Raw genomic sequence first — 57671 nt, 5'->3', positions numbered from 1 at the left:
TGATATTCACTGGCAGCGGCTCGCCATGGCATTCACTCACCGACACGCAGCGAGTCCATCCGTGGATGCTCGACCGCCCCGTCCATGGGGCGGACGGTCGTCTCGCCCATTACCATGGTTTGCCTTTTTAAATCAGCGTAATCTGCTGGTTCAAAAGACTAGTGTTACCATGCCGTGAATGGTAATTTTAATGGCTCGTTAAATTATTAAACTTACTCACTATGTTCTATTTAATAATTTTACTTAATGTAATCGCCAAATATTTCTATCATTTTTTCTTTCCATTTTACTGGTACTGTAGTCCAGTCATCCCCCCAAGTTTGAGTTTGTATATAGGCTTTAAATGGTTTCTCTGATTTAGGTGCTTTATAACCAATTTCATCTTCAATGTTCTCATGCATTTGAATTACTTTGCCATTTCCAGCTAAAGCATCAACTATTGGCTGATTGAAGATCATCGCACCAGCCACGCCATAATCCCTATCATGTACAACAATTGGGTATATTCCCATTGCAACAAGATATTTAATCAACCCAATGATAGACGCTTTACCTCTTGCCTTAATTATTTCAAATTCTGATATTATTTTTAGATAGTCTTCTTTTGGGAGTCTTTTTAGTGTTTCTTTTATGACAATCTCTTCAGTATCTCCTTCTACAATAACAACATTTTTTGTGAAAAAGATGCGTGCGATATGATCATCAATACGCAATATCATTTTTACATGTGATTTATCATCATCTTCTAGTTTTGCGTATGTCTCTGTAACATTAAATGGTGAGGAAATAACGCCGTGCCCATTACATCGAAGACTATTAAGCACTTGCTTGGGTTTTCTTGATAAGTCAATGATGAAAGGCGAGTGTGTTGTGGCTACAATTTGGGATTCTTTGCCACTTAATTCATAAATGGCATCACGCATTTGATTCGCTGCACTTGGATGCAAATAGGTTTCCGGCTCTTCAAAGGCAATAATTAGCGCACGATTGTGCTCATCTTCTCGCTTCGAAAGCCATTTTTGTCTGAAGCGAAGCATTCCAAATGCTGCTGCTCGAATCATGCCTGCTCCTTGTTGGCTAATTTCAGTTCTAACATTGCTCGACATTTCAACATTAAATGTAGGCTTTAATGCTGTTTTTGGATCACTTAAATTAGCTGTAGCGTGAAGCTTAGAATCAGGAAAAACACTTGCTAATACTGAGTTTAATTCGCTAATCATTTTGCCAAACTCAGAGTTTTCATCTTCAGGGTTGAGTTCTTGTGCTAGTTTGTCTAGGCACTCTTGTGCTTGGGTGTAATTCTCAGATTTACTTCGAACGTCTTCAAATAATTCACTTAGTGTTTTTCCTAGTACTCCTGATGTACCACCTTCAATTTCAGTGGAGGAGGAGTCTGCTGGTATTAATAAAAATCTAGGTAACATTTTTAGAACATTGCCAGGAATACCACCAGGGTTAGTAAACCATGTATCGGTTTCTTTGAGGTCCCAGATCACATCTAATTGTTCTAGTTTTTCTTGCGCCGCTTTACTGGTGCCAATCTTTGCGGTGATATCGGTGAAAAGTTCTTTAACATCCTTAGATGGGACTCCTGAGTCAATAAATTCTTGGCCAGTTTTGCAGGATGCAAATGCAGCACTCCTTTCTCTTTCTTTTGATTTGAATTCAATAACTACATCGCTGCCTAATTTATAGGTTTTTTTATAAGTGACAGATAAACCTGAATCATCATTCTCGTCTTTAGGTACGTCATACTTAAAAATGCGACCTTTAAATCCTCTCCACTCATTTGCTTCGGCAGGTAGGTTTCTGAATTCAGCTTCGAAAATAATGGTATCGACAGCAGGCTTTGTTTCATGAGTATCTTCATCTATTACTGAAAAATACTCTTGGCTAGGGATTGTTTTTTTACCAGATAATAGCCATTCAATGGCTTTTAGGGTTGTGCTTTTTCCTGAGTTGTTCGACCCAATTAGAAAAGTTGCGTCACCGAAAAGTAACTCGGTATTTCTTATTCGTTTGAATCCACAAATTTTTAATGAATGTAATTTCATGTTTATTCCTAATTAAATTATTAAAATATAGATCCGAACATACACGTTAAAACAATTTATTGAGACACCCATTGTTAAATTTTGCAATGTCAAAAAATGGGACATGCATAGCTCTTTTGGAATTAACTGCCAACACCGTGACCACAGGAGTTCATCTTCCCTGCGAAGTTGCTGAAGGGCGTTGAAGAAAATCGCGTGAGCGAGGCATGGATGCCTCGCTAGCTTTCGGGGTACAGGATGTACCATCGGAAGCGTTAGCGATTTTCGAATAAGCACGAAGCCACTAACCAACGCATGTAACTTCGCTAGGGGCGTCTTGGAGCATCCAAGGAGAATAGGACGAGCAGTCCTCCTTGGTCGGGTGTGGGGTGAAGCCCCACGACCTTGATTTTTATTGATAAACTCAAATGGAAAATGCGAAGACTCCCACAATGTTCAGTTCTCTAAAAGTTATCCCTAAAAAATGATGGAGGAGCCAATGATAGCAGTGATCATTTCTCGCATTGAAGCTTGGGTATGAGCATTAGCCCTTTAGAAAAACGTAACCTAATAAAAAGGCCAGACAGTGTCTGGCCTTAACTTACATAGCTGTCTTAGCTTAAGCGGATGCCTTAGCCGAAGACGGGGGTAAGCTTATTCTTCGCTATCACCGAGTGACAGCAATGTCGCGTTACCACCGATGGCGGTGATGTTGTTAGTGCGAGTCTTTTCAGTCACAAAACGGGTTAAGTAGTGTGGGCCACCGGCTTTAGGGCCAGTGCCTGACAGGCCTTGACCGCCGAAAGGCTGTACGCCAACCACAGCGCCGATTTGGTTGCGGTTAATGTAGACGTTACCCACATTCACTTTATCTGCAACTTCAAGGGCATGGCCTTCGTTACGGCTGTGGATGCCTAAGGTTAAGCCAAAGCCTGTGCTGTTGATCTCGTTGATCACTTGGCTTAGCTCTGCTGCCTTGTAGCGAATAATGTGCAGGATTGGGCCAAAGTGTTCTTTCTCAAGCACTTTAATCGAATCAATTTCAACCGCAGTGGGTGAAACGAAGTGACCGTTCTCAGTGCCTGCAGGCAGCGGCATTTGCTTGATAAGCTTACCGACTTGCTTGATGTGGTCGATGTGCGCATCTAAGTTGGCTTTTGCGGTAGCATCAATCACTGGGCCTACGTCGGTTTTCACTGAACTTGGGTTGCCAATCACTAACTCATCCATCGCGCCTTGCAGCACTTCGATCACGCGATCGGCAATGTCTTCTTGGAGGAAGAGTACACGCAGCGCCGAGCAACGTTGACCTGCGCTGGTGAATGACGATGAAACCACATCGTTAACCACTTGCTCAGGTTGTGAGGTTGAGTCCACCACCATGGCATTTTGACCGCCAGTTTCGGCGATTAATGGAATAATCGCGCCATCACGGTTAGCCAGTGTACGGTTAATCAGTTTTGCTGTGCCAGTTGAACCGGTAAAGCATACGCCGCCGATACGTTCATCGGCTGTAATTGCGCTACCCACAGTCGCACCAGTACCGGGTAGGAATTGCAGAACCTCGACAGGAATACCCGCTTGGTGAGCGAGTTGTACTGCACGATAACCAATAATCGAGGTTTGCTCCGCAGGTTTCGCAATCACTGTGTTACCCGCCGCTAATGCCGCAGACACTTGGCCGAGGAAGATAGCCAATGGGAAGTTCCACGGGCTGATACACACGAATACGCCGCGGCCTTGGAGGAACAGTTCGTTCAGCTCTCCCGTTGGGCCTGGAAGCAGTTCAGGCTTCGCCATCATTTTCTTAGCTTGTACTGCGTAGTAACGACAGAAATCAACGGCTTCACGTACTTCGTCGATACCGTCTTGAATGCTCTTGCCCGCTTCACGGGTACACAAGGCGATCAATTCTTCGCGGTTTTCTTCTAATAAGTCAGCGAGTTTTTGTAGCGCAGAGGCACGGGTTTCAACCGGCGTACGTGCCCATGAGGCAAACGCCGCTTCAGCAGACGCGAGTGCTTGTTCTATGGCCGCATCATCGGCAAAGGCTACTTGACCCACTGTTTGGGTGGTGTCGTATGGGCTGACTATGGTTTTGTGCTCACCGGTTAAGGTTTTGCCGTTAACCAGAGGGCCCGCTTGCCATTGGGTATTTTTAAACTGTTCTATTGCCGCGAAAAATGGCTCAGATTCGGAAATGATGTTCATATTGAGTCCCTTGGAATTTTTGCGATCACCACCGAAAATATCGGCAGGTAAAACGATTCTATTGTTAGCTAGGGTTTTATAGCCCGTCAGCGTTTTTAGCGGATGCACCACTAATGAGTCGATTGGGGTTTTAGGATCGACGAGCTTGTGGACGAACGAAGTGTTGGCCCCGTTTTCCAGCAGACGACGCACTAAGTAGGGCAGTAGATCCTTATGGGCACCAATGGGCGCATAAATACGTACCGATTTGGCGCCAGCTTCCGACAAAATCGTGTCGTACAGCTCTTGTCCCATGCCGTGTAAGCGTTGGAACTCATGGTGACGATCGCCCGCCATATCTGAAATCGCCGCAACGGTTTGCGCATTGTGGCTAGCAAATTGTGGGTAGATAGCGCCGCGAGTCGCATCCGATAACAAGTAGCGGGCGCAGGCGAGGTAAGAAACGTCAGTACCGGCTTTGCGAGTGTAAAGTGGGTAAGCGGCTTCGCCAGCTTGTTGAGCCCATTTCAGTTCGCTATCCCAATAGGCGCCCTTTACCAGACGTAAGGGGATTTCATCTCCTTGCTCTTTCGCAAGGCGAGTTAACCAAACCAGTACGGGCAGGGCACGCTTAGAGTAAGCTTGAACCACTATGCCGAGTAATCCCCAGCCTTTTGCCGCTTCTGAATTAAACAGTTTTTGGAACAGTTTCAGTGACAACTCGAGGCGATCGACTTCTTCAGCATCGATAGAAATACCGATATTTAAGCCGCGAGCTAGTGTAATCAGGCGGATAACTGTGTCGTACAGTTCAGTTAAAACGCGGTCTTCATTGGCCACTTCGTAACGTGGGTGCAATGCCGATAGCTTGATTGAAATCGTTGGGCGCGGTGATTCATTTTCGTTATAGCTTTGAGCACCGAGCTCGGTTATCGCATTGGCGTAATCGGTATAGTATTTCTCAGCATCTTTACGCGTTAACGCCGCTTCACCCAGCATGTCGTAGGAATGGGTATAGCCTAACTTACGCTTGTCTTCGCTGTTTTTCAGGGCTTCTTTCATGTTGCGGCCCAGCACGAACTGCTTACCCATGATCTTCATCGCGGCCATCATGGCTTGGCGGATCACTGGCTCGCCGAGACGATTAACTAAGCGGCTCAGTAAGTTGCTTGGGGTGCCATCGATTTTTTTATCGAGCTTAACAATTTTACCCGTGAGCATAAGGCCCCAGGTCGATGCGTTAACGAGTACAGAATCACTCTTGCTCATGTGCTCATCCCACTTAGCGCCTGAAAGCTTATCTTCAATCAGTGCATCGGCAGTGGCCGCATCGGGAATACGCAGCAGTGCTTCGGCTAAACACATCAGGATAATGCCTTCCTGTGTTTCTAAGCTGTACTGTTGCAGGAAGGCATCTATGCCAACCATCAGACCTTTTTTATCGAATTGACGAACCTTGTTAACCAGTTCGTGGGCACGACGAGTGACGCGCTCTATGGCTTCATCACTTGAGGGAACTAGTTTGATCAACTCTGACAAGTATTGTTCTTCATCGACAATGTAGTTGTCGCTGATCGCTTTGAACAGTTCGTCGAGATTGGCAGAATCGTAGCGGCCTGCCAGCACTTCACTCGCTTTGAACATAGTTATCGCTTCCATCTTGGCCGTTATTGGGGCGCTATTGTTGAAACAAATTGGGAGGCGCCAAACGCATTTGATATTTTGTATACAATATGAAGGTTTGCGCGCGCCGATTATACAACCAAAATGTGACGGACAACACTATAGCGTGAAAGATTGTGAAGCTTGTTTGATTGGCTTGTTAATAATACCAATCGTATTAAATATCTGTTCATTCAGCGGGAGTTCAACGCGCTTTAGACAAGGCGAAGGCTTGAAGGCATAGTGGTGCTCTGTCTAAAGCTTTGAACGCAGTATAAAGCGCCTTGAAACCCGCCCTTCGGGAGCCACACAGGCATCCCACTCCTGTGTTGCATTGATTTAAAAGGGAATAACCATTTCTGCGTCAATGCGCCTTGGATTGAGATGCCTGTGAGGCTCTGAACTGATTAGATATTTAAGGTGATTGGTATAAGTCGATGTAACGCTTGATTGACAAAAAAGCCAGTGTTTGAAAACACTGGCTTTGGGAAGATAAAATAAGACATTTTGCAGGTCAGACTTACATCCAACGTTTTTTACTGCGACGTTGTGGTCTGGGTAAATACACTAAAATAATGCCTAGGATTAACCCCATACCTGCAATTAATCCGCCTTGGCGCCATAGTTCAAAACGCTCATCTTGGGCTGAGCGATCAACCGCGACTTTAAGTTCATCACGTTCTTGAGTGGTTTTGGCTAGGTTTGTTTCTAACTCGCTTAGTTTAGCCTTCAGTTCGGTCACTTCGTCGGCGTGGTTATCAGTCGAACTTAATACTTCCGCTAGTTTAGCTTTAGCTTGTGCAAGCTCCGTGGTTAACGCTGGCACTTGTTCACGGAAACTTTGAGTCGAGCTGATTAGGTTAGTTTGCACCCAACCTTCGCGGCCTTTATGGTCGATGATCTTAGAGTAATCACCTTGGGTTTCGTTGAGCAGTGTCACAGGTTGACCGGCTTCAATTGATCCAAGAATTCGGAACTCAGTACCTGGGCCACCTAAAAGATAAAGGAACACGTTATCCGAGATGTAACGGGATTGGCCTTCGGCCAGCAGGTTGGAAGACAGTAACATCATTCCTACCAGAGTCAGGAGTCTAAACACTTTTGTATTCTCATCAACGAAATAGTCTGCACATGCTAGGGATTTGAGGCCTGTAATGCAAGAGGGAAGTCATAGACTTCCCTCAACTTTACTGCATCCATGCTATGACCATTCCCATTTCACTCTATCTTTCCTAAAACCTTCTAGTCCTAGGCGCTAATATTACTTAACTTCAGTAACTTATTTAGCGAAACCTCTTAATTAAAGATACCTTTAATCATAAAGAAGAAGATGATTGATAGGCCTGCGCCTGCAGGTAGGGTCACAACCCAAGATACGACGATATTACGCACCACACCAATGTTAATCGCTGCGATACCACGGGCCATACCCACACCTAATACCGCACCGACTAAGGTTTGAGTGGTAGAGATAGGTAAGCCTGTGCCCGATGCGATAACCACTGTCGAAGCCGCCGCTAATTCAGCTGCAAAACCACGACTTGGCGTCAGGTGAGTGATGTTTTTACCTATGGTTTGCATCACGCGCTGGCCAAAAATAGCTAGACCCATCACGATACCTACGGCACCTAAAGGTAGAATCCACCAGACTAATGGTGATTTTGATGCAATTTCACCGCCGCTGTTAACGACAGAAACCACCGCTGCTAAAGGACCAATCGCGTTGGCAACGTCGTTTGAGCCATGGGCGAAAGCCATACAACAGGCCGTCAGTACCATTAAGATCGCAAACACTTTTTCAACGTTTTTGAACTGGGTTTGACGGTCGTTTTTATCGCTCATTTGTAAACGTGAAATGGCCACTTTACCAAATAAACCCACCACAACTGCGATAGCGCCCGCTAACAGGTAAGCTTCTGCGCCACTTAAGTGAATACCCACATGGGATAAGCCCTTAAGAATGGTCACTAACGACATGATAAAGCCAGCGAATGCCATATAGAAAGGCACATAACGCTTAGCATTGCTCAATGGGTCGTCAGTGTTGAAAATAAGCTTTTGTACGCTTTGGAATATGATAAAAGCCATAAAGCCTGAGATTGCAGGGGTAATCACCCAAGAACCTACGATACCGCCTACTTTACCCCATTCGACCGATTCAGTACCGACACCGACTGCCGCGAAACCTATGATGGCACCGACGATAGAGTGAGTTGTTGATACTGGCCAACCTAAAGCTGACGCAACCACTAGCCAAATACCTGCCGCTAAAAGCGAACCTATCATGCCGTAAACCAGCAATTCTGGGGTGTTTGTAAAGTAGCTTGAATCAATGATCCCATTACGGATCGTGCTGGTGACTTCGCCACCGGCTAAATAAGCGCCCGCAAACTCAAAGATCATCGCGATAATAATCGCTTGTTTGATCGTAATTGCGTTTGAACCTACAGAGGTTCCCATCGCATTGGCAACGTCATTGGCGCCAATACCCCATGCCATGAGAAAACCAAATGCAGCCGCAACGGCAATAAGCCACGGGCCATTGGTGACTAAGACGTTAGCCACCTCAATACCTGCATCAACCATATTGATACCTTGATAACCTTATTTGTTAAACGCGAGCCAGCATAAGCTCAAGACGTGAACCGACGCGTTCGGCAAGATCTGCAAGACCACCGACCCATTCAATCGTTTTGTAGAGGAACATCACATCGACAGGATTCAATTCAGATTCCATGGCGAATAACTGACGGCGTAACTGAATTTGTAGATCGTCAGTATCTTCTTCGATGATATCGAGTTCGTTGATCATTTTTGCCACTAAGTCGACTTCACGACCACGGAAACCTGTTTCTAACAGATCTTCGAGTTCATTAATGACTTGTTTTGCTAGTGCTACCGCATCGATACAGCGTTGTAGATAAGCAATAAAAGGGACTTGCATGACCTGAGGGATTAACAGCTGACGGCCGATAACACGACCAGAAATATCTTTTGCTTTGTTGGCAATCTTGTCTTGTTGAGTTAAAAGTTCCAATAAATCTGTACGTTCTACTGGCATAAACAAACCGCTTGGCAGAGTCAGGCGGATTTCACGCTTCAGTGAATCTGCTTGCTTCTCGGCTAAACTAATTTGCTTACGTAATTGAACTGCACTGTCCCAGTTACCTGTGATAGTGGCTTCGAAAAAGGGGACGAGTAACGATGCGCAATCGTGTACTTTGTCCATGTGCTCTTGAAGAGGCTTAATTGGCGATTTTGCAAACACGCCCAAAATAGAGTTTACTGGCATTGCCGTTTACCTATTTAGATTGTTCCATTATTGGAAAAAGCGGGCGCATGTTAACCTATGCGTCCGCGTATTGAAACTGTGTTTTTTCAGAAAAAACGACAGCTTTATTCTAACGGGTTATATACCAACTGCAAAACCAAATCCTACGGGATTTTTATGACACATTTGTGACATTATGAACTAAAGATGACGCATCAATGAATGTTTGATGACAAAATGAGCGGTAACGCAATGAACGCTGAGATTGAATTAAAACTGTTTTTCCTGCCGATATATCAAGAATCCCTGATAAATAAGTTAGATAGTCTCGATAATGCCGTACCTCAAGGTAAACGTCGTTTGGCGAATGGTTACTTCGACACACCTGACTTACAACTGCGTCAGTGGGACATGGGTTTGCGGGTGCGCGGTTACGATGCACATAGAGAGCAGACTATAAAAACCGCTGGGCAAGTCGTGGGCGGGATTCATTCGCGGCCCGAATATAATGTGACTATCCAAGCCGATAGCCCAGATTTAAGTCTATTCCCAGCCAGTATTTGGCCCGCCGATGCCGATTTAGCGGCCACTCAAGCCCAGTTGACTTGTATATTTCATACCGATTTTTATCGCCGCGCTTGGCATGTTCAGATTAATAATAGCGTGGTTGAAGTGGCGTTGGACATAGGTGAAATCACCGCCAATGGTCAGCAAGAAGCCCTGTGCGAATTAGAGTTTGAACTCCTCAGTGGCGATACTGAAGCGCTACTTAAACTGGCAATGCAAGTGGCGAGTGTGGTGCCCGTGCGTTTAGGCAAAGCCAGTAAGGCGCAGCGCGGCTATCGATTAGCGGGTAAAGCTAAGCCGCTCGATTTAAACGCATTGGAATTTTTGCCACTGACAGAGTCACATGATTCTTCTTCACAGGATTTAAGTGCAAACTGCCAAATCCTGCTTGAAACCGCGCTTGAGCGTTGGCAATTATTAGAAAGCATGATTGCAGAGGAAAGCGAACCCGAAGCCTGTGTGGCACTGTGGTGGCGGATGCGCGCCTGTATTCGTCTACTGCGGATGACCTTAAGTCAGTTCGAATTATTGAATGTGACACTGTCGAGTCAATTCATGTCGATTGAAAAACAGCTCGATTTTATCGAGCAGGCACAGGCATTGACCGCCTTGCTTGGGAGCCAAAGGGGCTTGTTCGCAAAACTTGGCCAACATGCCCAAGTTAAAGCGAGGCTCATGGCGCAGCTGAGTGAAATACATCTAACAGAACGCTTACTCTCCTTGTGGCAGCAAACTGAATATGGTCAATTACAGCTGGCGATTGTCGAGATTTTACTTAAGGTCAGTGCCGGTGAAGTGGATATCAGCAATCAGCCTAGCTTACGCCAGCATGCCGACCGCGCCCAGCAAGCCTCTTGGATGGCAATCGTGGAGGTAATGCCACTCAATAGTGTCATGACTACTGCAAATTACCTGCAAGTGGCTGCAGTGCTTGATGAGAGTATCTTAGTCGGTCACGCCTATGGCAGTTTATATGAGGCGAAATCACGGGATGCATTTCGCGCACCTTGGCAAGATCTGGTACTTGGGATTAAAACCTTAGCCTGTTACCGCGCGGTGCAGGATGCGAGCCGAGAGTTGGATATCGATTTAACTGAATGGCTGGAAGATAAACAGCAGAGTTTGTTATTTGCCATGGAGTCGACGCGTCGTAACGCGATGCAACAACAGGGCTATTGGTAGGGTTATGTTTATAACGTTGAACTGATGCTAAGCCGTTTACTGGCGTAGCACTGTTCCTAACTCGGCCCTATAATGCTAAGGGCTCAATCCATATTGGATTGAGCCCTTTCTTTTATTAGCTAAATCAGTTGTTTCTGTTTTCGATAACTTGCTTCAGCTCTGCAATTTTTGCGAGCATTTGCGCTTGGTTCTGTTCCATTTTCTGCTGGTTTTCTTCCATTCTCGCTAAGGCTAATTCAAGCTCTGACTTTATTTCGGCTTTATGGGCCTCTTGGCGTTCCTGACGCTCAGTCTCATCGGGCGCGACAAATACCGACGCCATATAACCTGAGATCACCCCGAAAAAACTCACGCCGCTGACAATCACAATACCGCCTATGATATGGCCTGCTGTCGTCACCGGATAATAATCGCCGTAACCGACAGTCGAGATAGTGACTAACGCCCACCAAATCGCTTGTTCTGCGGTTTGGATATTAGCGCCTTCGGTGCCGCTTTCGACGATCAAAATGATCACTGAGGCTAAGGTCAGAATCGTCACCATAGCGACGAGCAAACTGGCTAAGGTGGCTTGTTTACGTTGTTTGATCAGCGGAAGCAGCAGTGAACGACTCATGCGGATCAGGCGTATTACCCGCAGGATTTGGAACAGCCGCGCCATGCGCAGGGCTTCAATTGCCGGAATACTGGCAATAAAATCAATCCAATGATGCCGAATGAAAAAACGCTTATCGCGAGCACGGACCAACCCAATAAAGAAGTTGATCATGAAGATCATACAAATGCTGGTATCGACGAAAAAGAGTAAGCGGTAGGTTTCGCTATCGAGGCGACCGAAGGTCATGACGAGCACTATGATCACCGACAGCAAGGATAGCAACATCATCGCCATTTCGAATGGAGAAGGGGTGCCAAGGGTGCGAAGTGACCATGGGGTTTTATCTGTCATGCCAAACATGATCCCTGTTAAGTGCGGCGAATATCTCAACTAAAGTAAAAGACTTTAGGCTATGAGTAAATTGTCTTAGTCAATAAAAGGGCTATTTGTCGATTAATCACGCCAGCCATTCACATAAAGGGCTGGCGCGTGAAGTGATTGCGGCGTTAGGTTTCATCCACAAAGTGAACTAAATCGTCGAGTACACGGCGTTTAATTTCTAGCTGCGAATCGGCGCTTAACCCATATTTTTCTGCCAGTTGCACATAATCATCGGCATTGAGTGACACAGTAAGGCGCGGACGCGATGGCCGCTTCGATACGCTCAAGCCCAAAATAGTGCGAATTTGATCCGAAGGGCTCACGCCTGCATCTAACGCGGCTTTACGAATTGAGTATTGAAATTTTTCATCGAGATCGAAGGCTACTTGCGTTGCTTTTGCGGCCTGTTGGTTCTTCAACCATTGCTCGGGGAGAGGGTGTTTGGTTTTACTCATGGCGTATTACCTATTGCTATCAACCGTTTCTAGCGCTTATCTGTGAGATTGTATTGGGATTATCGATAAAGTGCGAGCACGCACTTTATCTTATTTTTGGGTTATTTCGCTGGCCAGTAATCTCGAATATCCGTCAGTGGACGATATAGGGTCAAAACAACATCTGTGTCGCCACCTTCGTAGACTTCCACTTCGACGGCGCAGCTTTCGTCGTCATCGAGCAGTAAATAGTACTCGAAGGGCTCACCCGTGGCGCCATTGGCGTCTTGTGGTGGTTTTTGACCGCGATAATCTTGACGATGGAAATAGCCAAAAGCGGCAAACGTCACTTGGTGATATTGCTTTCCAAGCCATTGTTCCAGTTGTTCCGCTAAGTCGGCCGGTAATATTTGAGTGGTTAACTCTGCATGACCCGGTTCATCGAACAGGGCGCTGAACTGCTCAAGATCGAATAACTGTTCCACTTGGGCGCGGGAAATCTTAATCGAAAAGGCGAGATAGGTTTCGTCGTCTTCTTCGATACTTAAAAAGAGTGTGTCGCTGCCATGACCTTTGAGTAACCATTCGGTTTGCTGTTTACGTTCAGACTCGTAGGTATGTACGGCTTCGACCCTCAATTGTTGACCACGAAGTTGTGGCGGCAGGGCAAAACTGTCATCAATTGAGATCATGTCGCCCACATTGAGCTGGGATGGGTGATTGAGCTCGCGCTGTGGCGCTGCTTTCTTACCAAAAATACTATTGAAAAATCCCATAGTGACTCCTGCTGACTATGCTCGCGTGCGGCTTCAAATCGATTGGCTGCGGATCGTAACGGGCAATAGTGGTCAATTATTTTATGCGGATGAAACAAAAAAATGCCGAGGTCAGTAGGGGGTGATGATCCCACTGAGACTCGGCATTCGGTCAATCATTGCTTAGCTTTTACGTGCTTTGATTCGGTCTAGCACAGCATTTGCATTCGACTTTTGCTCACCAATACCGGCTTCGGCTAGCTTAGATTGCAGTGACTTGTCACTGTTTTCATCGGCTAAGGTTTCTGCCGCTTTCAGACGGTCGTCAAACTGTTGCTGACGTGCCTTGATGCGCTCGAGTGAATCTTTAGCGTTCAGTAGCTTAGAGTTGCTAGACGCGAACGAGTCAGTAATGGTAGCCGTGGCTTTTTGCACGCTTTCAGTGGTTTTAACCATGCTCAGCTGACGCTGATAATCAGACAGTTGACGCTCGGTTTTCTTCACTAAGTCTTTCAAACGTGCTGCATGGGCGCTAAAGCTATCGTTGGCAGTTTGCTGCTCAGCAAGCTCTTGATCGAGCTGGGCGATTTTTTCAGCGACTTCAATTGCTAAGGCTTCATTACCTTTGTCCAACGCTTGAGTCGCATAACCTTCGTGTTCGGCAATCGAACGTTTCAGGCGGTCGATTTCACGGCTGGCTTGCATTTCTTTCGCCATAACATCGGTCAGTTCACGTTTAGCATTGGTTAAATGCTTTTCGGCGTCGCGGATTTCCTGTTCGAAAATACGGGTTGAGTTTGCGTCAACGATGCCTTGACCCACTTCGGTAGCACCACCACGAAACGCTGTTAAAATTTTATTCAGAATGCCCATTTTGTGGCTCCTTATTTCAGATAATCGACCATTTCATCGATAACTTCTAAACAGTTATCGGATAAAACTGATAATTCTTGCTCGATTTCGAGCATGCTAGATTGTAGTGATAGCGCACCGTAAACTACGTATTTGTCATCAATTTTTGCAAAGGATGACAGAGGCATTGGAATGTTGAGCTCTAGCATAGTTTCAAACATTTCACTGCGACGATCTTGGTTTACTTCGTTCTCGCCCCACAGGTAGCTGATGCAGAGCACTTGGTTGTCCGTCACCGATACAAATACCGGGATTTCTTCACGGCCAACCACATTCACTTGCAACACTTCGACTTCACCATCGATTGGATAACAATCAAATTGAAAGCCAGTTTGGCTGGTGTTGCCAAGACTGTTGAGGTGATTGGCAATGGTATGGATATTCATATTTGTCCTTATTGACATATTATGTCTGTGTTCAAAGATAGCACTGAGACATAATATGTCAAGCACTATCTCATCCTATTAAAAAAGATTCAGTCCCTGATTCTCGGACCAATCTTGCAAATGGTAGTGATACAGCTGCAACGAACCCAATTCATTGGGTTTTATTTTGGCGGCATCTTGATAAAAATTTGCTGGAAACTCAAAGGCGCCATCCACTAAGCCTAAGGTGAGCCAGTCATCTTTGATGGGCAGCTCAGTTAACTTAGCTAATCTGTGTTGTGCATCGAGTCCGCTTGCGGTGGCGATACTCCAGCCCCATTCGCCAAAACTGGGCACATTATGGTGGTACTGTTTGACGTCAAATCCTGCCAATGCCAAGGTTTTTGCTACCGAAATAAAGGCCTTAGGAGCATGGTAAGGCGATGTTGACTGTACAGTCAGAGCACCATCACTGCTCATAAGTTCCTTTAATTTACGGTAGAAATAACCCGAATACAGCTTATTAAGATCGGGATGGCTCGGATCGGGCAAGTCCACGATAATCGCATCGTATTTCACGCCTGTGGCAATCAGTTTATCGACGCCATTAAATGCATCGTCGTTGATCACAGTGACACGGGGATCGTTTAGCGCATTGCCGTTGAGCGTCAACATAGCGCGGCTCAAACGCTCGGGCATATCTGTATCAGGCGACTTAAATAATTGCACTAGGCCGACATCGAGATCGAGCAGCGTCACTTGCTCAGGCTCCCAGCGCAACACTTGCTTAAGACCGAGTCCATCGCCGCCGCCAATGATCAACACCTTGTTATGGCGGGCACTGGCTGCAAGTGTGGGATGCACGAGAAACGCATGGTAAATGTGTTCGTCTATGCTAGAAAACTGTAAGCGACCATTGATGTATAACGCATAAACGGGCGGCAGACCGTTACCGCGCAGTCGCTCGGTGAAGGTCAACTGCTGGAAGCGTGTAGCCTTGGCGTAAACCACTTTGTCTTTATAGAGCAAATTATTAAATTCTTGTTCCCAGCGTGGGCCGTGGATGGCTAACACGAGTAAAATGCCAGTCACGATAAAATGCCCAGTTAAAAGTAGTTTAGGGCGGCGGATTTTAGGCCAGAAGCGCCAGATAAACACAAAACCCGCCAACAGGTTGAAACTGGCGGTTAAAGCGGCGGCGAGTTGGATATCAATGGCAAGCATAAAGCCAACCCAAATGGCGGCACCTATGCCTGCGCCTATGTAATCGGCGCCGTAAATTGTCCCCGCATTGTGCAGCAAATGCTCGTCAGAGAGTGATTGGCGCACCCTAGCAATCAGCGGGATCTCCATACCTATCATCAGGCCCAGTAACACGCCCCACACATAGGGTAAGTATTCGCTGAGTTTTTGCAGCGAGCCTATCATGCCGCCTTCGGGCAGTTGATCTGGTGGTAAACCTAAGGTGTTGGCAATCATTAAGGGCAGTTGTTGGCCGAAACCAATCACCGCCGCTGTGATTAAAATGGCGAGTGAGCCACAGAGTGCGACTGTGAGTTCTAAGATCACAAAACCGGTAAAGGCATCACGGATCTTACGTGCGGCGAAGGCACCTAGCCCCATGGAGACTATCATCAAGCCAATCATGGTGTAGATGGCGGCTTCTAATGCGCCTAAAATGCGCCCGGCATAGTGGGATAAAAGATATTCGTAAATCAGGCCGCAGCCTGCTAATACGGCCATGATGCCCAATAAGAGCACATCGTCGAACCAACCTAGGCGGCTAGGTTTAGCCGCCGAGGGGGTTAAGCTGGTTTCTTGCATTCGATTAGGCCATCAGTGCCGTGAGGATAAGTGCGATAGCGATACTGATCGCCATTTCAACGGCGGCGATGCCGATATTGTGTTGTCTTTCTACTTCATCGGCTAAATCGATACGGGCTAATACCAGTTTCTTCACGACGAACAGCAATAAGGAAAGCGCGATCAGCATGATGACTGAGAACACTAACCAGCCGATCACGTTAGTCACATAAGCCGTTGGATTGAATATAATAAAGTGGCTGGCAGCGTTAAAGCTCAGCGCCATGGCTATCATATAACCCGCATGACGCAGTGCTAATGCTGTATGACCTTGTACTAAGGCTTGCTGCATTGACGAGTCTTGATTGCGGCTTGCAAAACGGTTTTCGCGCCAGCGTGTCAGTAGCACTAACATCAACTGCGAAATTGCAAAGGCACTGAAGATAGCGATAAAAGTATCTAGGGTTAAGTCTTCTGCCCATAACAACACTGCGCGGATGATAATCGCAGTGGCGATGGCAGCACTGGCATCGACAATCGCGACAGACACATTGCCTTTGATGATTTGCTCGTTCTTATCAAACTCATTTAAGGCAATCTTATCGTGGAGGAAACGACCCAGTTTAATCAGCACTAAGCCGAATAAACCGTAGGCGCTCATGCCAATGGCTTCATTCAGATAAGAGTGTGCGGCAGCACCAGTGATAGCGCCCGTGAGCACTATACCTAGTGCGGCAACGGCGCCCGCGGTACTGATACCGAAGGCAAAGTTATCACGCTCCGCCAGTTCTTTACTGCTGTTAACTTTAACGCTCCAACCTTGCAAATAACGCATCAGCGTTAGCAAAATTACGGCTATGGTGAGATCGATAGCCAGAATGATGGCTAGCTCTGGTGTGATACCGAAATCCTGAAATAGTGTCATTGGAAATCCTTAGTTACTTGCCCCGGCGCACACTGCGGGTCGTGCGATTACTGGAATTACGGAAACTGCTGTCTTTTGCATAGTTAGAGCGGAACTTACTATTCGAACTCTTACTTGCGCTTGTGGTGTTGCTAGCCTTAGGTGCGCTGGTACTTTCACGGGATAACGCCGTGCCACCGGTACGTGGTTTGGCATAAGGGCTGTCGAAGCGCTTACCTTGGGAATCGAAACGTTTTTTCGTTTGTTCGAAGGTCTTATTTTGCGCATCCGCTTGTTTGGGTGAGGTATAGCGATAACGACCTACGTCATTGTAATAGCTATAACCTCGGTTACCCGACCAACGATCGTAGGAAACTGGGCGATTGAAGACATTCGAAAACATTGAATACATGCCATACCAAGCCCAAAACGAAGTGCCGCTCGAGTCGGTTTGCCAGTTACCGTAAGACGGATTACCAACGAGCTGACTACCTGGACCAAAATCTTCACCGCCATTGGCTAATGTTGCGGCCTCACGGCTAATCGCATTCACGCGGGCCAGTTTGCCGTCGGACATATCGGCGACCACGTTGACAGGATCTGACAACATATCGTTAAACAGACTGGGATCAGCGGCTTGATAAAGATTTTCCGCTTCGGCCAGCTGTTGATCGAGATCGGCAAAGTTACTCGCCACTTTCGATTCATCTAAACGACGTTTCAGCGAGGTATACATGGGGCCTTGGGTGCCAGAATCCTTTGCTAATTCATCAAGCAGAGGCGCTAAATCGGGTTTCTGCTGCTTTAACAGTGTGGTGTATTGTTTTAATAGGTTAGCATTACGCAACTGGCCGTCATCGATCATCGTCGTGAGCGTAGCGAGGCGTTGCTGCGTGAGTTGTTGATACTTCGCGATTTTATCCGGTCTGTCATCGCCACAACCCGTCAGCGATAGCGTAACGGTTAAAAACAGTATCGATGTGAGAACACGGGTTAGCATTCCTGCCATGTTTTCTCCAAATGGTAATGAAATAAAACTCAAATACTTGCAGGCAATAATAATCTGCTTGCCCAATATGCCTGCCGCGCAGGTTATAGTACCCTTAAATGCCACAGATAAAAGGGGATACCTTTATTTGTGTGCTACATCAGGTAGCTGCAAGTCTCGTCGAACATAACATGATGTGGCGTCAATCTATATCATTTACGACATAATATGTCGATAGCTAAATTTGTTAGGGATTATTATGACCATGCAAAAAGACAGTAATAAGTCATTGTCTATTCTCGTTAATCAAACCGCTGAGCACAACTGGCTGCGGTTAGAGGAAGTATGGTCCGAAGGACTCGCGCAATTAATACCTGCCCAGCAGCAAGAACTCAAAACGGTTCTAGGGCTCAGTGATTACGTGGCGGCCCAGTTATGCCGACATCCCGAGTGGATTAACAGGCTGTTTGCCGGCGAGTTAAGCTTGATTGAGCGTAAAAACTTTGATCTTGAGTTACACGAAGTGCTGAGCAGCGCCACAACTGAAGAGATGGCAAAAGCCAGCCTGCGACGGTTTCGTAACTACCAAATGGTGCGCTTAGCTTGGCGTGACTTTTTAGACTACGCCAGTTTAGAAGCATCCCTGCTCGATCTGTCGGCGCTTGCCGAAGCGTTAGTGATTTGCGCCCGCGATTGGCTCTATAAAGATATGTGCGCCCAATACGGCACGCCGATGGACAAAGAAGGCAATGCACAGCCATTGCTGATTTTAGGCATGGGCAAGTTAGGCGGCCGCGAGCTCAATTTCTCCTCCGATATCGACTTGATTTTCACTTTCCCTGAGCATGGTGAAACCGTCGGTGGTCGTCGCAGTTTAGACAATCAACAATTTTTTATCCGCATGGGACAAAGGCTAGTGAACTTGCTCGACCAAGTTACCGTCGATGGTTTCGTGTTCCGCGTGGATATGCGTTTGCGCCCCTACGGAGAAAGTGGCCCGCTGGTGGTGAGTTTTAGTGGCCTTGAGGATTATTACCAAGAACAGGGCCGAGATTGGGAACGCTATGCCATGGTCAAGGCGCGTGCGCTCGGACCTTGGAGCCATTTCTCCGATGAATTACACAGCCTGCTCAGACCCTTTGTGTATCGCCGCTATATCGACTTTTCAGCGATTGAATCCCTGCGAAAAATGAAGCAACTCATCGCCCAAGAAGTGCGACGTCGTCATTTGACCGACAATATTAAACTCGGTGCGGGCGGTATTCGTGAGGTCGAGTTCGTGGTGCAGAGTTTCCAATTAATTCGTGGCGGCCGCGAGCCTGCACTGCGCCAGCAGAGTTTATTCGGTGCTATCGATACGCTCTACAGCTTAGGGCAGTTTGAATATTTGGCGGTCGATGAGCTTAAACACAGCTATTTATTGCTGCGCCGAGTGGAGAATTTACTGCAAGCCATAGACGATAAACAAACCCAAACCTTGCCGAATAATCCGCTGGATTGGGCGCGATTGTGCCATGTGCTCGATATGGCAAACGAGGTTGATTTACGGACTCATATTGAAGCGGCAATGAGCAAAATCCATCGTCACTTTAAAGCCACAGTGGGTGGTGAAGAAGGCGAAGAAAAGGCCGAGCATTGGACAACGCAGCTGTGGCATGTGCAAGATATTGATGATGCCGTCGCGCTATTGGCCGAACAGCAAATCGACGATGACAAGCTGTGCCCTATGCTCAGCAGTTGGCGTGAGACTGTCACTAAGCGTTCCATTGGTCCACGCGGGCGGGAAACCTTAGATAAATTAATGCCAAGATTATTGGAAGAGTTGATTAATCAACAGAGTCCATCGGCTGCCTTTGAGCCCGTGTCTAAGGTGCTTGAGCAGATTTTAACTCGCACCACCTACCTTGAGCTTTTATGTGAAAACCCTGGCGCACGGCAACAGTTAGTGAGCCTGTGCTGTGCCAGCCCTTGGATTGCCGCGCAGTTGGCTAAGTTTCCCATGCTGCTCGATGAGCTTATCGATCCGTCGCAGCTTTATGACACAACCTCCATCGATGATTATCCTAGCGAGCTGCGTCAGTACATGTTGCGGGTGCCCGAGGATGATATGGAGCAGCAGATGGAAGCGCTGCGACAATTTAAGCTGTCACAACAACTTAAAATCGCCGCCGCCGATGTCACTGGGGTTTTACCTGTGATGCAAGTGAGCGATCACTTAACCTTTTTAGCCGAAGCCATCATAGAACAAGTGGTGATGCAGGCGTGGCAACAGGTTTCAGTGCGCCACGGTGTGCCCGCTCACCTTGAGGGCAATGACACCGGCTTTGCCGTTGTCGGCTATGGCAAGCTCGGTGGGATAGAATTGGGTTACGGCTCAGATCTCGACTTAGTCTTCCTGTGTGAAAATAAAACAGAAAACGGCCTGACTAATGGGGATCGGCCGATTGAAGTTGGCCATTTTTACCTCAAACTTGCCCAGCGTATTTTGCATTTATTCTCGACTCGCACGACTTCGGGTGAGTTGTACGAAGTGGATATGCGTTTGCGTCCTTCCGGCGCCTCGGGTTTGATGGTCAGTGAGATTGAACGCTTTGGCGAATACCAAGCTAATGAGGCGTGGACGTGGGAACATCAAGCCTTAGTGCGCTCGCGTTTTGTTTTCGGCGACAATAGTTTAGCGGTCAAATTTAGCCGAATTCGCGCCTCGGTATTGGAAAAACCACGGGATAAAACTGAGCTGCAAAAAGCAGTACGTGAGATGCGTCAGAAGATGCGCGATCACTTGCTCAAAGTCAGCGATGGCATGTTTGATCTAAAACAGAGTCCCGGCGGTATTGCAGATATCGAGTTTATCGCCCAGTACTTAGTGCTGGCTAATGCCCATGAGTATCCTGAGCTGACGATTTGGTCTGACAATGTGCGGATTTTTGGGGTGTTGGCTGAGCTTGAACTCTTACCTATGATGAGTGCCCAGCATTTAACTCAAACCTATTGCTTACTCAGGGATGAAAATCATCGACTGACTCTGCAACAAAAGGCGGGGCAGTTACCTGTGTTAGAGGTTGAGGAACATGCCGAGCGAGTGCTCAATATCTACCGCGCTGTGCTGGAATAGTACAGTCATCTAAAGGGAGTAAAGCTGAAACGAATATCAGCCTTAACACCGCAAGAATGCCCAATTTAGGCTAGAGTTTAATGAGAGCAGTTAGCAGAGAGCACCATGCAATTACCTACTATCCCTGAAAACGAGCTGCAACGTTTGGCCACGTTACGCGCACTCAATGTGCTCGACACCGATGCCGAGGAACGTTTCGATCGTATTACTCGGCTGACGCGCAGAATTTTCTCTTTGCCAGTTTGTGTTGTGACCTTAGTGGATGCCGAACGGCAGTGGTTTAAGTCTCGCCAAGGATTGGAGGTGACTGAAACACCGCGGGAAATTTCATTTTGCGGCCATGCGATTAATCAACACAGTATTTTAATCGTAAACGACGCCCTCAAAGATCCGCGTTTTAGTGACAATCCACTGGTGACGGAGCAGCCGCATATTCGCTTTTACGCTGGCTATCCCTTAACCATTCACGGGCAATATCAGGTAGGAACCTTGTGTGTAATCGGTACTGAACCGCGTGAGTTTACGGCTGAAGATATTGAAACCTTGACGGATTTGGGTGAAATGGTGGAGGCGGAATTACTCTCTATCGCGCAAAATACTTTAGATCCTTTGACCACGATTTCGAATCGGCGTGGATTTGAATTACTGGCCCATCAGGCGCTAGCGAGTTGTCGGCGTACTGAATCTGAGGCGGCATTACTCTTCTTCGATCTCGATTTTTTTAAGGAAGTGAATGACAACTTTGGTCACCTCAAGGGCGACCAAGTGTTATACGATTTTGCCCATATCCTGATGACCGCTTTTAGGGAGTCGGATGTGATTGCAAGGCTTGGCGGCGATGAGTTTGTGGTGCTATTAAGTTTTGTACATAGCGATACAGTCAATCGTGTCATCGAGCGTTTTAAGCTGTTACTTGAACAATATAATCAACAGCATCCTGAGCAACATAGCTTAGCGGCCAGTATTGGTATCGCCCATTGGACGCCAGATTCTGAGATGAGTTTAGAGGATCTATTAGATTCCGCCGATAAGGCCATGTATCAGGATAAAGCCGCCCACCACAGTGATGCGCCTTAATTGATGTGTGCTTAAGCAAGATGAAAAGGGAGACAATTATGTCTCCCTTTATATTGGACTCAGCAGTAACTTAGCTATCCTTTAATGTTTTAATTTAAAAGGGCAATGTTTGCTGAACATTATTTAATGGGATGATTTATCGCGTTTCATCTAGAGGTAAGGTAAGGTCGTTAGACTGTTTTTTGTTTCTCTATAGAAACGATTAGTCGGTGAGTTAGAACGTTACGCAGTACAAACATGCAGCAAAAGTCATTTAGTTTTTACTTACTTGAATATTTTTTGCGAACAGAAGGAGAGCACGTTATGTCTGAGAACAAATGTCCTATGCATTATTCTGCTGGTGGCACCACTAATCGAGATTGGTGGCCTAAACAGCTCCGGCTCGATATTCTGCATCAGCACTCTTCCTTGTCGAATCCTATGGGTGAAGACTTCAATTATGCTGAAGCCTTCAAATCCCTCGATTTAGCCGCGGTAAAGCAAGACCTCCTCGCATTAATGACTGATTCACAGGACTGGTGGCCAGCGGATTTTGGTCACTATGGACCACTATTTATTCGTATGGCGTGGCACAGTGCCGGCACCTACCGTACCGGTGATGGACGCGGCGGTGCGGGCAGCGGTAATCAACGTTTTGCGCCGTTAAATAGTTGGCCAGATAACGTCAACCTCGATAAAGCTCGCAGGCTCCTTTGGCCGATCAAACAGAAATATGGCAATAAAATCTCCTGGGCCGATTTAATGATCCTCACGGGTAATGTCGCGCTGGAATCTATGGGATTCAAAACCTTAGGCTTCGCCGGTGGGCGAGTCGATATATGGGAGCCCGAAGTCGATGTCTACTGGGGTACCGAAGATAAGTGGTTAGACGATAAGCGTTATTCTGGTGAGCGGGATCTTGAAGATCCTCTTGCTGCAGTACAAATGGGGCTGATTTATGTTAATCCTGAAGGACCGAATGGCGATCCCGATCCTTTCGCTGCCGCTGTCGATATCCGCGAAACCTTTGCTCGCATGGCAATGAATGATGAAGAAACTGTGGCCCTAATTGCCGGTGGCCATACTTTTGGTAAAACCCATGGTGCAGGTGATGCTGCATTAGTCGGGCCTGAGCCCGAAGCCGCCAGTATTGAGCAGCAAGGGCTAGGTTGGCTGAGTCGCTATAAAAGTGGTAAAGGTGGCGATACTATTTCCAGTGGCCTTGAAGTGACTTGGACCTCAACGCCAACCCAATGGAGTAACAATTTTTTTGAAAATCTATTCGGTTATGAATGGGAACTGACTAAGAGCCCAGCGGGCGCCCACCAGTGGAAACCTAAAAATGGCGCGGGTAAAGGGGTGATCCCCGATGCGCACGACGCCTCAAAACGTCATGTGCCGACTATGTTGACCACTGACCTTGCACTGATCTTCGATCCTGATTACGAGAAAATATCACGTCGATTCTTTGAAAATCCCGATGAGTTTGCCGACGTATTTGCAAAAGCTTGGTACAAGCTGACACACAGAGATATGGGGCCATGCACACGCTATTTGGGTCCTGAAGTGCCTGCAGAAACGTTTCTTTGGCAAGACCCCATTCCTGCGGTTGATCATCCCTTGGTTAATGAGCAGGATGTTACTGATCTCAAACTGAAGATTATTGGTTCTGGATTAACGATTTCAGAAGTCGTTGCCACTGCTTGGGCCTCGGCGTCTACCTATCGCGGTTCTGATATGCGCGGTGGTGCGAACGGTGCTCGAATTCGACTCGCACCGCAAAAAGATTGGCCAGTGAATCAGCCTGAGCAACTCGCTAAAGTGCTGAAAGTACTTGAAACTATTCAGTCTGAGTTCAACAAAAGCGGTAAAAAAATCTCCCTTGCTGACTTAATTGTGCTGGCAGGTTGTGTTGGTATCGATCAAGCAGCCAGAAATGCGGGGGTTGAAGTGACGATTCCATTTACGCCGGGTCGTATGGATGCCACGCAAGCGCAAACGGATGTGGAATCTTTCGCGGTACTTGAGCCTGTAGCTGACGGCTTTAGAAATTATCATCCCACCCAGTTTTCGCTATCGGCGGAGGAGTTATTGGTCGATAGGGCACAGTTACTGACATTAACCGCGCCGGAAATGACAGTGCTCATCGGTGGGTTGCGAGTGTTAGATACGAACGCCGATCAATCTAAAACGGGTGTATTGACCACGCGCCCAGAGTTTTTAACCAACGACTTTTTCGTTAACTTGCTGGATATGGGGACGACATGGAAACCCACTTCCAAAGCGGAGGATAGGTTTGTAGGTGTTGATCGCGTTAGCGGCCAGCAAAAATGGACGGCGTCGCGGGTTGATTTGATTTTTGGCTCTAACTCGCAGCTGCGTGCACTTGCAGAAGTGTACGCGAGCAGCGATGCGCAGCTGCGATTTATCGACGACTTTATCGCGGCTTGGACTAAGGTAATGAACTTAGACAGGTTTGATCTGCGCTGAGTTTAGCTTTAGTTTGTAAGTCTTATCTAAGTGGCAAATGGGCCCGATTTAAGTCTTGTCGTCTTGAAGGTTAGTCTAGTGCTTAAGTGGATTTTTCAGTCAAATGATCGCCTAACTCTCACTGGTTACGCGATCATTTTTATTAATCTGTAACGGCGTTTATCAATTTAGGGTAGGGATATGAACATTCAGCAAATGTCGGGTTTAGCTATTTTACAGGCAATGGCAAAGGGTGAACTACCTGCTCCTTCTATCACCCAGACTATGCCCATGTCATTGATTCGATTCGAAGAAGGCTCTGTGCTGTTTAATGCGACAGCCGATGATAAGCATCTGAATCCGCTAGGCGGCGTTCATGGTGGTTTCGCTGCCACTGTACTGGATTCTGTTACTGGCTGCGCTGTGCACACTTTGCTTGAAGCGGGTGTGGGTTACGGTACTATCGATTTGAATATTAAAATGATTCGACCTGTGCCTAAGCATCAAGTGTTAGTGGCCGAGGGCAGAGTGATTAATCTGTCTAAGTCCTTAGGGATATCGGAAGGCACGCTAAAAACGCAGGATGGAAAATTACTGGCCACCGCTACGGCGACTTGCATGATTTTAAGACCATAGGCTGATGCTATGCGGTACCCAATGTTATTAGAACAGTACTTTACCCTGTTAGCTGTAAGGATTTTATGAGCATTAATTCAGTAAATAACGGAATTTTTTAATCATATTTTCATAAATAGGCTTCAAGATTGAAAATAGCTAGCATACGATATTCCATTCGACAGAAAGTATGTTAGATTCTGGCGAATTGTTGCTGATCGCTGTATTGTTACCTCTGTCATCAACAGTTCTCCACAGGGCCATCGCTGCAAATTTAGTTAGATTTGCAGGGAAGTGTCAGGAAGTTACACCAATTCAGAGTCTGCTTATGCAACCCAATTTATTTCCCGAACAAAGAAACGTTTACCAACAATCGATGGTGACAGTACCTTCGATTGAAGCCCAATCTTCCTCTCGTCGCGGCCGTTTGCAGCGCATGGTTGGCAGCGTATTGTTAACCTGTAGCGTATTGCTGAGTCTTTCGGCGTGTGCGGCGGGTAAGCAGGCGTCACCACAAGAAGGTGAAGAGTTCAGTTACGCTTGGCTTAAGGGCTATGCCCGAACTATGGCTGCACAACCCTATGAAAGCCATAAAGGCGAATTGCCTAAAAGCCTTCAAGGCATGAGCTGGGATGATTACCAACAATTCCACTTTAAGAAGAAAGCTGCACTGTGGCGCGATCAGGACTCGGAGTTTCGTGCTGAGCTGTTCCACCTAGGGCTGTATTTCGACACGCCAATTCACATTTATGAATTGAATGAAGGCAAGGCTAAGTTAATCGACTATTCGCCTTCTATGTTCGATTACGGCAAGTCAAAGGTGAAAGGCAGTCAGTTGCCTAAGGATCTTGGCTTTGCGGGTTTCCGTATGCAGTTCAATACCGATTGGGAACGTGACGTTGTCGCTTTCCTTGGCGCCAGCTATTTCCGCGCTGTGGGTCATGAGATGCAATACGGCCTGTCGGCTCGTGGTTTAGCGGTGGATACTGCGCTGCCAAAACCTGAAGAGTTTCCAATGTTCACCGACTTCTGGTTAGAAAAACCTAAACCAGGATCGAACATCACGACTGTGTATGCCTTGTTAGACTCTCCGAGTGTCACGGGGGCTTACCGTTTCGATATCGAACCGGGTGAGCGTTTAAAAATGAAAGTTGATGTGGCTGTTTATCCACGTAAAGCAATTGAACGTTTAGGCGTAGCGCCACTGACCAGTATGTTTATGGTGGGTGAGAACGATCGCCGTACCGGTTACGACTGGCGTCCAGAAATCCATGATACCGATGGCTTAGCCATGCACACGGGTAATGGTGAATGGATTTGGCGTCCACTAGGTAATCCAGAAAACCTACGATTCAACGCCTATAGCGATGAGAATCCAAAGGGTTTTGGTTTACTGCAACGTGACCGCAACTTCGATCACTATCAGGATGACGGCGTGTTTTACGATAAACGCCCAAGCCTGTGGATTGAACCAACAAGCAGTTGGGGTAAAGGTTCAGTGCAGTTAGTTGAAATCCCAACACTGGATGAAACCTTCGATAACATAGTGGCTTTCTGGAATCCTGCTGAGCCGATTGTGCCGGGTCAAGAGCTGCTGTATAGCTACAACATGTATTGGGGCGGCATTCCACCGGTTCAATCACCCCGTGCTCGCGTTGTTGATACCTTCACCGGGATTGGCGGCGTAGTTGGCCAGAAACGCAAATACTACAGTAAGCGTTTTGTGGTGGATTTCGCGGGCGGCACTTTGCCTATGATAGGCAAAGACACCCAAGTAAAAGCCGTGATCACTGCATCTGAAGGCAAAGTCGAAATTGAATCTGCCCGTCCTCTAGCGTCGATTAATGGTTACCGCGCTATGTTTGACGTAGTGCCACCCGGAGACGGTACTGAGCCGATTAACCTGAGAGTCTATTTAGAAGTTGATGGCCAGCCATTGTCTGAAACTTGGATGTATCAGTGGAATCCGCCTGCTAAGGATGATCGTGAATTGCACAATGCGGGTCATCTGCAATAAGCGATTAGTGAGTCATTAATCTAAAACGCCAGCTAACTTAGCTGGCGTTTTTGTTTTGGCTGAGCCCGCTAAATCCTGCATCTTCAGTTTTTGGATTTATACGGCTTGATAGGCTAAGACTAGATTATCTAAAAAATGCCCCAGCAACTGATTCATTCGAGTCGTTGATTGTCTCAAGATGAACTCTGGGCTTTGAATATATGGCATTTTTTGTGTACTGGAAAAAGCATGTTCTTGGGCTATTAATGGCGTTAATTGGCTACTGATAAATTCAAGATGGCATTGAAATCCAAAAACTAAATGTGTGTAACGTATTATTTGCCTTGGGCAAGCTTCACTTGTGGCGAGCACTTCGCAATCGGGAGTGAGGCCTGGCATATCGTTATGCCAGTGGCCGACCACTTCAGTTGTCGAAAATGTCTTAAGGCTAATATCACGTCTTCCTGCTGCAGTCAGTTCAATAGGGAAGTAACCAATCTCGGCATGTGGACTCTTTTGATAACGGGCACCTAATGCCTCGCCGATTAACTGTGCTCCAAGACAAACACCCACAACGGCTTTATTTGTCTGGATAGCTTGCCTGATAAGTCTTTGTTCTGCTTGGCTATCAAAATATGGACAATCGCTTTGGCATGTCGCGGGAGATTGGGGGCCACCGAGGATAATTAATAGATCAAAACCATCACTATTGTCAGGTAAAGCTTCATTTAGATAGATTCTGCTAAAGCTCATACTGTAGTTTTTGCTTGCGGCCCAATCGCTAAAATAGCCTGGACCTTCATAGCTTTCATGGATAATGCAATGAATGCGCATCGAGTTTTCCTGTGTCTTTTATGGGATAACGCTATGCTACAATCCTTTTTATTTGGCTGAATAACGTTATATGGACAAGTAATAATGCTAAATCGCCAACTCGATTCTATTAATACCATTATTGAGCAAGCGCCTAATATGCCTTCTTTTGTAAAAACGATTGAGATGCAGAAGGGATATGTGGATGCTTTACACCAGCACTGTTGGCATCAGCTTATTTTTCCGCTTCAAGGCCTGTTACAGACAGAGGCAAATGGGGCACTGTTTTTGGTCCCCCATACTACAGCGCTTTTTGTACCTGCAGGTGTCATGCATGAGTCTGTTGCGATTACAGATACCTGCTTTATTGGTGTCTATTTGAATCCTATGTATGGCCGAGATTATGGCGCCATGATAAAACCCGTCGCTATGAGTGCTTTTCTAAGGGAGTTGGTGCTAACGCTTAGAAAACAATGTGTTTTTAATCCCCCAACGAATGTTGAGCCAATGGCTCTGGCGGCAATACAGCGTTTGCTTGAGGTGTTATACGATCAAATTAATAGTGCGGAAGGACAGACTTTTAAGTTACTGATACCGCAAGATAGGCGCCTAAAATTGATCTTTGAGCATTTAACCCAAACACCAGCTTTAGATTTCTCTTTAGTGAAATGGGGTGAGATGGTTGGGGCATCGGAACGAACATTGTCGAGGTTATTTGTGAGGGAGTTTGGTTCCTCATTCGTCTTATGGCGTCAACATTTGCGGCTGATCTATTCGCTGTCGTTATTGGCCACAGACCTATCAATACAGAATGTGGCTCACCAAATCGGTTATCAAAATGATTCATCCTATATCAAAGCTTTCAAGGAGCGCTTTGGGATGACGCCACAGCGATTTCGGTTAGGCGATCATGGGATATAACGCAGTTACGACCTATGATAACGAGCATTTCATCTGACTTTTTAATTTGAATCAATGCTTTATGGATTTTATTCGCGGTTATTCATATCGTTGAATATAATCATCAATTGCAAGCATACGACTGAGTTATTGAGGACTAATTCACTTTTTGACAATCTAAATAATTTTTCACTGTAAAAGAGGCCAAATATAGGCGTAATCTGTGGGCGTTCTCGCCATGGGTCAGTATGTTATGTTTGAAATGTTCACTACGTTAGGCTTTGCTTGGTCTGTGGGTTTAGTGCTTGCGATACTGTTTGTATTGGCATACGAGTTCATCAATGGTTTCCACGACACCGCCAATGCGGTGGCGACAGTTATCTATACCAAGGCGATGCCGGCCAATCTTGCTGTTGCTACCTCTGCACTCTTTAACTTTGCGGGTGTGCTATTAGGTGGTTTAGGTGTGGCCTATGCGATAGTGCATTTATTGCCCGTAGATTCCTTGCTCGGCATGGATTCGACCCAAGGTTTATTGATGGTCTTTTCTTTGCTGTTTTCGGCAATTATCTGGAACTTAGGCACTTGGTATTTTGGTATTCCAGCATCGAGTTCCCATACCTTGATTGGGTCAATAATGGGCGTGGGCGGCGCGTTCGCGTGGATGAATCATCAACCTATCTTGCAGGGCATTAATGTCTCTAAAGCCTCGCAGATCATGTTGTCTTTAATTATTTCGCCGACCTTAGGTTTTGTGATGGCTGGGATTTTTCTGCTCATCATGAAATATGTCTGGCAGAAACATAAAATTCACCGTACTCCCGATGAACAGATGCAGATTAATGGTAAAAAACACCCGCCATTTTGGGCCAGGGCGAGTTTAATTGTCTCTGCTATGGGCGTGAGTTTTGCCCATGGTTCTAACGATGGTCAGAAGGGTATCGGCCTAGTGATGTTAGTGCTGATTTGTATGGCTCCGGCGTATTTTGCCTTGGATATGGGCAGCCAACCCTATGATTTAGAAAGAACTCAAGATGCCAATCGGCGCATCATGGCGATTTACGATCGCAATCAAGCCGTTATCGCCGATGTGATCGACTTTAACGCTTCAGCAAACGTCCCCGAATATATGCTGGCCCATTGCTCGCCCGCGAATGTATTGCCCGCGATGTCGCTGCTCGACCGTCGCTTGGCAAAAGTCTCGACTTACCAAGAGATGAATGTCGCTGAGCGACGCGAGGTGCGTCGATTACTCTTGTGTATTGATGATACCGCTCGCCAAGTCGCTAAGTTAGATCTGCCCGTGAAAGATCTGACTTCATTGGCGAAATGGCGCAAGGATCTCACCCACACCACTGAATATGCGCCACTTTGGGTGATTATTGCCATTGCGACTGCACTGGGCTGCGGCACGTTAGTGGGTTGGCGAAGGATTGTGTATACCGTGGGTGAGAAAATTGGTTCATCGAGTATGACCTACAGCCAAGGTATTGCTGCACAGGTCACCGCTGCCGTATCGATTGGGATTGCCAGTATGACGGGCATGCCGGTATCGACGACTCATATTCTATCTTCCGCTGTTGCTGGCACTATGGTGGCGAATCGCTCAGGGCTTCAGATCCAGACAATCAAGCAAATCATGCTCGCTTGGCTATTGACGCTTCCTATCACTATGTTGCTCTCTGCGTGCGTATTTATCCTTGCCAATGCACTTTGGGGTTAGCCAGAAATATAAGCTGAATGCTCACATAGCCAAGCCTTAAGCGCTTGGTGTTTAAATTCAGCGCCGTTTCCCGCGCATAATGAGCTAAGGCATCTTGTTAGTGTTGAGTCTTCAACACCCACAAGAATAAAATGGTTGAGCAATCTCGAATACGTTTTAAAGCACGATACCAATAATAAGAGCAGCGATACCCACGGCGAGCTTGCCGTGGGTTTTATTAGGCCAGTTTTACCTTAATAGCGTTCTACCAAGAAAGTCCCATCTGGGGGCTTGTCTCTTCGGGTTTCTTTTCAAGCAGGTTTATCTCGGCGAGTTGAATGTGCGTTGCAATTTGGCTGCGCAATTTTTGATAGAGACGTATGGCGAGTTCTGGTGCGGTTTCATTATCGGGAGTATGGATAAATAGATAAGGCTCTCGGCCTTCAGTAAGCCACAGCGGGAGTTGGGCGAGCCAGTTATCAAAAAAGGCATCGTTATCCTTAGGTAAAGCACTCGCGCCTTGCTGCGCGAGTCGTGTTACGGCATCGTCTGCTTGGCCGATAAAGCGCACCACAGGATGATTTGCGGTGGCAATCGCATGCACTGGCACTCGAGGTTTTTTCTTATGGGCGTCGATAATGGCGGCGTTGCTGGGTGGTAGGGCAAACAAGGGCCTGCTATCCATGATGATGCGATTCACTTTTTTATCGATAAGCAATCGATTCAGTGCACGCTCGGCTTCTCCCTTCGCAAAAAATGCAGCATGCCTGACTTCAACGCCATAGGTTAATCCTTGGGGGACTTGATTGAGAAATTGCGCTAACACAGGTAAGTTTTCTGGGCCGAAATGGGCGGGTAGTTGGATTTTCCAGATCCCCGTTTTATCAATTAATGGCGCCATCACTTGGAAGAAATCTTTCAACTCTTGGCCACAGTATTGCAATAGTTTTTGGTGGGTAATGGTTTGCGGCAGCTTGAAGGTAAAGCGAAAATCATCGGGTGTGGCACTGTGCCAGTTCATTACAGTTTGCTGTGCTGGCGTTGCGTAGAAACTGGTGTTGCCTTCGACCGTATTGAATATTGTGGCGTAACGGGCGAGTCGCTCCGCTTGTTTAATCCCATGGCCATAGACACTCTCTTGCCAATTTGAGTGTGACCACATGGCTAGCCCAAGGCGAAAATGACTCGGTTTATTTAACCCAGAACGCAACTCATCCAAAAAGACCTTCCTTAAATTTTATTCACATTTGCCAATGCAATCCTAGCCTGATGTAGGCTAGGGTTTGGGGCATTGTGCCGATACCCTTAGTTTAGAGTCAAATCTCGCCGCTGATGGCTTAGGGTATTGTATTTGATTTTGTTTGCATTTAATCCTATAAAAAGCCGAGCCCAACTTGGGCAACTCTGGAATGACATTGAAAATTAACCTACTCTAATAGTGCGTTATTATTATTTTTATGCTTATGATCAGACTTATTACTTAGCCAAATACAGACGTTGATTGGAGAACGGTGTGAATAATGATGGCTACACTTCCCTAAGCAATTTTATTGACCTTCTTTTGGATGCTATTTGCGTCGTTGATAAAACTGGGCGGTTTGAATTTGTCAGTGCGGGGGCTGAACGTATTTTTGGCTATACGCCTGCGGAAATGATAGGTATGCAGATGCTCGATCTTGTGCTGCCTGAAGATAGAGAACGCACACTCGCAACTGCCAATGAGATTATGACTGGCCGCTATAAGGTCGATTTCGAAAACCGTTATGTGCGTAAAGACGGCACAGTTGTCGATATTTTATGGTCTGCCCGCTGGTCCGAGGTTCACCAGCAACGTGTGGCAGTGGCGAGGGATATCTCTAAAAGTAAAAACGCCGAACGCCGACAAGCAGCCCTGTATGAGATTTCTGAAGCTGTGCATGTTGCTGAGGACTTGCTAGCCCTATACCGCCGTATCCATGAAATTATTGCGAAATTGCTACCTGCGGCAAATTTTGCCATTGCATTGTACGATCAGGATTTGAATGAACTCAGTTTCCCCTATAAAGCCGCCGCGGGTGATAATTCACTGGTCGATATCGCAAGTTTCAGCTTGTTTACCGAACAAGTGATCCACAGTGCAGAATCTTTACTCCTGTGTCCTGTGACCTTATCTGAGTATCCCCAAGCCATTCGCGAAGAGCTGGGTAATGGCAATTTAAGTTGGCTGGGGGTGCCGCTAAAGCTGCAAAAAGGCGTTATCGGTGCCTTGATGATGCATAGCTTGCCCACTTCGGCTTCTTATACGCACCAAGACCGTGAGCTATTGGAGTTTGTTTCTACGCAAATTGCCTTTGCGATTGAACGCCGACAAATGCTTGCGCGATTAGAGCATATTGCGCTGTATGATCAGCTAACTCTGTTACCCAATCGCGAGCTTTTTTACGACAGGTTTCAAAAGGCGCTATCCCGCGCCCATAGGGAATCAAGTTATTTCTCTTTACTTTATTTAGACTTAGATAAGTTTAAATGGGTTAACGATACCTTTGGTCATAGCGTTGGCGATTTGCTGCTGCAAGTAACGGCGCAGCGTATTCTCAGCTGTGTTAGGGGCTCAGATACCGTAGCGCGTTTCGGCGGTGATGAGTTTGTGATCTTACTAGAACGTGTTGATTCTGCTCAAAATACCCTATTGGCAGCGCATAAAATATTACAAGTTCTTAATCAACCCTTCGAGCTTGCCGATCAGCAAATCCATATTTTACCGAGTATTGGTATTGCCTTGTATCCAGAGCACGGCATGGACGAAAAACAGTTACTTTCCTGTGCGGATGCTGCTATGTATAAGGCTAAGAAAAATGGGGGTAATCGCATTGAAATGGGCTATCAAGGGCTAAAAAACCTAAATGCAGATCCGCTACCTGTTGCTTCTGAGTCAGAAGACAGTGAGTTAGAAGACGCTGAGTTAAATAACCTTGAAAACAAGGCGACTAAGATAGTGTGAGTCCGATTGAGGTGTTCAGGCGCAAGAGTTGGAGCGGCTGGAAGGTATAAAGAAATGCCCGTCAATGTCAGTGACATTGGCGGGCATTATTGTTTGGAACGATTTTACGGCATCAGAGTATAGAATCGTGATGACTCTATAGTTTGAAGCGATTTACTTCCTGCTGTAATGACGCCGCCAAGTGGGCGAGTTCCTGCGCTTGCACCATAGAGGTTTGCGCTTCAATCGACAGATTCTCCGACACTTCACGAATCGACTCAGTATTGCGGTTAATTTCGCTGGTGACTGAAGTTTGTTCTTCAGCTGCCGTGGCAATTTGGCTCGCCATATCCGAAATGTCATTAATGGCTTTACTGATCAGCAACAAACTTTCGCTGGCGGAATTAGCATCGGCCACACTGGTTTCTGCCATTTCATGACTCTGAGTCATAGATTTAACAGCTTTGCCGGCGGTTTGTTGGAGGGTTTCGATCATGGCTTGAATTTCTTGGGTCGATGAATGAGTGCGTTGTGACAGTACACGCACTTCGTCGGCAACCACAGCAAAGCCTCGGCCTTGTTCACCCGCTCGTGCGGCTTCAATGGCTGCGTTAAGTGCGAGTAAGTTGGTTTGTTCTGCGATGCCACTGATCGTTAATAGAATACTGTTGATCTTCTGTGAGTGCTCATTTAGCTCGCCGATAATTCGGCCGGCAGTTTCAACTTCACTGGCTAAATTACGGATAGATTGCTGACTCTGGGCGACTTGTTTGTGGCCATGATTCGAAAGCCCGACTGCATTTTGCGCCGTTTGTGCTGTGTGCTCGGCGTTGCTGGCAATCTCTTCGGTGGCACTGGCCATTTCGGTGACAGCCGTGGCGACCATAGTCACTTCATCTTGTTGGACTTCAATGCGTTGGCTGTTGTCCGTGGCCGAAGCGCTGCTGCCTTGGGCTTGATGCTCCAATTGACCTGCAATTTTGTGCATACGGGAAATCATGCCATGGAGACGTTCCACAAAGCGGTTAAAGCCCGAAGCCAACATACCAATTTCATCATGACTGTTGGCAGTATGAATGCGCACAGTTAGGTCACCATCACCTTCGGCGATATCATTGAGTGCTTGGGCAACGCGTTCGAGATCTTTGAATTGGATTTTGAAAATCGCGATTAAAATCAAACCAAAGAGTACTAATAGGGCGACACCTACGGCCGACATCCACCAGGCAAGGTCGGTTGCCTGTGACATGATTTCTTTTTTATCCATCACGAAAATCAACGCCCAGTCCGTTGAGGGAATTGCCGCGACATAGACTAATTTAGTGGCGCCATCTAGGGTGCGTTCTTCCATGGTATTGGCATTGGTGCGTTGTGATAACCAGCTATTGCTAAAATTACTATCAATTTTTGTGAGTTGCTGGGTATTGAACTGGCTATTGGGATGACTGATGATGAGTCCCGCAGTATCGACCATCAAGGTATAACCTTCGCCCGGCACTTCGAGGCGCTGCACCGCATCGGTTAATTGATCTATGGTTAAGTTCGCTGCGGCCACGCCTATCAGCTGTCCTGATCCCATCACAGGCTCGGCAATGGTCACGACTTGTTTTTTCAGTGTGGCGCTGACGTAGGGCGCTGTCATGATCATTTTACCGGCGGCTTTAGCGTCCATATACCAAGGGCGGACGCGGGGATCATAATTCGCGGTATTTAGAGAAGGATCTTGGCGATACATGTTGCCTTGCTCGTCGCCATAATAGGTGAGGGCAAAGTCAACCGCCGTATGCGCTTGCAGCAAGTGAGGGGTGACGTTTTTGCTCGGATCGGCTTCAATGGCTTGTTTTAGGCTGGTAATGGCCATTTTTCTGTCTTGCATCCATTGACCAATGCCGGATGAAAAGGTATTCGCCAGTTGATCAATTTCATGTTGAGTGTTTTCTAACGCATTATTTCTAATGAAATAACTAGAGATACTTACGAGTACAGCAATAGTGATCAGTACCGCGGAGAGGCTGCTAAACAGCAGTCGTGTTTTGAGTGTCGATCGCATAATCTATTCCTTTATATTCCGTTAGCGCTCTAACGTTGTTTTAGTATAGCGGCTATAAGAGACAAAACATTAAAGCATTGAGAAATTATAGTAATAAATTTAGACATGACGCCCATAAATCAGTCGCTTTATAATGGCATGATTTTTATGTTAATAACGATTAGGTAAGCCATTTGTTATTAATGCTTACTCGATAAACTGAGAAGACTGAATCGAAGAGGAAATAATATTTTGCAGATGACGAATATCTTTATTTACCGTCACTAAGCCATTAAAATATACCCATTTCCGTTAACGATATAATTAACTATGTTACCGTTTTCGATTGCGATTAATTGATTCAGAATGCTAGCTTGTTTATTTAACGTTAAGTTGTTTGCGTTACTTTTTCTTATGTTTCGAGCTTAGCTTCCATCTATTACCGCACAAAAAAGGAGCTTCTAGAAGCTCCTTTTTAATTCTAAAATGGCTTAAATATCATTGGGTCATTTTACTTTTGATCAACACGCAGCGTTGTTCCATTTGACGGGTTTCTAATAGATTGCGGCGAGTGATATTTGATAATCCCGTTTGACGATCAAGAACCTTGTCTAGCGCTGCTATACTATTGTAATTACAATCGGTTGGAACGAGGAAGTGGCTGTAGTTACGCATAAATACGGGACCTTTTTTGTCCATATCCCTCAAGCTCGCCAGACGTTCCTCCGCCGTAGCCGCGCTCAATAGTTTCTGCTCCGCAGGATAAAGATTTTGCATAATAATACGTTGCTTGGAGAAAGGCAGGCTGTCTAGATGGACCTTACTTAGCCAGCGACGTTTTGCCGCGGCCTCAGGGCGGATTACTTGCGCCGCAAGCGCTGCTTTCTCGCCTGAGTCCGAATTATCCTTAGCCGCTTCTTTGGTTAAACGTTGCTGCGCGTTAGGGAAATCATAGCGATTGAGCTGGGTGATGATCGCCCAGCGTAAATCTTGATCTAAGGTTAACCCCTTAATTTTTGTTTCACCGTCAACGAGTTGCGCTAAATGGCGCAGTGAATCCCTGTCGCTGGCTAAACTGACATACGCATCGAACCAAATGCGTTGGAAGTCATTATCGCCTTTGCTTTCCATCGCTTTTCTAAGGCTCATCTGGCTTAAGCCTTTGACTGCATTCTCAGCGTAGTTTTGCTGAATAGGTGCGATTTGTGCGAGATACTGCTTCGAGCGCAACATGCTATCGATGATCTGACCGACAATCGTGTAGTCCGTCTCAGCAGGCGCATTAACAAATACCGTGCTTAGGTATTGATCTAAGCTCAATTTACCTTCGCGAACACTGTCCCACAGACTTTGCCACAGCATAGAGCGCAGCAGTGGATCTGACACATTACTCAACTGCTGTTTTGCAGTGTTAAAGGATTTGTCATCGAGCTCGACTTTCACAAAACCCCAATCATCAAAGTTTGGGTAGACTAAGTCTGGGCAGCGCTCACCAATCAGTTGTTTGACTTCGGTACGCTCACCCTTGTAAGTGACAGGCACTGTGACGTCATGACGCAAATCGAAGCGGCCTTGGGTAAAGAGGGCCACTTGGACTTTTTGTTCGCGTAATGTTGGCAGTTCAGTGCTTGCAGGGAGCTGTAGCAAACTAAAGTTACTGATGCGGTTAGCTTCACAGCGATATTCCGCCTTGATGGTGTTAACGCCCGCGCTGTAGAGCCATTCTTGAGTCCATGCGCTTAAGTCACGACCCGCGGCTTTGCCTAGGCTATTGATAAAATCGTCTAATTCGGCATTTTGATAACTATATTGTTTTAAATAATTGCTGACGCCACGGCGAAACACCATGTCGCCCAGCAAGTGGCGCAGTTGTTTCAGTGTCGATGCGCCTTTTTGATAAGTGATCGCATCGATATTGTCGAAGGCGTTTTGGGTTGTTGCCACTGGCACTTCAATCGGATGCGTGGTGACTAAGCTGTCCTGCTCATAGGCTTTTTGTTTGCCTTTGGCGTAGAAGCTGCGCCAAGCATTGGTGAATTCGGTCGCTTCCTGAGTCGCAAGCGTTCCCATAAAAGAGGCAAAACTTTCATTAAGCCACAGGCCATTCCACCATTTCATGGTAACGAGATCGCCAAACCATTGATGCGCCATTTCATGCATGATAACGCCGGCTAAGTTTTGCTTTTGATCTGCTGTCATGGCCGCTTTAAAGAGGAAATGATCTTCAGAAAAGGTGACAGCACCTGCGTTTTCCATCGCGCCATAGAGGAAATCAGGCACCAGAATTTGATCATATTTCTTAAAGGGATATGGAATGCCAAAGTAGTTATCGAAGAAGGTTAACCCTTGTTTGGTATAGTTAAACCAATCCTGCGGTGTGACTTGATTCGCCACAGATTCACGGGCGAACAGGCGCATCGGATAGCGGCCCGAGTTGTCCTGCCACATGTGGTAAGGGCCCGCATGCATAGAAAAGTTATACGGACTAAGTTTTGGCGTATCAGGGAAGGTCCAACGATTGTATGCGCCTGCTGGAGTGATTTGGCTTTCACGCATAGTGCTAATCACTTGCCAATCTTTGGGCGCTGTGACCGTAATCTGATAGTTGGCTTTGATATCCGGTTGGTCGAATACGGCAAACATTTGCTGCGCGGCGGCGGGTTCAAAATGCGAATAGAGGTAGACCTTGCCATCGACCGGATCTTTAAAACGGTGCAAACCTTCGCCGTTGGTGCTGTGAGGACGAGTAAACTGCACTTCAACCGTGTTTTCACCCGAGGTCAGCAGACGCGTATTTAAGCTAATGTAAGCGCCATTATAATTTGGATATACGGCGGTGCCGTTGATGATAAAGCGTTTTATCTGTGCCTTGTTTAAATCTAAGCTCAGTTGTTTTGGTATTTCACTTAATTGAAAGGTCACTTTGGAGGTGGCGGAAAACTCGGCTTCCCCTGTGAGCTGAAAATCCAATTCATAGCGAACATCAGAAATGATCTGCGAGCGCAGCGCGGCCTGATACTGGCTAATGTAAGCACTGGCGTCACGTGGACCCGTATTAAGAGTGCTTTGGGTGGCACACGACATCAATGCGCCGCAGGCAAGGGCAACAAAACTGGCTTTAAACAAGTTCACAACTAAATCCTTCAACAATTTGTTTTCTGCTTGGATATTGGCTTTCAATATCGGGAGTTTGGGGTTGCCTGAGTGGCAAATGATCCCCTGCGCCAGCGCCGATTTGAACCAGTATCATTGCAGTGTATTTTGGCCGAGTACACTACCTTATTTACCTTGGATAACCAATGTTAAAAATGTAAAAAAAAGCCAGCGTTTAAGCTGGCTTCTTGGGATCTCTGTTTGGTGATAGTAAGCGCCAATAGACAATTACATGCCTAAGAAAGACTTAGACTTCATCTTACGGATTTCTTTTTCATCAGACCATTCGATCAGGCCTGTTTCTAAATCCATTAAACGCATTGTCATCTTGTAGTACACGTCTTTAGTGCTACCGTCTTGCTTCACTATGCTAGATAAATTGCCGTATAACATGTATTGCGCGCCGATTTGACGACCAAACTTGATGGCGGTTGATGGATCAACCATGCCAGTGTTGTTTTGGTAATCCAATTGCTTACGGACTGAATCTACTTTAGTCATGTCGATAAAACGGAACTTGCCTGAACGCAATAGTTTGTTGCTGATAGTGTCAGTAACAGACTCAGTATCAATGTGCTCTGAGGTTTTGTTCTTGATGCTGTCAACAAATAAAATCGGACGGCTATTGGCTGTCATGGCCACGATAGGAGGGAAAGTCATCATGCTATCCACCATCTTGGCTGCAATAGCTTGTAGATCCGTTGAGCCAAAGTTCTCATTGACGGTTTCAACTTCGGTGGCATCGCCATATTCGACTTTAGATTGACATGCAGCCAGACCCATAACGGCAGCCAGCACAAAAATCAGTTTAAATTGTTTCATAGTCAGTTCCATTTTGTGATTGTATAAACTTAATGACACACGTCTTATTCAAATACCACAACCGCTAGGCTAAATGATTATTGAATAAATTCGGGTGTAATTACCAGTATCAATTGCCCAGACTAAGGTGGTTTTGCCTGCTGCAACGTCAATTTTTGCCGGTGGCGCTTTATCTAACTGCAAAGTGTATTCACCCGCACTCAAATAACGCCGCCCGATCTGTGCTTGTTTAGGCAGCGTCAGCCAACTACGACGATCCGCTTGCTCTGTTACTACGTTAAAAATCTGCATCGCTATGCTGCCAATATCGGCGGCATTGTTTCCGGGGCTGCCACTCTTTCCAACCTGATAGGCCATCTCGGATTTGGCATAGACCCTTGCGACTTGGCGAACCAAGGTTGCGGGCAGATCTTCCTTGAGTGCTGTGATGGCTAAGGCATCGATATTGGCAATAGGTTCAGTTTTCAGCACTGTACCTAAACCTTGCACTTGCGTCTCTGGCACAAAAGTATTGTTTGGCATGTAAGTGGCTAGCGACACGGTTTGCCAATTGCCATGGATAGTAAAAGGTACGGTAAGGGCTTGCTTGGCGGGCACAAAGCCGCGCTCGACCATCAAAATCACTTGGCCATCTTTGGGATTAGGCAATTTAGCATCGCCCCAACGACGTTTAAACTCATCATATTGCGGCATGCCGAGTTGCTTGGCGAGACGCACCAGATCTTGCTGTAAATAGGTGTTGTTTGGGGTGATTTGTGCCGCTTTACGATAATCGATATAGGCATCGTTCGGCTCACCCAGTACTTCATGTAATACGCCAGTGGTGTAATAGCTGTAAGCGTTTAAGAAAGAACTCGTCACAGTGCCTGCGGCTTGACCTAGTTTGTTGACCTCGGCATCGATAGTCCCGTTCGCCATGGCTTGCACTGACTTTTGCGATTTTTGATAGCGCTCTTGCTCGCTGCTTTGTAACTCGTTACTGCGACGAACTTCGACTAAAGCGCCTTGGTAATCGCCACTAAATAAATAATTCAGCGCTTGGTATTGGTGCAGCATGATGCGTTCATACCCAGGACCTCGGTAAGGAATCGCATTGTCGTTTAACACTAAGCTGCTGGCTGTGGCACTAATGTCGCTGACGCTGACTTTGGCCTTATCATCAAAGGCGGTGTAAGCATCGACCGCTTGTTGGTAGTACTTTTTACTGGCCGCAAAATCGCCGGCGACTTGAGCAATACGGCCCGCTTCTTGAGCATAGAGTAGGCCATCGTTGCCATTGATATTGCTGGCAAGTTTGTCGATATCGGCCAAGGGTGTTGCACTATTTAACTCTTGTTTAAGCGGTTCAATCTGTGAAGGGTAATTAATAAAAATACTGTTGTAGGCGCAGCCCGATAAACCTAGCGCCAATCCTATTGCCAAAGCGGGTGCGATAAAAACGCGAGATAAAGGTGTAACCAAAGACAGTTTCATTATTGCGCTTCACCTTGTTCGATGGACTGGGCAGAAATCGACTGAGCCTGTTCAGGCATACGTGAGCGCTCGAGTAAGGTGATCCCTTGCAGGTGATCAAATTCGTGTTGAAAAATCCGCGCAATAAAGCCTGTTAATTCGGCCTGTTGCCACTCGCCTTGTAAATTCTGGTAGCGCACTTCAATGGCTTGATGTCTTAGTATGTTAAATCTTTGGCCGGGAACGGACAGGCAACCTTCTTCGCCGCCGACTAAGTCACTCGATGCATGAATGATTTGCGGATTAACCACGACTACAGGCGCCATATTGGGTGCGTCGGGATAACGTTCATTAGGTCGAGAAGCCATAATAAATAAAGCTAAGGGACTGTGAACCTGTGGCGCCGCGATGCCAACGCCTTTGGCGGCTTCCATGCTGGCAGACATTTGCTCTGCAAGGTGCGCGAGCTCGGCATCGAAATGATGCACTGCAATTGCAGTCTGCCCTAGAATAGCTTCACCCACTAACGCTATGGGTAATAAAGGCGGGGTTTGTTTTGGCATCAAATGTTTAAACATCGCATTCCCTGGATATTTTGCGGTAACCGTCTTTGAATCAAAGTCTTATTTTAAAGCGTCAGTATTAGTAATGTGGCGGCGGCGTTTCTTCAGCCTGAGTCGCCATATTACTCGGTTCCATGTCTTGTAACTTACCAATTAACATGTGAATTTGGTGCTGCTGGTGAGCCACAAGTCGATTTAATTTGATCACTTCTTGGTTTAACTCTTCGACTGTGAGCTCTTGAAAAGCCAATTTGGTTTCTAGATCTTCAATCTGTGCTTGTACGCCTTGCATGACTAACCTCTATTGCTGCCAAGTCTCAACTAAGCCTTGGCTACTGATACTAACGACTTTATTGGTATCTCGAATTGCCACAGAGTATACAACGGCTCCTCGATTTTGGCTGTTTTTAGTGAGTGCAACCTGCCATTTTTCGATTTCCTTACCCGAGTCGCGTTGCCACAATATGACTTCCCGCGCCGGCGTTCCCGTTAATATCTGGCTGTCTTGTTTGATAAACCTCACAGCAGAAAAGTTCATCTGCCGACGTGTAATATCTAACTGATTTAACAGCTTACCGCTAGTGTTATCCCAGATTTTGGCTTCATTTGTGCTGCCATTGGTAAAACTTAGTGTGCCACTGTCGTTAAGCGCCACTTTAGTGATACGGCTGCCTAAGGTCCAAGTATGAAGCGGCTGACCCGTTTGCGCCTGCCAAAGAATCGCCTGCATATCATTCGAACCCGTTAATGCTAATCGACCATCCGCGGAGAGGGCCACGCTATTGACGCGATCTTTATGTCCCAGAAATTTGATTAAGGCACTTTGGGCAGCATTGAGCGACATAACTGAACCATCATTTAAACCAATGAGTAGTGCGCCATTATCGGCTACCGCCACGCTTTCACCGGATGAAGGCAAAGACCACCATCCTAGGGATTTTCCGTCGGCTATTCTCCACATGGCAACTGAATCTCGGCTTAACGACGCAGCAAATAGTCCGTTGGGCGAAATCGCCGTACCTGTGACGCCAGTATTGATATCGCCATGTATCCATTGGTATTTAAGTGTATGGGTGCTGAGATCCCAGCATTGGACTCCACTACTTTGGGTGGCGACTAAGGCGAATTGTCCATTGCTCGATAGACTCGCGCTATAGCTAGGTTCCGTGGTGAGAACGCTAATGTCTTCCGCTTTAGGATGGCAAGCTGTCAGAAAAATTGTGCAAATTACCAGCAGTAGATTTTTCTTCATGAACTTGCTCCCTAAGTTGCTGTCTTTAGACTTGATCAAGTGACATTAATCACTGTTAACCCATAAAGAATCTAGTTGGTATAACCGAGATAACTAGTATAAAGTTGTCTCGCTTAGGTTATTGTAACCGCTTGAGGATGCTGAGGAAGCTTTAATGAAATCGATTTATAAATTATCGTTAGTTGCATTGGCTGTTATTGGCCTATCTGCTTGTAATCAAGAAGAAAAAACAGCTGCTGCGAGTACAAGTGTTGAATTAACGACAGAAGCTCAAAAAGAAGCTTACAGTGTAGGCGCTTCAATCGGTCGTTACATGTCTGGCCATATCAAAGAGCAAGAAGAATTAGGCCTTCCAGTTGATCGCACTCTGATTGTCACTGGTTTCACTAATGGTCTGAATGACCAATTAAAATTAACCGAAGAAGAAATGCAAACCATTCTTCAAGGTCTAGATAAAAAGTTAAACGATAAACGTCAGGAACAAGCTACTGCGATTTCTGCGAAGAATATCGAAGACGGTAAAAAATTCCTTGAAGAAAACAAGGCTAAGTCTGGCGTAGTGACAACTGAGTCTGGTTTACAATACGAAGTATTAACACCAGGTACTGGCGAAAAACCTGCCGCTGAAGACACTGTAGAAGTGGATTATGTGGGTACGTTAATCGACGGTACTGAGTTCGACAGTTCATACAAACGTGGTCAAACGGCTAAGTTCCCACTGAACCGCGTGATCCCAGGTTGGACTGAAGGCGTTCAATTAATGCCTGTTGGCGCTAAGTACAAGTTTGTTATTCCTGCAAACTTAGCCTACGGCGAGCGTGACACTGGTACTATTCCACCAAATTCCACACTGGTTTTTGAAGTTGAATTGAAATCAGTTGAGAAAGCATCTGCAACGCCAGCCGCTGAACCAGCAGCTAAAAAGTAATGAATTAACTGCCGCGTTTAATACGCAGTAAGTGAAATACCGCTCCTAAATGGGCGGTATTTTTTTGTCTGTAAAAATCACATTATTGTTTTAATGCTTAATTTATTGCCTTGCTATACAAGGTTTACAGCCTTAACTCATGTTTAGTTTTATATAGCGATCATCAATATCTATCGGCTGTACCAATGGATGATATTAATCATTAAATCTAGTCCGTTTTAGCGTTGGATTTATTTTAAAATGATGAAGGCTAAATTACGTTTTAATGATATCAGTCATCTGTTAAAGCGCCGCGTTCTTTATATTTTATTGGGTATCGCATACTGAATAATATCATCAAAATATCACATTAAAATATTGATTATTATTTGTTCGCATTAGTGCTTTGGCTGTGTCTATGTGTATTACTCTTACTGTTTGTTTTCATTTGGCTAATACTTTCGAATTATTACCTTGTTCTGCTAGGTGAACAGTGCTGCGTCAATAATCATTTACTCATCAATGTGTTACATTGGTAATGTGCGATCTTGCCCTCTTTTTTTACGCATTCAACTCTGAAATAATCCGCCCGCACGTTAATAGAAGTTAGCGGCAATATTATAATAATGGGGTTGATGATATGGATAATGTTAATAAGTTAACGGCGATTTCTTTAGCTGTCGCAGCGGCTTTGCCTATGATGGCAAGCGCAGATGTGATGATTACCGAATATGTTGAAGGTAGCGCAAACAATAAAGCGATTGAAATTTATAATAATGGCACTGCAGCAGTTGATTTGACTGGCTATAAGCTAGTTCAATATAAAAATGGCAGTACAGTTGCAACAGACATGGCGTTATTAGATGGTCAGACTATCGGTGTCAAAAAGTTAAAGGTTATTAAACATCCAAGCGCTGCTTTAGGTTTGGCTGCTGATGTTGATGCAATTAATGGTAGTGCTATCTATTTTAACGGTGAGGATGCAGTCGCACTCCTTAAGGATGGTGTGGTTGTCGACATTATCGGGAGCCTGCCTACACCAAAGGATTGGGGTATTGACGCTACTTTTATACGCAAGTTAGATTCGCTCGAGGCTAATAGTGTTTTCAATGCCGCCCAGTGGGAACAATTACCTAAAGATACCTTCTCTGGTTTAGGTTCACTAGAAACGCCTGCTGAGCCTGAAGTACCTGTTTTTAGCTGCAGCGGCGCTAAAATTGTGCCGATTTATCAAGTGCAAGGTGCGGGCGAGTCGAGCCCTTACGTTCCAGAAGGTGCATTTGAGTCTGAAGCTGAAGTCACAGTGCGCGGTATAGTGACTGCTCGTGGCGAAAGCTTGTTTAAAGGTTTTTATCTACAAGAAGTGAAAGGTGATAACTCACCGTATACCTCTGATGGTGTGTTTGTATTCTTAGGTGAAGCGGCGCCTGACGCAATTCAACCTGGGGTTGAAGTGTGTGTGCAGGGTAAAGTGAAAGAATACTTTGGCTTAACTCAAATCGATATAAAAGCCGATAAGAAATTTGAAGTCGGCGCTAAGGGTGAAGTCCCTGTTGCTGCGCCTTTCTATGTCGCCGATGGCGAAACCTTAGCCCAAGCATTAGAGCGTTATGAAGGCATGAATGTGGCTTTGGATGCGGGCAGCGATCTTAAGATCAGCCGTACCTTCAGCTATGATTACGCTGGCCGTCGCAACAACATGTTAGTGTCTTATAAAGAACCGCTAATGAAGGCGACACAGCTTTATCCCGCGCTTTCTGCTGAAGCGACTGCGTTAGTTAAATCTAACCTCGAAAACCAACTCTTTATCGAATCTGATTACAAACCTGCCGACGGTGTAATTCCATACTTCCCTGATTTCAATGTGGAAACGGGCTATATCCGTGTGGGCGACCAACTGACTAACCTGCAAGGTGTGATTGGTTACAGCTACGGCGCTTATCGTTTAGTGGCAACTAACACTATTACAGCAGGTGATTTTATCCGTGGTGATGACAGAACTGATGCCCCAAGCGTCGCCACTAAGGGCGATCTGCGCGTGGCTAGCTTTAACGTGCTCAACTTCTTTAACGATGTTGATGGTGGTGATACCAATCCATCAGGTAGTAATCGTGGCGCGCTAACGCTGGAAGAAATGGTGCTACAACGTACTAAAATCGTTAGCGCTATTACTGCCATGAACGCCGATATCGTCGGTCTGATGGAAATTGCCAACAACGGTTTTGGTGAGAAGAGTGCGATTAAAAACTTAGTCGATGCACTGAACGAGAAGCAAACGCCTGAAAACGCTTATAGCTTTGTTGAAATCACCGACGCTGATAAATATGACGGCAAGTACTTTGGTACTGATGCTATCACTGTCGGTATGTTATACCGTGGCGGCAAAGTGACCTTAGCGGGTGCTGCTCAAGCTATTGATACTCCTGAGCAACATGCCAGTGCTGGCAGCGTGACTCGTACTAAAGATGGCAAAACTGAGACAAATCCAGGTAACGATGCTTACCAACGTCACAGCTTAGCGCAAACTTTCAAAATCCATGATGAGTCGCTGACCGTAGTCGTTAACCATCTGAAATCTAAAGGCTCAGGCTGTTTAGAAGATTGGGCTAACTTCGAAGAGTCAGTCGATCCTGCCGATCAACAGGGCAAGTGTAATGCTTTCCGCGTATCTGCAGCCAAAGTCTTGGGTGAAACGCTAAAAGACGTGAAGGGCGACTTACTGATCATCGGTGATATGAATGCCTACGGCATGGAAGATCCTATCCGTGTGCTGACCGACTTTGATGCGAGCAAGTCAGATCGTGACATCATGACCGCTTCGTGGACGACGCTCGATGGCAAAGTATTTGAACGCCAAGGTAGCAAGATTGAAAAAGGCTATGGCCTGATCAACTTGAACACGAAAGCCCACGGTACAGGCACTTTCTCTTATAGCTATAACGGCGAGCTAGGTAACTTAGACCATGCTTTAGCCAATGCTAGCTTAGCTAAGCGCTTAGTGGATATTGAAGATTGGCATATCAACTCAGTGGAATCTAACCTGTTTGAATACGGTAAGAAATTCTCTGGTGATCTGGCTAAATCTGAAAATGCGTTCTCTGCATCGGACCACGATCCTGTGATCGTTGCCTTAAGCTACCCAGCGCCAGTAGTGCCACCAAAACCTGAGCCAACGCCTAAAGATGATGGCGGTGCTTTGGGTTATTTAGGTTTAGTACTAATGTCCTTGTTTGGTTTACAACGTCGTCGCCGTTAACCTGTGTAACGGGTGAACTCACAAGTGTTATTTGTGAGCTAGACTGAAACGAAGGGATGGTTCGCCATCCCTTTTTTAGTTGTTTATTTCAGTTTTTATTAGGAGTGAGTATGGATACAGTCTCAAATCCGCTGAAAACCATTAAAGCGAAGGCGCCACTGTGGTTTTACTTTGTCGCAACGCTCAGTTTATTGTGGAATATCATGGGGCTGATGGCTTTTGTGATCCAAATGACCATGACGCCGGATGCCTTGGCGCAAATGAGTCCAGATCAAATCAAACTCTATGAATCCACGCCGGCTTTAGTTGATGCGATATTTGGCTTTGCTGTGGTGTCGGGCGTTCTAGGCTGCCTATTGTTGTTATTACGAAAATCCCTTGCCTATAAAGTGTTGGTTGTCTCACTTATCGCGGTTTTGTTGCAAATGAGCTATGTGTTTTGCATTCAACAAGCGGCTGTGGTATTGGGGGCTGACGCGTTAATCATGCCGAGTGTGGTGGTGATTTGGGGATTGTTTCTCGTCTGGTTTAGTCGGCTGAGTGTTACTAAACAATGGTTAGTTTGAGTCTTATTTTTGCCGAGATTGACGGGACTGGCTTAGCGCAAACTAGTTGAACTTCATTCACTTCGCAGTAAACTGCTGATTGGTTTTATTGACTAGGAAGTTGCAATGAGTATTTGGTTTAGAGCTGTCACGTTAGAGGATTGCGCGCGTTTAGATGCCGGTATGGGCGGCAAAGGCACCTTGATGCAGACCTTAGGGATTGAGATCAGTGAGATTGGCGACGATTATATGAAGGCAACTATGCCAGCCAGTCCTGCAGTGCATAACCCTTTGGGGATAGTCCATGGCGGCGCGAATGTCGCGCTTGCTGAAACTGTTGCCAGCTATGCGGCAAATTTCGCGGTGGATTTTGAGCAGTACTATTGTGTCGGCCAAGAAATTAACGCTAACCACTTACGGGCTTCCCGTAATGGGCTATTAACCGCTACGGCTAAGCCTATTCATTTAGGAAAACGCAGCTCTGTATGGGAAGTGTTAATCCATAACAGCGCCGGTGAACTGACCTGTATTTCACGGATGACGGCGGCTGTCGTTAAACGCTAAATGCTAAATGCAATAGCCCAGCCTATTTCCCGTGGTGTGAATGGCGTATCAATCGTTTGATTTAAATAATATATAAATAAGGATTGGATATGGATAACGCGATAATTTGGGAATGGGTTGGTTATTTAGCATCAGTGGTCGTCGCAATATCACTGATGATGTCGAATATCAAAAAACTGCGCTGGTGGAATCTCATCGGCGCGGCTTTATTTGTGGCCTACGGCGTGGCAATTGGGGCTTATCCAGTTGCCTTAGTTAACTTTTTTATCGTGCTGATTGACACTTATTATCTGGTTAAGCTTTACCGCGAAGCCGACTCACCCGCCAGTTAATGGCAACGCATCATCTTTCTCCGCTTGCTTGTACCGCACTTTGCTTTACAGCACTCAGCTTCATCGCAGCGAGCAGCCATGTTGGTTTTCAACCGCATCTTAAATGATGTGAGCGAATCATTGGCTGTGAGTCCGCGCAATCGTTTATCTACTTTTCTATCTCGCTTCTAATCTTTTTTGTAGATTGCATGAATCTAGTTTAATCGTTTTATTCTTTGGTGGTAATTATCTATTCTTGCTCCATCGACAACACGTCGCAGCCAAGGAGATAAACCATGGCCACCATTTACGATTTAATTGAAACCTGGTTAACCAGCAATCAAGACTAAGGAGCAGGGCATGAGTCAACAACATCAAACAAGTCAGTACTTAACGAGCCAAAACGGCGCCCCAGTGGCCGACGATCAAAACTCACTGTCGGCGGGTGAACGTGGTCCTTTGTTATTACAGGATTGGCATTTAATTGAAAAGTTAGCCCATTTCAACCGTGAGCGCATCCCTGAGCGTATTGTGCATGCCAAAGGTACCGGTGTTTACGGCACATTTACCCTGACCAAAGATTTAAGCGATTACACCATTGCCGACCATTTCAATGGCGTTGGTAAGCAAACTGAAACCTTTATTCGTTTCTCGACCGTCGGTGGCGAAATGGGTTCAGCCGATGCTGAGCGTGATCCACGCGGCTTTGGTTTACGTTTCTACACGGCACGCGGCAATCACGATATTGTGGGTAATAATACGCCGACTTTCTTTTTGCGTGACGGAATTAAGTTCCCAGATTTTATCCATACGCAAAAGCGTAACCCTAAGACAAACTTAAAAGATCCGCAGGCCATGTGGGACTTTTGGTCATTGAACCCTGAAGCCATGCATCAAGTGACCATTTTGATGTCGGATCGCGGTATTCCAGCCAACTACCGTCAAATGCACGGTTATGGTTCACACACTTTCTCGCTGTGGAATGCCAAGGGCGAGCGTTTCTGGGTGAAGTTTCACTTTAAGTCCCAGCAAGGCGTGGTCAACTTAACTAATGAACAGGCTGATAAATTAAAGGGGATAGATCCCGATTCATCACAGCGCGATATGGTGGTGGCGATTACCGATGGCAATTTCCCGCGTTGGACTGTTAACGTGCAGATCATGCCTGAGGCGGATGCCAATATTTACCATATCAATCCATTTGATTTAACTAAGGTTTGGCCACATAGCGACTATCCATTGCTTGAGATTGGGGTGTTAGAGCTGAATCGCCTGCCACAAAACTACTTTGCCGAAGTTGAGCAAGTGGCATTGGCGCCCAGCAATTTGGTTCCCGGTGTTGGAGCTTCACCCGACAAGATGTTGCAAGCGCGTTTATTTGCCTATGCTGATGCCCAGCGTTACCGCATTGGTGCCAACTACAACCAGTTACCGGTGAACTGCCCACATGCCGCTAAGGCAAATCACCATCAACGTGCGGGCGCTATGGCGGGCACACAATGTCCTTACCATGGCAGCCAAACGGGGGCCGATGCCACGGCAAACTATGGTCCGAACAGCACTGCGGATGCTTTGGTTGAACCGGTAAACTTTGCCGAGCCACCACTGCGCTTAGAAGGTGAAGCGGCGCGTTATAGCCGTTATAACCAAGACGACTACACTCAAGCGGGTAATCTGTATCGCATCTTCTCAGAAGCGGAGAAAGCGCGCTTAGTGGCAACGATTTCAGGTTCACTAAGTCAAACAAGCTTAGATGTGCAGCAACGTATGCTGGCACATTTCGAACAAGCCGATGTGGATTACGGTCAGCGTATTAGAACGGCATTAGGGTTATAAACTGCGTTTCTAAGAAGTTAAGCTTCTAAGTCGACACTGTTTATCTCAATAAAACCGTCGTAAGTAGAAAGGCCAGTGATGTTTATCACTGGCTTTTTTGTTGCGGTAATTCAAGCTTCAAAGTATTTAGAACAGCAGAGTGACAACGCCTAAGAGTGCGAATAATACGGCGCAGCCGCGGTGTATCCACAACATAGGTAATTTTTCGGCGCTGAAATGGCCTGCGATCACCACAGGTACGTTGGCAAGCAGCATACCTAAGGTTGTGCCTGCAACCACCATAGTTAATGAATCGTATTTTGCGGCTAACACTACCGTTGCGATTTGCGTTTTATCCCCCATCTCGGCGATGAAAAACAGGATGAAGGTGGCGAGGAAGGGGCCCATTTTATAGAAACGGCTCTCTTCGGCATCGACTTTATCTGGGATTAACACCCAAAGGGCTATCGCGAAGAAGGACGCAGCCACTAAATAGCGGGCAAGATCTGGGCTGACCCAGTTAATCGCCCATTGACCAATCCAAGCGGCGGCAAAATGGTTGAATAACGTTGATAGAAAAATGCCTAAAATAATGGCGGTTTTATTTTTAAATCTTGCGGCGAGAATAAGTGCAAGCAATTGAGTTTTATCGCCAATTTCGGCAATAGCAACCGTAAAGGTTGAGGCAAGTAGGGCTTCCAAGTGTGATCCTTTAGGGGTGGTTAAGACATAAGCACAATAAACCGTCCACCCCTAGGTGCAGTCATTGTGCTCAGGTCTTGCTGGGCAAATCGATGATTTGCTGTGAACACCATGGCGTGTGGCCAAGTATGTTGATGTTCACCCTAGATGACGATGGCTCGAAATCCAGTTAGCTACTCCCCCGAAGCGAGGTGGGCATTATACCTAAGTGAAATTCGGTTTCAAGCACGAGTTTATCGCAGTAGGCACGAATGGATGTTTGACAGGCGTCAGAAAAATACCGCGCAACATTCTGTAATTATATGAATATAAATGGGTTAATTTTTTGACAGCGTTGTCTTTTGTTGCTAATTTAGCCAGGTCATTTCTACTTGATTACATACTATTAACTCGTAGTGATTCGATGACACCTACCGTATTTGGCAAACTAATTGAAAAGTTAGGACGCAAAGCTTCCGGTCTAAGGTTGTAAATGGATTTTTTAGTGAACTAAGATAGCGGAGTTGCCGCAGAATTCGATTTCTGTGAAAGATAAACGACTGCTGTTTAATGCTGTTGTTTGCCCAAATACCACTTTTATACCTAAGCCCAAGCCAATACTGGCTAAGATGGGTGCAAATGGAGTGCATTAAAGTGGCAAATCCTACTGTTTTTTCCCCTGTTTCTAAATTGAGTTTATTGGCCGCCGCAGTGATGGCGGCAAATACATTTGTGAGTATTTCTGCGCAGGCACACGGTTATGTTGTGGCGCCAGAGTCACGCTCCTATGCCTGTAAAACCGGCAACAATGCCAACTGTGGCGCGGTGCAATGGGAACCGCAAAGCGTTGAAGGACCATCGGGTTTTCCTGAGTCAGGTCCTGCGGATGGCAAACTGGCGAGTGCGGGTAATGGTGCTTTCTCGCCTTTAGATGAACAGAGTCCCAGCCGTTGGTCAAAGACAGATATTAAAGCGGGCTGGAATAAGTTCAGTTGGCAGTTCACTGCCAATCATGTCACCCGCAATTGGCGTTATTATTTAACTCGCCAAGATTGGAATCAAAACCAAGCTTTAAGCCGCGCGAGCTTTGACTTAGCGCCATTCTGCGTGGTCGATGGCGGCATGGTGCAGCCACCTAAGTTAGTGACCCATGACTGCTATGTGCCAGAAGGTCGCAGCGGTTATCAAGTGATTCTAGCCGTGTGGGAAGTGGGTGATACCACCAACAGTTTCTACAATGCTATCGATGTGAACTTAGATTCGGGTCCCGTCGTACCGGGTGAATGGCTCGATGTGGGCGACATCAATCCGTCACTCGATCTCAAGGCAGGCGATAAAGTGATGACCAGAGTGTTCGATGCCAATGGTGAGCAACCGGCTAAGCAAACAGTGATTACTATTAGCGATGCGACTCAAGGTGATAAACAAAATTGGCCTTTTCTATTAGCGAGCGCGATTAATGCCCAGCAGTCTCAGTTAAAAGCGGGACAAAAAAATGCATCAGGTGTGATTGAGCCTGTGTATGGCAAAAACGACATTTTTACTGCGACGACTTCAGGTATTGAGCGTGTCGAAGTGGGATTTGATCTGGCGCCCGCACCGGGCAACAGCTTAGAAGTCACTTCACTTGCCGACGATTATCAAATTATCGACGGCGCGGCGCAGGTTCGTTTTGATGTCACCAGCAATGCTGAAATGTTAGTGTCTGCGTATTTGTTTAGCCACGATGGCACGGCTGCGGGTTTTGTGAGCCAAACCGTTAATAATACTAGTGCGAGCTTAGTGTTAGACGTGGTTGCGCCTAAAGCAGGGCATTATCACTTGCAGGTTAAAGCTGAGCCTAAACAAGGTGATGTTATTCAGCAGAACTTTGATCTCTTCTTAAAGGATCAAGCACCAACGCCGGAAGCGGATTTTGTCTTCCCTGAAGGGGTGAAAGGTTACGTTGCGGGCACCACAGTGTTACAGCCTAAAAATGGCAAAGTGTATCAATGTAAGCCATTCCCCTATAGCGGCTATTGCATGCAGTGGTCGGCTTCTGCCACAGGATTTGAGCCAGGTGTTGGCGCTTCTTGGACTATGGCGTGGACTGAGCTGTAAATTAACATGTTGAGTTAATCGATTCTCAACATGATGTGATTGGGCTTAAACACAGCGAATATGTTTAAGCCCATATTCAGCGCGCTCGCGACAGTCAAGTATACGTTTGACCTCGATTCCCCCACAATGCTGAACCCCAAGTATTTCCAACAAAGGTAGCGATTTTGTTGGTTTGTATGTTTTCGTTTACCACAGCGCTATTAAGTTGTTACCGTACAGTGCGCGACTTATCTTTGTTCACAACTGGCTTGCCCACTGGGTTTGGCTCTGTTAATGTCCCAAACTATCTATTTTACCTATGTTGTTATTAGGATTATCACAATTGAAAGTCATGCCACTTTTATGCAACCGATTTAGTTAGCCTCAATGGCTACTGGGTTGAAATATTCAAAAGCTATTGGGGCCAATTGATCTGCAGGAATGAGATCCGATTGGATGCTTTTTGAAGCTGCTTTAAGTGATGTGTTGCTTATTTCGATTTAAGACGCAAGGCTTTATCGGTTCAAATCTTACTCAAATAAAATAATAATTAATCATTGAACAGGACTATTGTGTGAATTCAAAAATGTTAGGCTCGATCGCCATCGTTGCCGGGACGGCCATTGGCGCAGGTATGTTAGCCTTACCTTTAGCTACCGCGGCTTTAGGTATTATTCCGGCGTTAGTGTTACTCGTCGTTATTTGGGGCGTATCTGCCTATACCTCATTACTGATGCTCGAAATTAACTTACGCACTGGCGTAGGTGATAACGTGCATGCCATTACGGGTAAATTACTGGGTAAAAAAGGTCAAATCATTCAAGGCGCTTCTTTCTTAAGTTTATTATTTGCTTTGACTGCGGCTTATCTCACCGGTGGGTCATCGCTATTAGTGCTTAAAGCGAAGAACATGTTCGATATCGTGCTCGATAATCAAGTCGCCGTATTGTTGTTTACCCTAGTGCTCGGCGGATTTGCGGCGCTCGGTGTAGCTTGGGTCGATAAAGTGTCCCGCTTGCTGTTTTCGTTAATGATTTTACTGCTGGTGGTTGTGGTGTTATTTCTCCTGCCTGAAGTCAGTATTGCCAGCATGGCAACGGGCGCGATTGCCGAGTCGATGACCAGCAGTTGGATGGCGGCGATTCCCGTAGTGTTTACTTCTTTTGGTTTCCACGTTTGTATTGCCACTTTAGTGCGTTATCTGGATGGTGATGCGGTTTCACTGCGCAAGGTATTGTTAATCGGTTCGACGATTCCACTGGCTTGTTATGTGCTTTGGTTGTTGGTGACCTTAGGCACAGTCGGTGGCTATGAAGTCAGTGGTTTTGAAGGTTCATTACCGTCACTGGTGACGGCATTGCAGGATATTGCCCATACGCCTTGGATCAGCAAATGTATTTCGTTATTCGCCGATTTAGCCTTAGTGACCTCATTCCTCGGGGTGACCTTAAGCCTGTATGACTTTGTCGCCGAGTTAACCCGTGCTAAAGAGACGTTTGCCGGCCGTATACAGACCTGGTTGTTAACTTTCACTCCGCCAGTGTTATGTGCTCTGTATCTGCCAGAAGGTTTTGTGGCGGTACTGGGATTCGCGGCCGTGCCATTGGTGGTGATGATCATCTTCTTGCCAATTGTGATGGCATTACGTCAACGTCAAACACAACCGGGCGGTTATCAAGTGTCGGGTGGTTCTGCGGGCTTAGTGTTGGCAGGTTTGTTAGGCGTTGTGATTGTGGGCGCGCAGCTATTTGTTGCTATTTAGCGGCTTAGTATTTAATCCGTGGCTAGCGTCAGTTTTGTAGCGAACGCCGCGGGGTAACGCTGATGTAATGTAGCTGATGGAATGTATTTGCTTTGTAAGCGAATTTTTCCGAGTCTGTTATAGAGTGTATCCGATGTGATAAAGTCAGGCCCCGGCCTGACTTTTTGCTTTTTAGGTTTTAAAGCGAGTGATGCTGGGTTTTAACACAGTGACTTAAGATAAAAACAACACGATTAAAACGAGAACATGGCCCAGCTTGCGCGTGGCTTCATTCACATAAAACGGACTTAACACAATGAAAAAATGGTTACTCACAGTTGCCGTGGCCGCCAGTTTTGGCGCTCAGGCTGACGAAGGTATGTGGCAGCCCCATCAACTGCCTGCTATGGCCGATGAGCTAAAAGCAAAAGGGCTAGAAATTGATGCCAAATCGATTTCAAAACTCACCGAATTCCCAATGAACGCAGTGATCAGCCTTGGTGGCTGTACCGCGTCATTCGTCTCGCCAAAAGGCTTGGTGGTCACTAACCATCACTGTGCCTATGGTGCGATTCAATACAACTCCACCCCAGAAAAAAACCTGCTACAAGATGGTTTTTTAGCTAAGACCTTCGCCGATGAATTACCTGCCACACCGGGTTCACGTGTGTATGTGACCGAAGATGTGACCAATGTGACCGAGCGCGTTAAAGGCGGGCTTGAAGGTAAAATGGGCAGTGACTTCTATCAAGGCGTTGAAAGCCAAGAAAAAGCCTTAGTGGCTGAATGTGAAAAAGAAGACGGCTACCGTTGCCAAGTGTATAGCTTCCACGGCGGTCTTGAATATTATCTGGTTAAACAACTGGAAATTCGCGACGTTCGCTTAGTCTATAACCCAGCCGCTAGCGTGGGTAAATACGGCGGCGACGTCGATAACTGGATGTGGCCACGTCACACCGGCGATTTTTCTTTCTATCGCGCTTATGTGTCTAAAGCGGGCAAACCTGCCGATTTTAGTAGCGATAACGTACCATACGAACCAAAAAGCTTCTTAAAAGTATCGGCTAAAGGCGTGAGCGATGGCGATTTTGTCATGGTGGCTGGTTACCCAGGTCGCACCAACCGATATCGCACCGCCAATGAAGTACAAAATCAATTCGAGTGGGCTTATCCTGAAGGTAAGTTATTGCGCGAGCGCTTTATTGAGATCATTAAAGATACCGCGCCAGAGGGCAGTGACGAACGTATTAAGTACGAGAGTCAAATTGCTAGCCTTGCAAACTATGCGAAAAACTTCACCTCGATGATCGAGTTTTATGGCAAATCCACCATGCTTGCGGACCGTAAAGCCCGCGAAGCTGAGCTTGCAGCGTGGATCGCTAAAGACAGCGGCCGTGAAGCGAAATACGGTAAAACCTTAGCGGAATTAGATGCGTTAATTGCCAAGAGTAAAGCGCATCAAGAGCGTGACATGATCTTAAGCTACATAGGTAGCACGACTATGTTGCCAACGGCGCGCAGCTTGTATCGCTTAGCGAACGAGAAACAACTGCCGGATATGCAGCGTGAACCTGGCTTCCAAGAACGTGATATGACTCGCCTCAAAGCAAGCATGGAGCGTATCGATCGTCGTTATGCGCCAAGCGTCGATAAAGCCGTGTTATTCGATATGCTGAAACGCTACGCCGCACTGCCAGCGGACAAACGTCTACCTGCATTGGATAAAGCCTTTGGTATCGATAAAAAGTTCAGCGAAGCTAAGCTTTCGAAAACCTTAGACAAAATGTACGCCAAAACTGAGTTAGGCACAAAAGACGTGCGTCTGGCGTGGATGGATAAATCCGTTGCCGATTTTAAAGCCTCTAAAGATCCTTTCATTCAATTCGCCGTGGCTATGTATGACACAGATATGGCTGAAGAAAAGAAAGAAAAAGAACTGGATGGCGAGCTGATGAAAGTGCGTCCTCAGTACATGGATGCCATCATTGCCTACAATCTTGAGCAAGGTAAGCCTGTGTATGCCGATGCGAACTCAAGCCTGCGTGTCACGGTGGGTCATGTGAAAGGCTACTCGCCAAAAGACGGTTTAGTGGCTGTGCCATTCACTCGCCTTGAAGGCATAGTGCAAAAGGACACAGGTGTTGATCCTTTCGATGCGCCGAAGAAAGAGTTAGAGCTGATTAAGCAGAAGCAATACGGTGATTTCTATGTGAAAGCCATTGATTCTGTACCGGTTAACTTCCTGTCGACGTTAGACACCACCGGCGGCAACTCAGGTTCACCCACCCTAAACGGCCGCGCTGAATTAGTCGGTCTGCTGTTCGATGGTGTGTATGAAAGCATTATCGGTGACTGGGCATATGACGATAACATCAACCGTTCAATCCAAGTAGATAGCCGCTATATGTTGTGGGTCATGAAATATTTAGACCATGCCGACAATTTATTAGCCGAGATGGAAATCGTTAAGTAATCCATTGCCGCATCGCCATAGTGCGGCGAATATGATTGTTAAGCCGCTTATGTCATGTGATTTACGTGATAACTAGCTAGCGAACGGAAGATAATAAAAAGCGATAAGCCAATGTGGTTTATCGTTTTTTTTTCGGAGATTTGAAAGCGTTTCGAGTGAACTAATGGATAAAACCATTGTATTAATGTAAGCGTATAGCGGAGGCGGAGCCATGGCATTGACTCGTCGACACGCAGCAAGTCCATCCGTGGATGCTCGACCGCCCCGTCCATGGGGCGGACGGTCGTCTCGCCAATCACCATTGCTCACCTTTTGGGCACTAGTGTAACCAGTCTGTATGAAGGAGATACCCAGCAAG

At 46.3% G+C, this 57671-nt stretch carries 41 protein-coding genes, 1 pseudogene and 1 riboswitch; of the genes and pseudogenes, 18 read left to right on the top strand and 24 right to left on the bottom strand.

Features of this window, described 5'->3' with window-relative positions; translation table 11 throughout:
• Positions 1 to 239 precede the first annotated feature (239 nt).
• From Q4Q46_RS14810 to Q4Q46_RS14785, 6 genes and pseudogenes are all read right to left on the bottom strand, one after another.
• Positions 240 to 2054: an ATP-dependent nuclease gene (locus tag Q4Q46_RS14810; protein ID WP_311906346.1), complete on the bottom strand. Its 1815-nt coding sequence runs from the start codon at positions 2052 to 2054 to the stop codon at positions 240 to 242.
• A gap of 633 nt (positions 2055 to 2687) precedes the next feature.
• Entirely contained in the window at positions 2688 to 5882 is a 3195-nt protein-coding gene (gene putA, locus Q4Q46_RS14805) for a bifunctional proline dehydrogenase/L-glutamate gamma-semialdehyde dehydrogenase PutA (RefSeq protein WP_311906345.1), read from the bottom strand.
• A 123-nt stretch (positions 5883 to 6005) separates the two neighbouring features.
• A pseudogene (locus tag Q4Q46_RS14800) lies at positions 6006 to 6194 on the bottom strand (hypothetical protein).
• Between the two features lie 211 nt (positions 6195 to 6405).
• Entirely contained in the window at positions 6406 to 6954 is a 549-nt protein-coding gene (locus tag Q4Q46_RS14795; protein ID WP_037391127.1) for a TIGR04211 family SH3 domain-containing protein, read from the bottom strand.
• Between the two features lie 227 nt (positions 6955 to 7181).
• Positions 7182 to 8471 (bottom strand): inorganic phosphate transporter, encoded by a 1290-nt coding sequence (locus Q4Q46_RS14790; RefSeq protein ID WP_220592105.1) that lies wholly within the window; start codon positions 8469 to 8471, stop codon positions 7182 to 7184.
• Between the two features lie 25 nt (positions 8472 to 8496).
• Complete coding sequence (locus Q4Q46_RS14785; RefSeq protein WP_105251552.1) at positions 8497 to 9177, bottom strand: TIGR00153 family protein; 681 nt, start codon at positions 9175 to 9177, stop codon at positions 8497 to 8499.
• A gap of 231 nt (positions 9178 to 9408) precedes the next feature.
• Here Q4Q46_RS14785 and Q4Q46_RS14780 point away from each other — a divergent pair, with 231 nt between their 5' ends.
• A complete protein-coding gene (locus tag Q4Q46_RS14780) occupies positions 9409 to 10905 on the top strand; it encodes a CYTH domain-containing protein (RefSeq protein WP_311906374.1) in 1497 nt (498 codons plus the stop codon).
• 124 nt (positions 10906 to 11029) lie between these two features.
• Here the strand turns inward: Q4Q46_RS14780 and Q4Q46_RS14775 are convergent, their stop codons facing one another.
• The 8 genes from Q4Q46_RS14775 to Q4Q46_RS14740 form a co-directional block, all read right to left on the bottom strand.
• Positions 11030 to 11854, bottom strand: coding sequence for an ion transporter (locus Q4Q46_RS14775; protein ID WP_311906344.1), 825 nt, complete (start codon positions 11852 to 11854; stop codon positions 11030 to 11032).
• Positions 11855 to 12009: 155 nt separating this feature from the next.
• Positions 12010 to 12339: a hypothetical protein gene (locus tag Q4Q46_RS14770; RefSeq protein WP_006082928.1), complete on the bottom strand. Its 330-nt coding sequence runs from the start codon at positions 12337 to 12339 to the stop codon at positions 12010 to 12012.
• 101 nt (positions 12340 to 12440) lie between these two features.
• Entirely contained in the window at positions 12441 to 13094 is a 654-nt protein-coding gene (locus Q4Q46_RS14765; protein WP_006082927.1) for a DUF4178 domain-containing protein, read from the bottom strand.
• A gap of 162 nt (positions 13095 to 13256) precedes the next feature.
• Positions 13257 to 13946 (bottom strand): PspA/IM30 family protein, encoded by a 690-nt coding sequence (locus Q4Q46_RS14760; protein WP_311906343.1) that lies wholly within the window; start codon positions 13944 to 13946, stop codon positions 13257 to 13259.
• 11 nt (positions 13947 to 13957) lie between these two features.
• On the bottom strand, positions 13958 to 14371 hold the full coding sequence (locus Q4Q46_RS14755; RefSeq protein ID WP_006082925.1) for a YjfI family protein: 414 nt from the start codon (positions 14369 to 14371) through the stop codon (positions 13958 to 13960).
• 78 nt (positions 14372 to 14449) lie between these two features.
• Positions 14450 to 16174, bottom strand: a complete 1725-nt coding sequence (locus Q4Q46_RS14750; protein ID WP_311906342.1) for a polyamine aminopropyltransferase — start codon at positions 16172 to 16174, stop codon at positions 14450 to 14452.
• 4 nt (positions 16175 to 16178) lie between these two features.
• On the bottom strand, positions 16179 to 17078 hold the full coding sequence (locus Q4Q46_RS14745) for a DUF350 domain-containing protein (RefSeq protein ID WP_006085958.1): 900 nt from the start codon (positions 17076 to 17078) through the stop codon (positions 16179 to 16181).
• A 13-nt stretch (positions 17079 to 17091) separates the two neighbouring features.
• On the bottom strand, positions 17092 to 18066 hold the full coding sequence (locus tag Q4Q46_RS14740; RefSeq protein WP_311906341.1) for a hypothetical protein: 975 nt from the start codon (positions 18064 to 18066) through the stop codon (positions 17092 to 17094).
• A gap of 238 nt (positions 18067 to 18304) precedes the next feature.
• Between Q4Q46_RS14740 and glnE the strand changes: the two genes are divergently transcribed.
• From glnE to Q4Q46_RS14715, 5 genes are all read left to right on the top strand, one after another.
• Positions 18305 to 21160, top strand: coding sequence for a bifunctional [glutamate--ammonia ligase]-adenylyl-L-tyrosine phosphorylase/[glutamate--ammonia-ligase] adenylyltransferase (gene glnE / locus Q4Q46_RS14735; protein WP_311906340.1), 2856 nt, complete (start codon positions 18305 to 18307; stop codon positions 21158 to 21160).
• Positions 21161 to 21265: 105 nt separating this feature from the next.
• Positions 21266 to 22237 carry a GGDEF domain-containing protein gene (locus tag Q4Q46_RS14730; RefSeq protein ID WP_311906339.1) on the top strand — a complete coding sequence of 324 codons (972 nt, stop codon included), beginning with the start codon at positions 21266 to 21268 and terminating at the stop codon, positions 22235 to 22237.
• 303 nt (positions 22238 to 22540) lie between these two features.
• Entirely contained in the window at positions 22541 to 24706 is a 2166-nt protein-coding gene (katG, locus tag Q4Q46_RS14725) for a catalase/peroxidase HPI (RefSeq protein ID WP_311906338.1), read from the top strand.
• 180 nt (positions 24707 to 24886) lie between these two features.
• Positions 24887 to 25321: a PaaI family thioesterase gene (locus Q4Q46_RS14720; RefSeq protein ID WP_311906337.1), complete on the top strand. Its 435-nt coding sequence runs from the start codon at positions 24887 to 24889 to the stop codon at positions 25319 to 25321.
• Positions 25322 to 25628: 307 nt separating this feature from the next.
• The gene (locus Q4Q46_RS14715) at positions 25629 to 27317 is read left to right on the top strand and encodes an OpgD/OpgG family glucan biosynthesis protein (protein ID WP_006083981.1); all 1689 of its coding nucleotides are present in this window, start codon (positions 25629 to 25631) and stop codon (positions 27315 to 27317) included.
• Positions 27318 to 27413: 96 nt separating this feature from the next.
• Here Q4Q46_RS14715 and Q4Q46_RS14710 read toward each other — a convergent pair whose 3' ends face one another.
• On the bottom strand, positions 27414 to 28130 hold the full coding sequence (locus Q4Q46_RS14710; protein WP_311906336.1) for a type 1 glutamine amidotransferase: 717 nt from the start codon (positions 28128 to 28130) through the stop codon (positions 27414 to 27416).
• 84 nt (positions 28131 to 28214) lie between these two features.
• On the opposite strand from Q4Q46_RS14710, the gene Q4Q46_RS14705 reads away from it, so the two are divergent.
• Both Q4Q46_RS14705 and Q4Q46_RS14700 read left to right on the top strand, forming a co-directional pair.
• Positions 28215 to 29030: an AraC family transcriptional regulator gene (locus Q4Q46_RS14705; RefSeq protein ID WP_311906335.1), complete on the top strand. Its 816-nt coding sequence runs from the start codon at positions 28215 to 28217 to the stop codon at positions 29028 to 29030.
• A gap of 232 nt (positions 29031 to 29262) precedes the next feature.
• Positions 29263 to 30732, top strand: a complete 1470-nt coding sequence (locus Q4Q46_RS14700) for an inorganic phosphate transporter (RefSeq protein ID WP_261273004.1) — start codon at positions 29263 to 29265, stop codon at positions 30730 to 30732.
• Between the two features lie 244 nt (positions 30733 to 30976).
• Here Q4Q46_RS14700 and Q4Q46_RS14695 read toward each other — a convergent pair whose 3' ends face one another.
• The gene (locus Q4Q46_RS14695) at positions 30977 to 31930 is read right to left on the bottom strand and encodes a DUF72 domain-containing protein (protein WP_311906334.1); all 954 of its coding nucleotides are present in this window, start codon (positions 31928 to 31930) and stop codon (positions 30977 to 30979) included.
• Between the two features lie 294 nt (positions 31931 to 32224).
• Between Q4Q46_RS14695 and Q4Q46_RS14690 the strand changes: the two genes are divergently transcribed.
• Complete coding sequence (locus Q4Q46_RS14690) at positions 32225 to 33691, top strand: diguanylate cyclase domain-containing protein (RefSeq protein WP_311906333.1); 1467 nt, start codon at positions 32225 to 32227, stop codon at positions 33689 to 33691.
• A 136-nt stretch (positions 33692 to 33827) separates the two neighbouring features.
• Here Q4Q46_RS14690 and Q4Q46_RS14685 read toward each other — a convergent pair whose 3' ends face one another.
• From Q4Q46_RS14685 to Q4Q46_RS14655, 7 genes are all read right to left on the bottom strand, one after another.
• On the bottom strand, positions 33828 to 35720 hold the full coding sequence (locus Q4Q46_RS14685; RefSeq protein WP_220591005.1) for a methyl-accepting chemotaxis protein: 1893 nt from the start codon (positions 35718 to 35720) through the stop codon (positions 33828 to 33830).
• A 477-nt stretch (positions 35721 to 36197) separates the two neighbouring features.
• A complete protein-coding gene (gene pepN, locus Q4Q46_RS14680) occupies positions 36198 to 38831 on the bottom strand; it encodes an aminopeptidase N (protein ID WP_311906332.1) in 2634 nt (877 codons plus the stop codon).
• 249 nt (positions 38832 to 39080) lie between these two features.
• Positions 39081 to 39674 carry a penicillin-binding protein activator LpoB gene (gene lpoB, locus Q4Q46_RS14675; protein WP_259214997.1) on the bottom strand — a complete coding sequence of 198 codons (594 nt, stop codon included), beginning with the start codon at positions 39672 to 39674 and terminating at the stop codon, positions 39081 to 39083.
• Between the two features lie 69 nt (positions 39675 to 39743).
• Positions 39744 to 41147, bottom strand: a complete 1404-nt coding sequence (locus Q4Q46_RS14670) for a COG3014 family protein (RefSeq protein ID WP_311906331.1) — start codon at positions 41145 to 41147, stop codon at positions 39744 to 39746.
• On the bottom strand, positions 41147 to 41704 hold the full coding sequence (gene def / locus Q4Q46_RS14665; RefSeq protein ID WP_006080409.1) for a peptide deformylase: 558 nt from the start codon (positions 41702 to 41704) through the stop codon (positions 41147 to 41149). The genes Q4Q46_RS14670 and def overlap by 1 nt, the downstream gene beginning before the upstream one ends.
• 64 nt (positions 41705 to 41768) lie before the next feature.
• A complete protein-coding gene (locus Q4Q46_RS14660; RefSeq protein WP_006080410.1) occupies positions 41769 to 41981 on the bottom strand; it encodes a SlyX family protein in 213 nt (70 codons plus the stop codon).
• Between the two features lie 9 nt (positions 41982 to 41990).
• Positions 41991 to 42941 carry a WD40 repeat domain-containing protein gene (locus Q4Q46_RS14655; RefSeq protein ID WP_012090064.1) on the bottom strand — a complete coding sequence of 317 codons (951 nt, stop codon included), beginning with the start codon at positions 42939 to 42941 and terminating at the stop codon, positions 41991 to 41993.
• Positions 42942 to 43095: 154 nt separating this feature from the next.
• On the opposite strand from Q4Q46_RS14655, the gene fkpA reads away from it, so the two are divergent.
• From fkpA to katB, 6 genes are all read left to right on the top strand, one after another.
• On the top strand, positions 43096 to 43869 hold the full coding sequence (fkpA, locus tag Q4Q46_RS14650; protein WP_311906330.1) for an FKBP-type peptidyl-prolyl cis-trans isomerase: 774 nt from the start codon (positions 43096 to 43098) through the stop codon (positions 43867 to 43869).
• 619 nt (positions 43870 to 44488) lie between these two features.
• Complete coding sequence (gene exeM, locus Q4Q46_RS14645) at positions 44489 to 47104, top strand: extracellular exonuclease ExeM (RefSeq protein WP_311906329.1); 2616 nt, start codon at positions 44489 to 44491, stop codon at positions 47102 to 47104.
• A gap of 110 nt (positions 47105 to 47214) precedes the next feature.
• Positions 47215 to 47670 (top strand): hypothetical protein, encoded by a 456-nt coding sequence (locus Q4Q46_RS14640; RefSeq protein WP_126492638.1) that lies wholly within the window; start codon positions 47215 to 47217, stop codon positions 47668 to 47670.
• A 105-nt stretch (positions 47671 to 47775) separates the two neighbouring features.
• Positions 47776 to 48213 (top strand): PaaI family thioesterase, encoded by a 438-nt coding sequence (locus Q4Q46_RS14635; RefSeq protein WP_006080418.1) that lies wholly within the window; start codon positions 47776 to 47778, stop codon positions 48211 to 48213.
• An 89-nt stretch (positions 48214 to 48302) separates the two neighbouring features.
• Positions 48303 to 48545, top strand: coding sequence for a YgjV family protein (locus Q4Q46_RS14630; RefSeq protein WP_107403910.1), 243 nt, complete (start codon positions 48303 to 48305; stop codon positions 48543 to 48545).
• A 339-nt stretch (positions 48546 to 48884) separates the two neighbouring features.
• Positions 48885 to 50360, top strand: a complete 1476-nt coding sequence (katB, locus tag Q4Q46_RS14625; protein ID WP_311906328.1) for a catalase KatB — start codon at positions 48885 to 48887, stop codon at positions 50358 to 50360.
• A gap of 126 nt (positions 50361 to 50486) precedes the next feature.
• On the opposite strand, the gene Q4Q46_RS14620 is transcribed toward katB, so the two are convergent.
• Positions 50487 to 51041 (bottom strand): TMEM165/GDT1 family protein, encoded by a 555-nt coding sequence (locus Q4Q46_RS14620; RefSeq protein WP_006080423.1) that lies wholly within the window; start codon positions 51039 to 51041, stop codon positions 50487 to 50489.
• Positions 51042 to 51452: 411 nt separating this feature from the next.
• A riboswitch (cyclic di-GMP riboswitch) is annotated at positions 51453 to 51552 on the top strand.
• A 122-nt stretch (positions 51553 to 51674) separates the two neighbouring features.
• Here Q4Q46_RS14620 and gbpA point away from each other — a divergent pair.
• From gbpA to Q4Q46_RS14605, 3 genes are all read left to right on the top strand, one after another.
• On the top strand, positions 51675 to 53120 hold the full coding sequence (gbpA, locus tag Q4Q46_RS14615) for an N-acetylglucosamine-binding protein GbpA (RefSeq protein ID WP_172599611.1): 1446 nt from the start codon (positions 51675 to 51677) through the stop codon (positions 53118 to 53120).
• A 565-nt stretch (positions 53121 to 53685) separates the two neighbouring features.
• Positions 53686 to 54861, top strand: a complete 1176-nt coding sequence (locus tag Q4Q46_RS14610) for an aromatic amino acid transport family protein (protein ID WP_311906373.1) — start codon at positions 53686 to 53688, stop codon at positions 54859 to 54861.
• 295 nt (positions 54862 to 55156) lie between these two features.
• Positions 55157 to 57313: a S46 family peptidase gene (locus Q4Q46_RS14605; protein WP_311906327.1), complete on the top strand. Its 2157-nt coding sequence runs from the start codon at positions 55157 to 55159 to the stop codon at positions 57311 to 57313.
• The last annotated feature ends 358 nt before the right edge of the window (positions 57314 to 57671 follow it).

This window comes from Shewanella vaxholmensis (assembly GCF_031932135.1).
Lineage (GTDB): Bacteria > Pseudomonadota > Gammaproteobacteria > Enterobacterales > Shewanellaceae > Shewanella > Shewanella hafniensis.
This window is presented reverse-complemented; position numbering and strand designations above follow the sequence as displayed.

Coding starts and splice junctions, on each gene's coding strand:
- Q4Q46_RS14810 (WP_311906346.1), bottom strand. CDS start 2,054: ATGAAATTACATTCATTAAAAATTTGTGGATTCAAACGAATAAGAAAT.
- putA (WP_311906345.1), bottom strand. CDS start 5,882: ATGGAAGCGATAACTATGTTCAAAGCGAGTGAAGTGCTGGCAGGCCGC.
- Q4Q46_RS14795 (WP_037391127.1), bottom strand. CDS start 6,954: ATGTTACTGTCTTCCAACCTGCTGGCCGAAGGCCAATCCCGTTACATC.
- Q4Q46_RS14790 (WP_220592105.1), bottom strand. CDS start 8,471: ATGGTTGATGCAGGTATTGAGGTGGCTAACGTCTTAGTCACCAATGGC.
- Q4Q46_RS14785 (WP_105251552.1), bottom strand. CDS start 9,177: ATGCCAGTAAACTCTATTTTGGGCGTGTTTGCAAAATCGCCAATTAAG.
- Q4Q46_RS14780 (WP_311906374.1), top strand. CDS start 9,409: ATGAACGCTGAGATTGAATTAAAACTGTTTTTCCTGCCGATATATCAA.
- Q4Q46_RS14775 (WP_311906344.1), bottom strand. CDS start 11,854: ATGACAGATAAAACCCCATGGTCACTTCGCACCCTTGGCACCCCTTCT.
- Q4Q46_RS14770 (WP_006082928.1), bottom strand. CDS start 12,339: ATGAGTAAAACCAAACACCCTCTCCCCGAGCAATGGTTGAAGAACCAA.
- Q4Q46_RS14765 (WP_006082927.1), bottom strand. CDS start 13,094: ATGGGATTTTTCAATAGTATTTTTGGTAAGAAAGCAGCGCCACAGCGC.
- Q4Q46_RS14760 (WP_311906343.1), bottom strand. CDS start 13,946: ATGGGCATTCTGAATAAAATTTTAACAGCGTTTCGTGGTGGTGCTACC.
- Q4Q46_RS14755 (WP_006082925.1), bottom strand. CDS start 14,371: ATGAATATCCATACCATTGCCAATCACCTCAACAGTCTTGGCAACACC.
- Q4Q46_RS14750 (WP_311906342.1), bottom strand. CDS start 16,174: ATGCAAGAAACCAGCTTAACCCCCTCGGCGGCTAAACCTAGCCGCCTA.
- Q4Q46_RS14745 (WP_006085958.1), bottom strand. CDS start 17,078: ATGACACTATTTCAGGATTTCGGTATCACACCAGAGCTAGCCATCATT.
- Q4Q46_RS14740 (WP_311906341.1), bottom strand. CDS start 18,066: ATGGCAGGAATGCTAACCCGTGTTCTCACATCGATACTGTTTTTAACC.
- glnE (WP_311906340.1), top strand. CDS start 18,305: ATGACCATGCAAAAAGACAGTAATAAGTCATTGTCTATTCTCGTTAAT.
- Q4Q46_RS14730 (WP_311906339.1), top strand. CDS start 21,266: ATGCAATTACCTACTATCCCTGAAAACGAGCTGCAACGTTTGGCCACG.
- katG (WP_311906338.1), top strand. CDS start 22,541: ATGTCTGAGAACAAATGTCCTATGCATTATTCTGCTGGTGGCACCACT.
- Q4Q46_RS14720 (WP_311906337.1), top strand. CDS start 24,887: ATGAACATTCAGCAAATGTCGGGTTTAGCTATTTTACAGGCAATGGCA.
- Q4Q46_RS14715 (WP_006083981.1), top strand. CDS start 25,629: ATGCAACCCAATTTATTTCCCGAACAAAGAAACGTTTACCAACAATCG.
- Q4Q46_RS14710 (WP_311906336.1), bottom strand. CDS start 28,130: ATGCGCATTCATTGCATTATCCATGAAAGCTATGAAGGTCCAGGCTAT.
- Q4Q46_RS14705 (WP_311906335.1), top strand. CDS start 28,215: ATGCTAAATCGCCAACTCGATTCTATTAATACCATTATTGAGCAAGCG.
- Q4Q46_RS14700 (WP_261273004.1), top strand. CDS start 29,263: ATGTTTGAAATGTTCACTACGTTAGGCTTTGCTTGGTCTGTGGGTTTA.
- Q4Q46_RS14685 (WP_220591005.1), bottom strand. CDS start 35,720: ATGCGATCGACACTCAAAACACGACTGCTGTTTAGCAGCCTCTCCGCG.
- lpoB (WP_259214997.1), bottom strand. CDS start 39,674: ATGAAACAATTTAAACTGATTTTTGTGCTGGCTGCCGTTATGGGTCTG.
- Q4Q46_RS14670 (WP_311906331.1), bottom strand. CDS start 41,147: ATGAAACTGTCTTTGGTTACACCTTTATCTCGCGTTTTTATCGCACCC.
- def (WP_006080409.1), bottom strand. CDS start 41,704: ATGTTTAAACATTTGATGCCAAAACAAACCCCGCCTTTATTACCCATA.
- Q4Q46_RS14660 (WP_006080410.1), bottom strand. CDS start 41,981: ATGCAAGGCGTACAAGCACAGATTGAAGATCTAGAAACCAAATTGGCT.
- Q4Q46_RS14655 (WP_012090064.1), bottom strand. CDS start 42,941: ATGAAGAAAAATCTACTGCTGGTAATTTGCACAATTTTTCTGACAGCT.
- fkpA (WP_311906330.1), top strand. CDS start 43,096: ATGAAATCGATTTATAAATTATCGTTAGTTGCATTGGCTGTTATTGGC.
- exeM (WP_311906329.1), top strand. CDS start 44,489: ATGGATAATGTTAATAAGTTAACGGCGATTTCTTTAGCTGTCGCAGCG.
- Q4Q46_RS14640 (WP_126492638.1), top strand. CDS start 47,215: ATGGATACAGTCTCAAATCCGCTGAAAACCATTAAAGCGAAGGCGCCA.
- Q4Q46_RS14635 (WP_006080418.1), top strand. CDS start 47,776: ATGAGTATTTGGTTTAGAGCTGTCACGTTAGAGGATTGCGCGCGTTTA.
- Q4Q46_RS14630 (WP_107403910.1), top strand. CDS start 48,303: ATGGATAACGCGATAATTTGGGAATGGGTTGGTTATTTAGCATCAGTG.
- katB (WP_311906328.1), top strand. CDS start 48,885: ATGAGTCAACAACATCAAACAAGTCAGTACTTAACGAGCCAAAACGGC.
- Q4Q46_RS14610 (WP_311906373.1), top strand. CDS start 53,686: ATGTTAGGCTCGATCGCCATCGTTGCCGGGACGGCCATTGGCGCAGGT.
- Q4Q46_RS14605 (WP_311906327.1), top strand. CDS start 55,157: ATGAAAAAATGGTTACTCACAGTTGCCGTGGCCGCCAGTTTTGGCGCT.